A 57,671-nucleotide genomic window follows, 5' to 3' on the forward strand; every position below is an offset into this window, starting at 1 on the left:
GTTATATTTTCACCATCCACGGAATGCGATACATTCCCTGTATTTACAGATACATCTACTATACTCTTTAAATTAGGTATAGTTATAGTCTTACTCTTACTCTGATTCATGTCCTCAGTAAAATTTATGGTCATGGTTTTAGTTACGGGATCAGCATAGCATTGATTAATCGAAAGTCCTTGACTAATTACTATAACGCATAACATCACAACTAAAAACTTACCGAAATTAATATTTTGTAAGCGTCTTAAAAATTTATTTAACATATTCAACCTACCTTGTTTCATAAAAATACCCCCTTTTCCTTCCATTTATCCTGTTTATTAAATCATCATCTATTCCTTTTCTATTTAGTGGATGAATAGTCTTTACTTTATTCAATACATCTTCATCCATGATGTGTGTGTAAATTTGTGTAGAGCTTAAAGATGAATGTCCCAAAAGTTTTTGAATTTCTACAATATCAGCACCACTACTTTTTAATAATGTTGCAAAAGTATGGCGGAGCTTATGGGGACTTAATCCCTTTTTATAAATACCGATTCTTTTTGTTATATTTATAAATAACATATATATACCTTTTTCTGTAAAAGGAGTTCCATATTTATTAAGAAATATTACATCTGTATTTACCTTAGGGACTCTACCTTTTTTAGGTAAATCTTTATTATCACCACTATATATATAAGCTTTTAATGCTTCTAATGCACTATCTGTTAAAACAACTTGTCTCTCTTTTCTTCCCTTGCCATACAACTTAACTATTCCATTTTTGATATTTATTTGGTTCAGCTCTAGATTACATATTTCTGAAAGTCTTGCTCCGGTGCTAAGAAAAACTTGAAATATGGCATAATCTCTTGTTGCATATGTGCTAAAAAATTTAATTCCATATAAGAATTTTTCACATTCTTCCAAGGTCAAGTATATGGGAAGCTTTTTCTCCTCTTTCTGATTTCTAATATTTATCATAGGGCTAAATTTAATATCATAATACTCCTTTGATGATACCAAGTAATTAAAAAACATCCTTAAAGTACTTATTTTTCTATTAATTGTTTTTTCAATATTTCCTGTTCTAACTAAAGTATATATATATTCTTTTATAACACTCTCGTCTTGTGACACATCTTTAATATTTTTGCTTTTATGATTATTTTGTAAAAACTCAAAAAATCTTTCGATTTCTCTTTTATAAGAAGAAATTGTTCCTTTCGTAAGTTTCTTCTCTAAAGATATATGGTACATATAACTTTCTAAGCATTTTTCAGAATTATATTTTATATTATTACAATTAGCCAACGAAATCTCATTATCTGTAAATATCAATGTTAATCAAACCTCTCATTATCACTATACACTTTGAATTTTATAGTTATGTTCTTGTTAAAATTTATAATCATAGGCTGGATTTCAACGGAGCCTTTAATCCATACATGGGGATTTGTTTTTTGTATTGGTTTATCCCCTGATATTTTGTATTGTCCTTCTTCAATATCGAATACAATCAGCTGAAGTGGTCCTGCTAAATAACTTTCCGTCTTAGGGTTTAATCCTGAATCCAAGTTGAATTTATCCATAAGCATATGACAAATTAATTCTTCGCATAGATTTCTATCAATTATTGATACATGATCTATTCTAAATTCATCGTCCATACTAAGTTCAATTGCATCATCACAAATGATTGTGATCTGTTTTTCAATATCCATATTTAACTTTACTATTCTAAATGTTTCTATTCCTATTGCTAAGAACCCAAAAACTAGGATAAACCCTATTAGTAGCTTTAATCCTGCCTTCACTTTAGTAGCCCCTTCCATAGTATCCAGTGTTTATTCCGCTTTTTTTTAAGGTTATAGGAAAGGAAATTTCTTTATCAAACACTGTAACTCTAAATATTTTTGAAACTTCTAAATCTAAAGGTGATCCTAATTTATCTGTATATTCTCCAAACCTTGGATTAATCTTATCTACTTTAATGTCTGAAGTATCGAAGGTTATATATCCCATATATTTGCTGTATGTACTGTATGTAAATCTCCCTTCTTCCTCTGCTTTGTTTACTATTTTGTAGACAGCTATATTCATCATTGTGTACTGAAGTATAATGACAATAAGTATGCCTAGAAAGGCTATTTTAACAAAATATCCTACTATATCGAACAACATCTCATATACCCTTGTCATAGTATTTAAAAATGCTACAACCCATTTTAGTTTGTAGCACCTTTATCCACCTCCTCGTATTTAATTTTTAAAGTATTTATGTGAATAACCATAGTTCCTAATGGGTTTAGCTGAAAACTCCTTATCTCCAGTAAAAGGAATCTTTATCACTATCCTAGGGGTTATAATTATCTCAAATTTATCACGCTTCTGTACTGGAATATTGAGTCCTGGAACGAACTTAATATTTTTAATCTTGTCATGTAAATCATATATAGTCATTAGTTCATTTATTTTCTGGTCAGCTGTCATAACTACAGATCCATATTTATCATATATGGGCATAAACCCTGCATTTTTTTGAGCATATTTTATCATTACTTCTTCAACTTTTTTTATAGTTGTGTACTGATTCCAAAGGGAAGGTACATTTATTGCAATGGAAAACAGGGTTACTGTGATCACCATATTTATTAGAAATTTAGGAATCCTATTCATAATATGTAAGGGCTAGTTTCCTAGCCCTTTTTATCCTCCTTTAAATTTTAATTTGCTACATTCCCATTTGACTTAAAACATTGTTTATAATTCGATCAAAAACTTCTGGGTTTTTCTTCATAAAGTACAATCCCGCTGATACTAAAACCCCTGCTGCAACTGCCAATGATATAGCTTTTTTCATTTTCATTCCTCCTCGTTTAATTTTTATGAAGCTTTCTTATTTCATTATGTATCTAATCCCTGAGGCTATATACATGGCCATTGGTACAATAATAAGTACTCCTATGGCATGTAGTAACACCTCATTTATGCTGTCTAGTATGGGAGGTCTTTTATCAAGCTCCCTTTCAATTATGTAGTTTGCTTTGTCTTCAAATTTGTTTTCAACAAAGTAAAGGTTCATATCTGCTTCCTCTTTACTTCCCTTAATGGAGTTTATCATTACCGTGGTGAATTCCCCAACTTCCTTTATATTTACTCTATTAGAAAATCTTTGTAGAGCCTTTACCTCATCGTACATTCTTATGTCTGCTTCCAAGACCGTAAGATCATACCTAAGACCATCCTTTGCTGTTTTTAAATAATCCTTCACAATCATTGAAAAGGACTTCGTAGCCGGTGAATATCGGTATGTCCTTATAAACCGTGGCATTTCTAAGAGTATTTTTTCATCCTTTTTATCAATTTTTTTACTCAACTCTTGTTTAGGAGTAAATACTAGCATAAATGCTATTAAAAAAGTTATTACTTCAAATACATATTCAATTGTTTTTATATTTGTTATACCCCCAATAGTCTTTGAGAAAATCACTCCTCCCACAAGAGCTAATAGAGGGTAAACCACGGTTTTAATAATATATCTTTCATAGGTAGCATTACTTCCTACCCTTTCAAGCTTTTGCTCTATATCCTTTTTCTTATCCTTATTTATGATAAAGTAATTAGCTATAGAGTTTTTTAAGATAAATTCTCCCTTTTCTAGTAATTTTTCAGTGATGTCTTTTTCCTTTTTACCTAGTTTTTTTATCCCTATAATATTTTGCATTGATTTTTGAGATGGCAACAATCTAAAAACCTTGTATAAATTTCTTAGAAAGCCATAAATAAATACTCCTAAAAGGATATTTATACATATAAAAAAAAGCAACTTCCTATCCCTCCCCTATAGCTCCAGTTTAACTTCTTTGTTATACCTCCTAAATAGAAACGACGCTACTATATACACTATAATGATTAGGAAAAGGAGTACCTTCCCAATTATATTATTTACCAGTATATTGTAATAGTCATCCGAAACCACCTGTAAAAACTTAATAGCAAGGGGTAGTATACATAGCATCATTAAAAATTGGATGTTATATTTTTCTACTTTCCTATTGAATTTTTCATTCCTAGACAAATAGGCTTGGTAATCTACTGGAACACTTTTCATGGTATATTTTAGGCCATTTTCGCCCTTTTCAGCTTGAATGGCAAGCTGAATATACTCATAAAAAAAATAGTTATTAATAGAATTTGCTAGTCTTATAGCAGCTTCATCAAAACTATCTTCTCCAAAATATTTTATTTCATCTACAAATAGCTTAAACTGTCCATATAGTGTCTTTGGAATAGTTGGAACAACTTCATCAACGGCTGTAACAAAGGAATTGCTATTCATGTATATTGATGTAATATTTCCCATGACCATTAGCAGATCCTTATTCATCAGTTTTTTCTTTTTCTCAATAACATAGGTTAAATATATATATGGTAATGATGTACCAACGGTGGCCAATATAAAGGCTGCTCCTATATTATTAAGCCTTATTCCTATGGTATATCCCAACATTACACACCCAATGGTAGATATGGAGTAAATTAGATAGCCCCAGGAATGATTTCTATTCATCACTATATCATTAATGCTTTCCTTTATTCTTTGATCAAGGGATTTTTTTGCCCCTGTTATAAGGTTGATCCTTGCCTTTCTTTTGTTTTGATTTTCAACCTGGAATATTCTCTCCTCCAGGCTTTTTTCAATTCTATTAATATCTTTAATAGAATTGACTACCCCTTTAAGTGTTTTAGCTGAACTTTTCAGGTACTTGTTATAGTCAAGAAAGAGAGTATATAGGAATAGGTATATTGCAGCTGCTAGTAAAACAGCAAGAGCTACATATATCATTTATCAGCCCCCCTATTTTCTTTATCCTGATTGTCCTTTAAACTCTTATATTTTTTATAAAGATCATCTATTACCCTTTTAGGCAATCCATTTTCTTTAAGCTCCCTTAGCAACTGATCACTATAAAATCTTCTGACTTTATGGCTGCCTATGGTAGTTATTTTTGTGATATTATCGCCAATAATGCGATCATAAACGTCTTCCTCTAAATTGTCCTTTACTTCAAACTCATATAAAACATTTATATCAAATTCTCCAGTGTTTCTGTCATAACCTACAATTTCTCCTACATCTGCTACTCTTCTTTTACCGTCTGCATATATCTTCATGCGAACAAGAAGTGGAAAAGCCTTTCTAATGTATTCAAGGATAAGATCATCGGATAAATCTGAACCACTCTCCTTGTACATTCCTAAAAGTCTTAGTGAAAATGTCTCAAGATCCTTAGCATGTATTGTTATAACCATTTGATGTCCCGTTATACTCATATTTATTACAGCTACTATCTCTCCCCCCTTACTTTCCTGAAGAACCAGTGTCTGCGGTGTAAATGTGAGGGAAGCATTAAATAACTTTTGAAAATCCATTCCATTACTCTGATCAATTTCCCACATTAAAACACTGTTTACTGCTTTACCTGTTACTTGATCGATTTCTCTTAAGTCCATTTCATCGATTTCCGCTATGGATAGGGTTCTTCTATTTTTATCTATTTGTGTAGTAAATGCCCTCATGGTTCCTGTCTTTCCACTATTGGTTCCACCATAAAAAGCCATAGAAACTCCACCCCTAAGTCCTGCCAAGATTAGATCATATCCATAATCTGTTATAGAACCGAATCCAATTAAGTCATTCCTTGTAAATGGATCATCGTCTTGTTTCCTAATAACCATATGGGTAACGGGGACCCCCGATGGATTATCGGATCGTCTTGCAACATTACTAGTCATGATTGATACCCTAATACTATTTCCTATACGAAGCCTTACAAAGGGACAATCTTTTTTGGGCATGTTAGAATTAGTATTCCTACACATTCTCTGGGCTATTGCGAAGCACTGCTCCGGGCTTTCAAAACTGTATTTTGTTCTATATTCCTGTCCTTTGATTATTATTCTAATGTCATTCCAATCGTCCACTCTAATTTCTTCTATTTTTTGATCTTCTAACCTATCGTAATCGAAGATAAGGTCTGTTAGAATCCCATAATCTAGAATTTCTTTATTAAGTATTTTTATAGTTTCTTCTCGGCTTTTCCCCTTTATTGCTACAGCATTATTAAGGCAGTAGCCTTTAATTTCTTTCTTTATGGCTTCCCTTGCTGCCCTATCGGAATCAATATTTAAAAACTTCTCAGCATGATTATTCCTAAGATGTTCCTGTAGCTTACTTCTAATCCCTTCCAAGCTATTTGATGATATCTTTCCATCACCTTCAGTGACAGCTGCTTTATATATTAGTCCCTCGATATCAGGTATATGATCATCTAAATATCCTGTATTTTCTTTTTTTTCATTTTTTATGTATTCGTTTGCTAATTTATTTATTACCTGGGAGACTTCTGGTGGAAGATCCTTTTCTAAAACATCTCTAACATCCTTAAGTAATTTTTTATCCGGCACTTAGCTCGTCCCCCTTCTCTACATCTCCTATCTTCTCTTTATGCTTTTTTTTAGAAAACAAATTAAACGATAATCCCTTTGAATTTTTACTAATTTCCTTACTCTCCTTTTCTGTGTTTGGGTTTGAAATTTCTTCATATAAGCTCTTTAGTGTTTTTACAAATCTTTTCTCATTCTTGGTTACTGGAATTATATCGGCAAGGAGCTCACCTTCATTGTTGGCTTTTATGATTCTCTTAAGATATGGTATTGTATATACCCTATCTAATCTAAGTATCTTCATTTCCCTTTTAAGTTCTACCACCAGTTTGTCTGAAAGCAAGTCCTGGTGTTTGTTTATTATTGTAATTACATTACTAAAGGTCTTCATATTTGTGTTTTTTATAAAGTCTTCGTAGAGCTTGAGCTTATGCCACGAAACTATATCCTCATCTAGTATTTGTATTATCTGATCAGGATGTATATTTAGGGATGCTATAAACCCATTATCGACGTAGCACATTCCTGAATCTATAAATACTTTATCAAACTTCTTTCTAGCTACCTTTATGATCCTTTGAATTTGATCAGAACTAAATTTATATAACGAATGTAGCTCATCGTGTTGCCTTAAGGATAATGTAAACAAACCATCATGATGCTTGGACTGCATGAAGTTTTTGATTATTTCTTCTTCATCATAGCTTTCCATTGCTGTTTTAAGGCTTTTATCTGTATTATCATTATTTATAAAATTTAAATATGGACTTGATCCACATTGCCTATTAAGCTCTATTACAGCTGTTAGGTATCCTTCTTTAGCAAATATATATCCTAAATTGTTAGCTATAGTGGTAGTCCCAATCCTTCCCCTAGGAGAAGTTATTAGAGTCACTTTGTTAAATATCTTTTTTTTCATAACGATCCCACCTTAATTAACCTTAAATCCTGTACTTTCTTGCTTATTGACTTCTTTATTAGACTTTAGTATCTCTTTATCTTCCTGCTGATCCTTAGCTACTTCCTTTTTCATCTCCGAGTCTTTAGTTTCCTTTTCGGTAGTATTTGTTATCCCCGTCTGCCCATTTGTCTCTCCATCCTCAGATTGCATAGCAAGTGGTAGTGGCACTAGATGTATATCACCTGAATATTCTCCTTCAAGAAGTCTTTTTTCTTGATCTGGCTTTGCATCAAATACTACCGTTGCAGGTTTTACCTGGTTAGATCCTGAGGCTAGACCGTTTTCCGGTTGGGCTTCGGTTTTGATAAAGTTACCATAAGAATTTTCTATCGCCAGTATCTTAACCCTACTGAGCTCCTTATACTGTATAATCTCCATTTCATTGTTTGAATCCTTTTTTCTAATGATATTTATTTTTACATAATCTCCATCCCCTGGAATCCCTCCCACGCACTTGTTAAGGTCTGTCGTAACTGCAAGGGCTCCATATTTAATTTTTTCATTGACCTTTGTGGCAGGCTTTATGGAGCTAATATCATCTTTATATAAATATCTTCCCTGGAAAATTTCCATTAGGGCATATTTACCAATTAATTCATCCTTGCTTTTAACTATATCCTTATCTAATTTGAATTCACCAATTTCTTTATTAACAATGTCCGATTCCTTTATCTGCTGTCCTATTCCAATATTATTTCTGAGAACTGGTATTTTAACTATTTTCCTTGTTTTAGCAGATCCAATGTAAATATATGATGCGGCTGCTACTGCAATAATTAGAAACATTATTGAAATTAGTATATTTTTAAAACTGCCTTTTAACTTCAAAGCCATGACCCCTTTCTTAATTTACCTAAAAAACCGCTTACCATTCCTTCTTTATACCTTTGTATCCCTAAACAGGTATTTATAATATTATCTATAGCATTATCGAAATCCTCATCCTTCCCATATATACACTCTCTATTTGCTTTATGGGCTGTAGCTGCAGCATTATAGGGAACCATAAATTGATCCTTTATTTTAAATTTCTTTTCTAAGCCTTCGCTATCCTCAAAATATCTACGTATACCTTCATCCTTCAGTCCTTTAATTTTTCTATGCATATTAGTGACAATGGTCCAATCATCAAAATCTACATCATGCTTCAATCTAAATAAACATGGTATACTATTCAGATGCTCAATATTTTGAGTTGTCACTAGGATTTTTTCAAGATTATCGATATCCATTATTACCTTCATAAGATCGTAGGGTAGGTTCTTACCTACATCTATCACTACTACATCTCCGAGGCTTTTAAATTTTTTAATTATATATGCTAGAGTATCGGGCTCTATCATAATCTTATTTTCTATGTAGCTCTCCTTTATTGCCTTAGCTTCAAAGGTATTTAATTTTAAACTTCTTAAGATGGGCTCTGTAAGTATTTCGCTGGACATCTTATTAATCTCATTTTTGTCTTTAATAGGTACTTCTATATGCCCCGTAAAGACAAGTAGGTTTTTTTCCCTATGTGCCGCTAGATCTTCAATTGTTTTGTCAGTAAATTCAAAATTACATTCACTACTTAAATACTCCTCTGTTTTTTTGAAGAGCAGCCTATATTTAAAGAAATTCTCACATCTTTCTCCACTAGGTATTTTAAAATTATATAGCTGTCCATATTTCTCAAAATCAAGATCCATGAGTATGACTTTCTTTCCCTTATCGCCAAGGGATTTTGCTATATTAGAAGCTAATTCTGTTTTACCTGTACTCATTGGGCTAAATAGAGCTATGGTCTTTTTATAGTCCTTCGGATGCCTATATATGATTTTTTCTTTTTTTATAACAGCATGCTTTGTGGTCTCTACACTTCTCACAACTTCTTTAAGCTGGGTATTTGAATCTACTTTTTGATTTTTGATAAGATCAGTTATTGTATAGTTTTTTCCTCTCTTTCTCTTTACAACTTTCTTTTCATTGTTTGGTTCTCTTGGTTTCTTTTCAGCATTTTTATCCTTTTTCTTTTTTACTTTTTCTAATCCTTCATCATCTTCATCTATTTCCTCTAAAAATATATACTTTTCAAGTTCTTCTAACTCCTCAATAAACTCTACTCCATCCTCTTGAAGTTTTCCGTATATGAGTTTGTTTATTCTTGCTGTATCTAGGGCTAATATTCTGATTTCCCTTGGAATCCTTTTAGTTACATACATTAGACTTTCATGGGATGGGATATCTGTAGAAAGAACTATTATATCTAAGTTATTGTTATCTTCCCTACTAATTACCTCAAGCATCTGCTTTGTATCTGCAACTTCTCCATTTATGGTGACACCTTCAATTTTACTAAGTATATCTGTTAAACTTTTTCTAAGGTTTTCGTCACATACTGCCAGGAGGATTGTTGCTTGTTTTATTTCTATTTCATCAACTTTTGCTTTATTTTTCTTAATTATTTTCATCATGTACACCCCTCCCTTCATCAGATGCTTTATTCATCTAATTTCTTCTCTTTCCCCTTTAGAATCTCTTGATCTTGAATAATTTTTTTAGTTGGCTCAATCACGGTTCTATCTGAATATTTTAGTAAGCTAAGCCATCCTCCTCCAGAAAGAAGAAGCCCTCCTATTACGGCAAAACCTATTACTTTCAACTCTCCCTTACCAAATCCGCCGTTTCCGAGGGCCAGTTTAATGGCTTTGTGTGCTGCATAACTAATGGTCCCTACAAGTATTAAAAGCCCTAGGATAGCTATTACAGTAGATCCTATTGCTATAAACCCGCTAAGTGCTTCCCAATTAATATTATCTCCTGGATTTAAGTACTCTCCCATTTCAATTACTCCATATATTCTAGTAGCTCTTCGCCTTTACTTAGAATCTCGCCCTTTCCCTCTTCTTCAGTAAACATTCCAGCAACTGCTATATAATATTCTTTGAACTGCTCTTTAGTCATAGTTTTAGAATTTTCAACTACAATTTCTAATGTTTGTTCTAATAATGTCATTTATATCTCCTCCATTTTCAATATTTGCTGTAAAATCTTATTTCTAATCATTATCCTTAGTTTCACCAGCTCCTGTTGTAGTTTTTACTCCAGGATCTACAATATTATTGTCAACAAATTTAAGTATAGAGAATATTCCTCCACCTGTAATTAGCAGAGCTATAATGAGGGCAGTACCAAATCTTTTGATTTCTTCCTTCCCAAATTTTCCCTTTCCTAATGCAAGCATCAGTGCTTTCCATGCTGCGGCTCCAATAACAATAATTATTACAACGACACCAATTAGCGTAATTATTATAGCTATGAATCCCATTGGTCCACCTAGTATTTGAAATACTAAATCCCAATCTACTTTGTAGTGTTTTTCAAGCTGTTCAATTGGTCCTGCAAAGGCCATAGCTGAAAAGAAAATAGTTAATATAAATGTCATTAAAAATATACTAACTATTTTATTTAATCCTTTTCCATTCACTTTTATCATCCTTTCTAGTTTTTGATTTCATCTATATTTATATGGTTTACAAGGCTTAAAAGCATGTATACGGCAATCAAGCCTAATATGACTATCAATTTTTTCTCCTCCTTTATTGTAAGTTCCTTCAACATTTCATATTTCTTTATAAACAGTTATGACCATAATACTCTTACCAACACATTGTATATTAATAAACTTATCTTCATTAGTTACAATAACATATCTTAGCTTTCAAGATACATCATGGACTCCTTTTAGACAGCTTTACCTAAACTTCACCAAGGGTCTTTTCAAAAGTCTTAGGTCAAAATTTTATATACCTTTCCGCATCGATTACTATATAGAATTTACCCCTCCCGGAAACTTGAGCTCTCATCAACTTATCCACTACGCCAACTAAAACATCTGAAATAATTTCTATCCTCATTTCACCTCTCCTAACAACGACTTTCATCTATGCTATACTTATCCGCAAAACTTCACCTCTAAGAGAACGAGGACTGAAGAATCTACTTCAATCCAAAGGCAAATATAACTCACATTCCCTATACAATCTATACTCCTCTGTATTCTATGTCTTATGATGCTTAATTTTTAGCCATTAGAAAATAGTGTTGAAATTACCATGCTTTACAAGTTTGTTACGTGTAATTTTTAGATATTTTCACTGTTTTACCTAAATTATTCTCAAATTTTCTACATGAGCTTCACTAATGGAATTAAACAAAATAACCTTAAAATAATTCTTAGGATTCTTTATCTTAGTAGTGTTTTTAGTAGATTTGAATTTTCTCAAAGCAAAATCTATAGTGTTTAATGTTAGTTTCTTAAGTTCATTTCTGATTTCGTGTTTGGATACTATTGTCTTATTGATTTTTTCACCATTGCTAAAATACAGCTCATGGATAGCTTGTATTACAAATATTTTTTCATCATTATTAAATAATCCTAATTCAGCTTTCTCAAATATATCATTTAGCTCTTCTACTTCCTCCTGTGTTAATCCTTTAGCCTGTCCTTCCTTTGATTGACTGACTGATGATTTTAAAGAACTGTTGATTTTAAAAAGACTGTTAATTTTACTGTCCTGGTTTTCCGTATTCGGATTTTGCGTATGCGGGATTTGCGTATGCGTAAAATAAGGACACGGTCTATCTGAATCCTTATTTCCCGTATCCTTAAAATAGGGATTCGGTGTATCTACCGTTTCCTTGTTTTGAGGACTCGTCTTTTCTTCGGTGACTTCAACAGGCTTTTCGACTAATATATAGATATTTTGGTTGAACTTGCCCTGTGTATTTTTTTGCTCTGTTTTTATATATCCATATTTTTTAAGTAAATCGAAATGTTTATAATACCTATCCTTACTAATCTTAAGATCAGAAATAATTTTTTTTACACTTGGAAAAGCTGTAGTACCAGCTCCAGCATAGCTGCAAAAATATGAATATATAGCCTTGGCTTCAATGGTCAGTCTGGTATCCTGCATAGCGATTTTAGGAATGATCCCAAACCCCTTTGCCTTTACTCCTTCTATCTTTAAAACATTCTCAACATTTCCATATGACAAATTAACACCCCCTTTTTTCCATATTCTTAAAAAAGGTATTACCTTTTTTACAGCGATTTATAAGGTAATACCTTTCACAATAAATTTCATAGTTGAAATATTAAAAAGTCTTGATTTTCTGGGTAATACCTTTTCCTGAGATTCTATCTAAGGCAACCTATGAATGCATCCTAAAAGGTATTACCTTTTTTAAAACTATTATTTATAATTTGATTGCGTATATTACACCTTATGAGTTCAAGCATATTTTCTATCATCATCCATAATCAACTCATTTTTAGCCATCTTAAACCAGTCATAAAAGCTCTCCTTATATTTTCATACACTTTCATTTACTCCCTGAGGTATATTATAATAATCCAAAACTAGATTTTTTGCAGTATGGTATATTGGCTATTAGTATAACGATCAGCTATACACTAATTACAATGTTATTATTTTTTAGTATTATCCCAATAGAGTTGACTCATTATAGCTATAGTATCTGCCATGAAAGCCGAAGTTCTTAATACCTTATTTCATTCTCTACAATAGGCATACTCTCCGACTCTATATATTCTTTCTCTCATATTTCCCCTCAATTTCTTAACTAAATTATCTAGTCTTTCAATCTCAAATAAACAATTTTCTAAAGTTTCTCTTAAATTATCTAGACTTTCTTCTACTTCCTTAATGTCGTAAACCTCAACAGCTTTAACAGTCTTTTTGCTTAAACATCTTTTATGATAAAAGCAATGTCTTAATCTTTCCAAATCCATTCGCCACATATAAAACACTTTTCTATACTAGTAATTTTCACCTCCTGTGGCACCAACACTAAGGTCAACACTATTAAATCCTATTCTATGATTCCATACAAGGTTTCGGATCATCTTCATACTCTCCAAGATGGCATAATCGATTGAGCCAGAAGTTGTCACACTTATTATGAAAAGTTCTTATTAATATATCTTTTATATCATAATTTTTCATATAAAAATCTCTCACAAAAGCTTATTTTAACAACTACTATTTAACTTCTCATCTCTCTTTTTAATCCATTCAAAAATTTCTTTCATTTCTTCTTCTAAACTTCTACCATTGCATTCTGCCCATTCTATATAATTAGAATAATGACTATTTAATTCATTTTGTGAATCTTCCAAATCAATTTTTAAATCTTCAATTTCTTCTTTGGTAAACTCTTTTGGTTCTTCTTTTGAATATTGAAGTTCTTCTTTAAAGACTTGTATATCTTCGTATATTCCTATAGCATCTTCTAAAAAGTCATATTGAAGAAGATATATCAAGAAAGTTTTGTTATACATCCACGAAAACCCACATCTTTCAAACCAATTTTCAGCATACATTCTTTCATCAGAGCCATTCGAATATGTACCAGAAATAAGGTCACCTATAAAACTTTCAAGCAAATACTCCACCGTAATATTACAAGCACCAGCTTTTTTAAATATTCTTTTCACATCAGCATCAGAAAGATTCAAATTGAACTGTCTCGGTTTAATCGTTTCTATTTCCTTTTTTTGTGTTTCTCCATCAAAACAACATCTCATTTCAATACCCTCCTATGGTCGTTACCATCTTGGTTTCTTCGGATATTTTTTGCAGTATTCATAGCCTACCTCCTCACAGAATCAAAAGTACGCTTTATCATTTCAAGATCAATAGCATTTTTAACATCACTTATATTCATAGCTGAAACTGCGCTATTTTCTGTATCAAACCTATGAATATCTTCTATATCAACTATATCTTGAGTAGCCTTTTCTATCTTCACATTAACCTCACTACTAAGAGCATCGCTTGATTTTCTTTTTTTCATTAAATTATCAATCGCGAACTTAAGCTTAAGCGCCTCAGTGATAGCACCATTTATACTACTAAAACTATTTAACCATCTGTAAAACTCTTGGCTTTCATTGCCCTTAATAACTGGAAGCTTATAGCTTGTACTGCTTCCTGGCCCTAGTATTTTTCTTTGATCTTTCTTTTTCATACTTATCTCACCACTTGAATGTCATCATCTATTTCAAATACTTCCTTTTCCGATTCTCCTTCTAATATCTCGTTGATTTTTCCTTCTAGATAGTATCCCCTAGCATCTTCATATAATGGGTCTAAGGACAGCATAGTCGGCACCCCAGATATAAAGTTCTTTAGTTTATCACCAATCAATTCAACTGTTCCACCTGATACAAATAAAGCTCCAGCTTCACCTGTATCTATCCCCCTTTTCTCAATCTCGTCATAGAACTTTGTTTTAAGGAGGGCTGCTAGATTATTAAATGGTCTTTTCTTTATCTCCTCCAAATTTACAATATTTCCTTTATATCTCACCTTACTGAATTTTCTTATCAGATAATCTACCTTTAGTTTTGTTGTATCGTAGCCATAGTCTTTATATAATACTGCTCTTATTTCATTCAATGCTTTGTTTGATCCAACATTTATGCCAAAGAATCCTATGTCATCAAACTCCATATTAGGCTTCATTATAGCTATATCAGTAGTAGATGAACCTATATTCATACCTATGATCATGTAACCTTTGTCTAATATATCCTTTGCTCTATCGTCCCTTGTCAAATCATCCTTATATGCCATAGAAATCAAAGAAGCTGTACCTTCGGGCTTGTAATACATCTTGGGTACAACTACTTCTATCTCTGCATCATTAAAATTGTCATGCTTAAACACCACCCTATAGGGTACATTCATCATATCCTTGAAGCTTTCCAAAATCTCTGGACTCTCAAAATACTCCTCTGTAGGAGAACCTGTCCCAAGTCTAAATAACACCTTCTTGCTTGCGTTGTTAGGATCATATTGTGAAAAAGCTAAGTTTGTAACCATCTTTATAATTTCATCATAGGAGCTTTCAGCCTCTGAAAACTTAGGAACCCCACTTGCTGACCATCTAAGATCTCCTCGATTATGCATATATGCCATATACCCCACGAAATACCTTCCTAGATACTCTTTATTCCTATACACCTCAACATCTAAAAGGTTATTTAAAGGCCCTTCTTCCTTGTTAAGTGTCCTCCTGTCATATCCTCCACATATAGCATTCATGTTTATTAACTTCTTATCCCTCAGGTATAATTTATTGTTAAGTCTACCTGGATCCCATCCTGCCAGTACTAAATCTTTCATTTATATCTCTCCTTAATTTTAAATATCAACCCTTAAAACATAGATAATTGCTCTGCAAACTCGCTAATGCGGTTTCTTATGAGTGCCTTTTTTTCTACCTTTCCTTTCTTAGTAACTATTGGTACTGTAGATTTTTTCCCTACATACTCCGTTGCTGCAAACAAACCAAACTCCCTAAAGAAATTTCTAACCTCTTGTGCTGTACTTTCCCTTAATGCTCTTACATTAAAATTCATAATATTATACTTAACACCATACAGGGTCAAGATAACCTTGCAGCATGCTCGATCATGATCAGAAACATTTTCTACTTCACACTGTGAATACACAGCTTTATCTACTAGCTCTATATTTAAAGCATAAAATAATCCCTCCAAAGTCTTTCTCTCATCAGACTCTAAGTAATAAGTATACCCACCATAGCTACCCCTTTTACCTATAAGAAACAATCTATCATTTATTTTTATATATGTACTTCCCCCACTTCTCCTATCACTATAAAAATTAAACCCCTGCTCCAGCTTCCTCCTATACCCACAATTATCACTAAGATCACTATCACTATTTACACAAAACCCCTCATCCGAGCATTTTTTATACCTACTGCAACATGATATATACATCGTATCACCACCTTGTTCTCCCCCTAAATCTACGCACCTCTCCCGTAATCATTTGTTAAGGCTTTTTGGTCCCCACTAGTTTGATATTGATTTTTCTCTTTTGTTTTTTTACATTATCAACTGATGTATGTATCGCTTCAGCTATTTCTCTATTGGTTTTATTTTGATTTATAAGCTTATAAATCTGTATTTGCTGAGGGCTTAGTTTATTAAGCTCTTTCTCTGACACATCTATTTTTTTATACTTCTCAATCTTCTTCTTAGCATTTAAAAATATCTCATAGACACAGGACTTGCTTACATTAAAAATCTGACTAATCCTTTCGTAAGAATAATGTTGCTTAACCCTAAACTCTAATACCTCTATTTCTCGATCTGTTAATTTGCTATTCTTAATATCTTCTAAAGCAAATGAATCAAACTCATATAGAATCTTATTATCAAGCTCTTTCTCGGTATTTTTAAGGTCTCTACTAATCTCTCTAGCTATCTCTAAATCCACTACATCATATATAGTCTTGTTCTCTATACTAGACTTCTTATCTATAAATTCATTAACTCTCTTTCTACTAGCCTTACATGAACATTTGATATCCATCCAGCTTGATGTCAAAGGCTCCATGCTATGTCCCCCTTTCAACTCTCTTATATATTTATTCACCCTAGGAGCACCCAGCTCAATACCAGATACTCCTAAGGAGGATTTCTTTTTAAAACAAAGCCCTAAGATCATTGACTAAATATAACAATTAGTGCTATACTAGTAAAAAACGTAGTTCACCTGTAGAGGATGAACTTATTGCTCTAAAGAATCTGAAAGCTTTGGTCGGTGCTCAGATTCTTTTTTCATTTTTATAAGGCTTTGTACACAACTGCGAATATCTATAAGATCCTTTCTTTTGTCATTTTTTAAGATAATATTATCTTGCCTTAATTCCTCAAGTATCTCCTTATTGCGAATTTCAATTCTGAAAGTTTCTTCAAGCTCCATTATCCTTTTCTCTAAAGGACTTAGTGCTACAGCTAGTCCCACTATTTTATTACTCAAATTCTCTATAGTTTTATATGCCCTTCTAAGCTGATTTAACTCCTTTTTAGATTTTCTAACCTCATAGGTCTTATTGGCAATAACTATGTTTAGATTACCTATCTCCTTTACTAGATCATCTATCTCTCCCTCCAACATTTCCTTATCAAGTATAAGTCTTTCAATTGTTCTTTCCATATACACCCTCCTTATAGCTTGTCCTATGGTAAAGGACTACCTCGTCCGTTATCCATTGTTTGGTCTATTTCTTTCATTTTTAAATATGTCATTCCATATCTTCCAACCAACTTTATGATGCTCTTCAAGTATCTTCTCTATTTCTTCTGGGATCTTTGGCTTTGGAGCAACCACATGAACTACAGTATTGCCAAAATAGTATGTAGAATAATAAGCCTGTTCTCTATTTACTGCTTGAGCTTTCATAGTGTCTCCCCCCTTTGTGTAATCTTATGAAATATCCTGTTTGTACTATTCATAAGTGTATAAAAATAATTAGTCAGCTCCTAAATAGTTTTACAGCTTGATTTTGAAGCTGCTTTAGTTCTTCTTTTATTTTATATAGTCTATCTTCTGAATCAGGCTTACCACTTAACTTTAGATGTTCTATTCTTAGTTTTGTTGATTTCTCTAGTAGATTATCTAGCTCTTTGCTTTTCTGAAGAAATAAATTTTTATCGTCTTCCATTTTTAACCTCCTTAATTCATAAAGATAAACTGAAATAGATTGAAACATAAAAGAATGCTAAATTCATATAGTACTTACCTCCCTTCTACACCAAGCTAATATATCTTAATTATCAGTTGGATTTCTTTCACTATCTTGCTTTTGCTTTGCTTCAGCTATTGCTCTTCTTCTTACTGCTTTAGCTAAGATAGATATAAATTCATTTCTTCGATTTTCAGTTTCTTCGTCTGGTGGAAGTACTGTTACTTCTACTAGCTGGGGTATTGGTAATCTTGCCATGATCATTCCTCCTTTCGAATTTTGTGTCGATATTTGTATGAAGGATTTTACCTCTTCCTGTAGAAATTTGTACCAAGGAGGAGGTTATTCACTATGGTTTTAATAAAATACCTGATAATATTTTGGAACAAATATGCAAAACATTAGGCGACTCATTTACTGGTTCTCAAATAACAAACTTTTTAAATCAAGCTAATATTGCCGAAATTTTACCTTCAAATCACACTAAGTGGAAAAGACTATATGCCTCTTTTAGAGAAATTCAAAGTAGTGATAATAGCTCAAATGCTGTCTTAAACTATATAAAAATCGTTTCTCATCCTGTAAACTTTCTAGACCCTACTTATGGCTCATATGATGAGTATTTAAATAATGTAAACAGTGTACTTAGTTTTTAGGTATTATGGTGAATAAAAAAGGTCAACTAATTAAAACTAATAAAGCTGAAACATTAGCCGAAGCTAGAGATAAAGCTAATGAACTAAGAAGAATTATTTATTCTAGAAACATTCATCCTGATATTATTAAATTTTGTAAACCTGAATTAGTTAACGAAAACTATTTCCACGCTGTATTTGAAGCTACAAAAAGTATTTCAGATAAAATACGGACAAAATCAGGTTTAACAGAAGATGGTAATGCATTAATAAATAAGGCTTTTAATGTAAGCAATCCAATATTGGTGATAAATACACTAAGAACATCTTCAGAAAAAAATGAACATAATGGATTTAAAAGTCTGTTACATGGCATCTTCAGTATGTTTAGAAATCCTATTGCTCATGAAGCTAAAATCAACTGGAATATCAATAAAGATGATGCTATTGACTTACTAACGACCCTATCTTTACTACATAGAAAGCTTGATAATGCCGTTAATATAAAAGATTTTCGCTAATACTATTTTTCTCTTTCTACTATTACATTAAAAGAGTCTCTCATATCGTTAAGACATACTAATAGCCCATTTTTATTATTTTTTATCTATACTTGATTTGCTTGTGATAACAGAATGTTCATATTTTCTCTTTCAAGTAATTCCATTACCCCTCTGGCACATTTTAAGGTCTCTATTATTTCATGTCTTGTATATTCATTCTTGCTTGACTTAGATTTAATGTAGTTCAATTTTCTCCTCTCCTTTCGATTTTCTATAGACTCATATGATTTTTATAAGTTTGGGGAAAATAGGATTAGGCTAAAGTTTTATGCTGAAATCTAACTATGCAGTCCTAGTATCTTTTGTTAACCTATTGGTTAATTTACTTTCAAAAAAAATTTCATTAACCGATTGTAAAGACATTTCAAGAATTTCTGCAATCTTTGATATTTCATTACAATTGAACTCTACAAACCCTAATTCTTTTCTATTATACGTTTTAGTAGTAATACCAATTTTTTTAGAGATTTTTTCTTGAGTATATCCTCTACCTACTCTTAAACCTTTCAGTTTATTACTATTCATTCCACCCCTCCTTTATTAACCAATTGGTTAATAATATATTAATATACCAATTGGTTAATGTCAAGCGCAGAATTATAATTTCGGTTACTTTTTTTATCTTTTTTTACATAAGCATTATAATAATGGTTAATAGGAGGTTTTAATCATGGAAAAATTTGTTAAAAGACTTCAGATATTACTAGAAGAAAAAAATATTAATCAAAAAGAACTTGCAAATTATGTAGATGTAACAGAAGTGACTATATCTAGATATATGAATGGTGAAAGAAAACCCAGAATTGAAATTATAAATAAAATTGCAGAAGTTTTAGATACTACTACTGACTACCTCCTCGGCAGATCTGATATAAAAAACTCTGAAGAAAATAAAGTAATCACTAGAGCTTTTCACAGTCTTGATATCGACGGACTTCCTGATGAAGCTATTAAGGAAGTAGAAAAATATGTTGAGTTAATTAAGTTGAAGTATAAGCAACAAGATAAAAGATAAAAAATAAAAAGTAGTACTATAACTCAAATTCAATTTTGAATTTGGGTGTTTTTTGGAGTTTTTGTTGTTAATATTTTCTTTATTTGGTTTCTAACATCATTTTTACTCATTTATGTATATTTTTTAGATCTCTCAGCAACTGTACTAACTACAAAAATGATTAGTTATTTAAGGGGGGATTTTTATGGATATTAAAGTCTTGTTAAACGATCATCTTAAACATTTTAAAGCAGCACCATTCCTATTTATTGGTTCTGGATTTTCAAGAAGATATCTTGGACTAGAAGACTGGAAAGGTTTATTACAACGTTTTTGTAAAGATAATATTAGTTCTTTCGATTATTATTATTCAAAAGCAAACTCAAATTTAGCAATGACTGCTTCTTTGATGAGTAAAGACTTTTCCGAGACTTGGTGGAAGTCAGACAAGTTCAAATCTAGTAGAGAATCGTATAGTGAATACGGCAAGATGACTAGAGAATCTTCTCCACTGAAATATGAAATAAGCAAATATTTATCTGATATCAATGTATTAGAAAATAAAGAATTGCAACAAGAATTAATAGATTTTAAAAATGTAGTTGTCGATGGAATAATAACAACTAACTGGGATAATTTATTAGAAATTCTGTTTCCTGATTATGATGTCTATGTTGGTCAAAGTGACTTAATTAATTCCAATGTACAAGAGATAGGCGAAATATATAAAATTCACGGTTCTGTAAATGATTTCAATTCATTGGTATTAACAGATGAAGATTATCATGATTTCAATAGTAAAAATCCTTATTTAGCGGCAAAACTTTTATCGATTTTTATGGAGCATCCAATAATATTTATTGGATATTCTATAAGCGATAGTAATATTAGAGAAATCCTTAAATCAATTTCACAATGTATTTCAGAATCGGGTCTAAAAAGAATGGAAAATAGTATTTTCTTAGTTGAACCACTATTTAATGTAGAAGAAGATACATTAGAAAAATCTTATATAAACATAGATAATCATAATCTACCAATAACACATATAAAAGCAAAGAATTACTCAGATATATATATACCATTACAATCTTACAAGCGAAAACTAAGTGTTAAACAGCTTAAACAAATAAAATCTCAATTATATGAGATCGTTAAGACTAATGATCCTAATGAAAGAATTGCGCTAATTGATATAGATCAAGATACTAATTTTGCAGATGTGGATTTCGTGCTTGGCGTAGGCATTAAATCTTTTCATGAAAAAGGGCTAATTGGAATTGATAGAGAAGATATTATTGAAGATATTGTTTTAAACAATCGTGACTTTGATCCAATTGATATGGTCAATATATCCTTACCTATAATTCTAAAATATCAATACAGAACTCCATTTTTTAAATATTTAAGAGAAGGCAATTATTTCAATGATAATGATTCTATTATAGAAAACACACCGGCGAAGTTAAAAGATAATCTAGAAAGAGTATCTAGTGAACTTAATAATTATGGTACTCGTAAATTACTTGAAAGAAATCCAGATTTAGAATATGAATATAATTTGAGAAACCCAAACTCTCTTAGAGCCAAAATATCAAGAGATGGAAAAGATTCAATTGATCTGAATAGATTAAAAGACCTATTGGTTGAAAATTATGAAGACTACTGTAGTAATTGCTTAGAAAACGGAAATGCAAGTAACTATAGAACTATAGTAAGAATCTATGATTGGCTAAAGTATACACAAAACTAAATCTAGATATTGAACTTGAAAGTTAAATTATAAGACTGATGGAGCAGCTAAAAAAGTAATTATTTACTCAAATCCAGTTTTGGATTTGGGTATTTTTTAGGCTACTTGTTATTAAAATTTTCTTCATTTAGATAATCAATGTATATTTCCCAAAGTAGACAAAGGAGTACAATTTCGTTAATTCCTAAGTTATCTTAAATTGTTTTTAAAAGGGGGGACATAAAATATGTTAGAAATCATTAAGAATTTTTTTATGATAGATGCTAATAGCTTAGATATTAAAAAATTTATAATTGTACAGGGAATAGTATTTTTAAGTGCTATTTTTTCAGTAATTACTTCTATAAGGAGTGATCATAGAGCTAAAAAAAATACATTTATAAATACTGTAACTAGTAATAGAATTAAATGGATGCAAGAATTAAAATGCTTTATTAATGATTATATTACAATGACTCAACTTAGTGAAAATGCTACTATATATTATGATTTGCAAAAAAGACTTGAATATTTTGAAAAATTGACTATTGTACGTAACAAAATAGTATTGCACTTAAATTGTGAAGGCTATATTGATGAAAAGATTATTCAGAGTATCAGTAAAATTTATACATATATGGAAGTGTTATATGAGATGGATAAATTACTGCAAGAAGATGATAACCACAAAAAGGTAGAGTATATTGTTAAACATTACCATAGCGAAATATTTAGCGAGTTATCTAATGCTATTGAATTAAATAGTTACGACAACATACAAGAAGCTATCGAGCAAGGAGATATATCAGAAATAGTATCAAATATAATAAGTGATGAAATTGGAGAGTTTAATAAGTATTTTAAGAAACTACCAAGAAAAATTACTAATAAAATGGAAAACGAGCATAATGCATTAATAAAAATTACTAAAGTATATTTAAAACTAGAATGGAATAGAGTTAAAAAAGAATCTAAAGGGAACACGAAGTCTGGAATTAAGTTTATATACAAAAAAAAGGTAGATAAAATGCTAAAAAAAGAGTATATTCCTACCATAGACTACAATCATAATAAACTACCAGTTTTTGAGAGTGGAAATTAAAATAAAATCATATAACACAGCAGTTCCTAACAAAAACTTCTGACACCGATTTTGTCAATTAAGGGATAGCCCTTAGTGAACAGAATCGACTCCAAACCGGAGGATGTTTACATCGGGAACTGTGAGAACACTATAAGACATCAGCACAAATGCAATAGATAAATGTTAGAATGGAGGTATTATGAAATACAGTAAAAATACATTAATCACTGCCGTTAGCATTGGACTGGCGGTCCTAAGTATTACTTTTTCAGTATTTGATCATTTTGACTCAATGAAACAAAGAGAACCAGTACTTTTCATTGATGAGCGAGTAACAGAGATCTTTAGTAAAACAACAAATGAAGAATTGCCAATCATCATAACAACTAATGATGGTAAAGAATTAGACGTGCCAATTTATATGACAACAACTGGATTCGGTAATTTTGGGAAAGAATCGATTAAGAGGAGTAATATACTACGAGATATTATAATAACGATTAACAAGCCCAAAGATCAAATTATTGATTTCTCCATAAGATCACAAACAAGAGAAATTGTTGGAGCTGAAATTGAAATATTTGACGAATCAGCAAAGTCAACATCATATAAACTGAATTTTGATATCTTAGAAGAAAAAGATGGAATTGAACTTAAACTATTATTTCTTGGGGATGAAAACATTGAGTTCTCTGTTGAAGGTGTAATAGAAGGCACAAGAAATATTGAGATAATGAAATCTGGTTATTATGTCACAACAGCAGGTCCAAAATATCATTCGGATGTAAAAAATATTTTTCTATTTGAAAAACAATGAATCAAACTTTGATAATAAGTATCTTGAGTTTTTCATAGAGCATTATATTTATGATGACGTCTTATAACAAAACATTAGCAGCCATCCCTTCACCGGTGTAAGCAACACCAAGGAGAAAGGCTTTGAGGGTCCCGTTCAGAGACGTCGCAGACACGAAACATTATAAACCACGCAATAAAAGATGACTCGAATAGTATTGAAAGGATGATTATTATAGAAACTAAACTTCAGTGTTTTGTTTGCAAGCAAACTATTCTAACAGATAGTAAAAAGCAAAATGAAATGGATCCATGTGCAGTGACTGTATTTACAAATGCTGATAAAGATATTAAAGAACAAAAATCTCAAACTTTCTTTTGTCACTATGAATGCTTTAGAAAAATAAATAATGATGATAGCGTGTTATACCTTAATTCTCTTTCAACTCAGAGAGAACTGAAAGAAGAAAACCAAACAATTCATAACTCTATTGAAGAATTTACACAGTTATTATATGAAAAAGCAGATGAGTATGGCATATGGTTAAAATTAATGAAAAATAATGCTGGAGAATGGATTAAATTAAAAGATATAGTGAACCAAGATTCTGAACTAGCAAAAGACCTTGATAAAATAGAAAATTTAATATGCGAACCATTATTAATAAGTTGGCTAGATGATTATTCATCAAAAGATCGTAGTCAACACTATTTGTGGAAGGTAGTAATAATAGCTACAGAATCACACTATGAATTTCCAGTAACACTACTCATTAAGTTAGATAAAGATGATGTTAGATAATTACGACATATAACAATAAAGTTGCTCAAAGATGCTAGAGCTTAAAAGTCTTTAGAAAACAACCTAGATTAGGGTTGAATTTTAATCACTGTTCCCCTACCCTATTCTTGAATTAATTTTGGGGGTTTAGTGTGTTTGATGATAGATTTTTCTTTATTTGGATAATGAATATATTTTATATTTTACAGTATGGTCTTTACAACATTATAATGTCTTTAATAACTAAGTTATCTAAGGAGACTAATATAAATATGGAATTTAAATTAAGATATAAGAGAGAACTAATTGCTTCTTTAATAGGGATAATTATAGCTTTCTATTTATTAGATTTTTATGGAGTTAAGAATCCTGTTGTAGTCAAATGTATTAGTGCCATAGCAGTTTTACTTTTTTTAATTGGTAGATATTTTTATTATGGAGATGAAGGATATATAATAGAAAACGATAAAATCATTATCAAAAATTCAAAGAATAGGTCTATAAGAATAAGTAAAATTAAGTGTATTAATCAAGAATGGATTAGTTCAAGATTCTCAAATTCGAAAGGATCTAGCGCTAAATATTATATTATTTTAAAAAATTCTAGAAATAAATTGGCAATAGATTTGACTTTCCGTAATAATAAAGGACAAACTCTTTTAACAGTACTAGAAAGTAAATTTGATATAAAAGTAAATAGGGTCGTTTAGAACATATTGGACTTGAGCTTTTTTCAGGCTATTTATTATTAGATTTTTCTTTGTATGGTTAATGGATTAATTTTTTTGAAGTAGACAAAGGTGCTGAATGTTGTCAATGTCTAAGTTAGGCAAAATTTTAAAAAAGGAGGATATTATGCCCTTTAATTATTATGAAAAAGAATTTCAAGAAAAATGGGATTGCTTTTGGGAAAATATCATGTTTGTTGAACAGCCCATTAATGATGAAAGAATTGAAATATATATAAAACTTTTAAAACACAATTTTGTAAATGGTGAAGTGCTAATAAAGAAAATATCATATGAGAAAAATTTATTTCTTGATAGGTTTATCAATGAAAGAGCAAAATCAATACATGAAACGACTTTTTTTATCAGATTTTTTGAAAATGAAAACATAAGAAGAATTTTTTCTGACCTGCATATCCCTAAGAGATTGACATATATACCTGATTTAAAGATTATGGATGGAATTACATCGAAATATTCTTTTTTAAAAGATCAGCTATTCATGCCTTTGCTTTGTAATGGTGGAGCCTATTACTCATTTGAAGGACCAAAAGAAGTTGCTGATAAGGTATGCAGACAAATATATGAATCTATCTTTGAAAATAGGTTAAATGATTTCGTTGTATTTTCTTTTTTGGGTTACTGGAACGAATGGTTTTTTGATGTAGCATGGGATTATACATATGTGATTTTTGATAAGAAAGAGAACTTAATTTGGGTACTTGCTATTACTGATACGGATTAAACTTCGCCTAACAAAATATTAGCAGCCATCTCTTCACTGGGTGCACGCACTTTCAAGAAGTATTACTTGTGATCCAATTCATAAACGTCGAGAATACGAGACGATAAAAAACATCTATTAATATCTATAATAGATTAATTAAAGCTATAATGAATAGTTAGGAGGAAATTAGATGAATTATCTTGTTGGACATGGTAAAAGTAAGATTAAAAAAATTGGAGAAGTATATGTAAATCAAATGATCGATGAAGGTAGTAATAAATGGCTATTACCCAGAATCCCTCCAAAATGCGAGATGTGTAATTCAAATGAAATATATAATATTATACGTATTTCTAAGCCCTTTATATTTGTTATTCCAATATATGATAATATTTATAAAATTGTTTGTCCAGAATGTGGTGAAGCAATAGAATTGGAGTTAGAAGAGTATATTCCATTAAAAAAACTAATGAAAGAAAATAAAAACGAGTTAACTAAACAAGGTTGAAATAAATATAATTTATAATTAGTGATGAAAAATAATATAGAAAATCGCCCAGATTAGGATTATATCTTAATCACTGTCTCCACTCCCCTATTCTTGTATTTAATTTAATGAGGTTGAGGGATTTGATGATAGATTTTTTAAGATTTAAATATTATGTCTATATTTTTTAAAAATAGCATTTAGATTAGAGCTATGTCAATATATAAGTCAACTAATATTGTACTTATTTAATTAGAAAGGAGAATCTGATGAATATATGGGATGAACTTAGCTCACTTGGTAGAATTCCAAGTATTGCTAAAATCGGAGGATTTAGGCCAACTGAGAATATGAGGAGTTGGTTTGGAGGAAATTTTTTAACTGCATCGGGTAAAGATTGGCCTAAAGATGATGACGGTTACATGCTTCCGATTATTCAGATTTATGTACCTGATGTTCCTAATGGGGCTAATATTTTTGGCGAGACCCATCTAATTCAAGTGTTCCTTAATAATTCTTCACTGCCTACAAAATTTGAAGCTAAGAACGGAGAAGGTTGGCTCATAAAAGAATATAACAGTATTTCAGAGTTGAAAGTTACAAAAGCCCCCGATGAAGCTAATGTTTATAAAACATTTCCAATAGCTTGGATTCAAAAAGAAAATCCAGACTTTCCATGTTGGGAAGAGTCTTGGGAATACCTTGATATGACAGAAATAAATGAGTCAGATGAGCTAACAAAGAGATTTTTTAATGACTACGGTTCAAGTGAGAAGACAAAAATAGGTGGTTATGGTGCATATATTCAGTCACCCCCCTCTAATGAATATGAGTATATTTTTCAGATCTCATCTGAAGAAAAACCTAAATTTATGGTAGCAGATAATGGGAGTTTCTATATTCTAAAATCTAAGAAAACAAAAGATTGGCATCTTCATTGGGACTGTTTTTAAAGGGCCTGTGAAACATCAGTTAACAATATATTACCCTTTTCTACACAGTATTTTAACTTTTGTTAATCACTTAGATAAATATTAGCCCCGAGGTTTCGGCCTCGGGGTTTTGGTATTTAATACTTAGTTTAAAAAATCAAATTATTTTTTACCAAAGCAATTACTACATCCATTTGAGAATTATGAGACTTATATTCTCCAGCCATTACAAATTGCCAAAGTTTATTACGATCTTCAACTAGCGAAGGATTTTCTTTAAGTATTTCTAGGGCTTTAACTGCGTAAGTCTTATTCTTTATAGAAGTTGTATATCTACCAGATGCAACTCCTTTTACTAACCCTTCTTCACAAAGTCCTAAAAATGCACTTCTTGGGCATCCTTTTTGGGACCCCCAAGAATTCAACACAAAAATTTCAGTAGCAGCAATATCCCAAGCTTCTCTAGGCCTATACTCATCATTCGAAATAAGTAGTTCGACAGCTTTTACAGCAATTTCACTATATTTACTCATAATCTTTACCCTCCTTTATAAATATACCTCCTAATTAGTTATTCTATAAAAATTATATCAATAAATTTTGTTTTATAATCAAATTCGACAATTTTTGGTACATAAATTAGAAATTTATGCTATAATATAGAACATAAGTTCGCTTTGCGAAGGGGGGAATTATATGATTGGAACTGAACAACTAGAATCTATAGTAAATAAAGCAAACATTATAAAAGAATTTGCTCCTCTACCCTACTCTGCTTTGGGATATTTCTATTCTGATGGGGATTTTCACTTAATACTAATTAATAAGGAGATTAGAAAGGATGAAAGACTATATCGAACTATTCTTGCTGAAGAAATTGGGCATTATATGACTACTGTTGGAGATTATACTCCAAGAAGAGAAATGACATATTCAGAAAAAATTGATATCGATAAAAAGGAGCTGCTTGCTCTTAGATGGACGACTGATTTTCTGATTCCGACTGAGCTACTCTTGAAGGCCATTAAAGATAGGTTGGTTGGTAATTTTGAGGAAATGCTTGATTATTTTTATGTTACTGAGGAATTTTTGTTACATAAGCTAAGATTTATGGCCAAGGAGAAAATGAAGTGGGAGATTGATGATAGGAGATATTTGGTTTTGAGTGGTTTGCCTAGTTTGTATGTGTTTGAGGATATATGAAAACCCAGGAAGCCGTTAGTGGTTTCCTAGGTTTGCGTTAAACTTTGTTTAGGAAAAATATCGTGGTATAATATTTCACTTTATGATATGAATTGTTTCAAAATAATATGTTTTGAGTTTTATTGATCAAAATAATTACTCCATTTTATACAAGTATCCATCTGATTTAATCATTACTGCTAAATTCGGTTAATTTTATATCTAAACGTTCATAAACTAAATCTAGCAATTCAGATTTTTCCCCCTCATCAGTCATTTCATTACAGTAACTTACCAAAATTTCTTTAAATTCATGACTAGTAAACATTTCTTTATTGATAATTCTAGAAGAACATTAATTAATATTGCATTTAACTTAATTTGACAATCAGACTTATAAGCTATACCCGATTTGCTGTACACATAGAAAAGTATGTATAATATAAACAAGAAAGGAAGTGTTTAGCAATGGGGAAAAGCAAAGGATATAGTCCTGAATATAAAAAAGAAATAATAAGATTAGTTACAGAACAAGGTAAAAAGGTAAAGGATGTAGCATTAGATATAGGGGTTACTGAAACATCTGTTAGAAGATGGATAAAAGAATATGGTGATCACGGTAAAGATGCATTTCCAGGTAAAGGACGCTTAAGACTAGAAGATGAAGAAATCCGTAGGTTTAAAAAAGAATTAGCCGATGTTAAGGAGGAAAATGCAATACTAAAAAAGGCTATGTGCATCTTCACAAGACCCGAGAAATAAAGTATAGATTTATCAAAAAACATAGTTCCAAATTTCGCGTGGAGAAGATGTGCAAAGTGTTTAATATTTCAAGGAGCGCATATTACAGATAGTTTAAGAATCCTATTACTCAAAAGAAACAAGAAGATGATCAGCTTCTTAGGGAAATAAAACGTGTATATAAGGAATCACGTGAAACTCTTTCTGGTTACTTTATTAGGAGTAATAATTAACACTCTACCTTTACATAATCCAAAAGGTGCTATGGATATTAATCCACTTTTCCCAGTACCTGTAGGTAATACTACTAAAGCTTCCTCATGAGGATTTTCTTGAAAATGTGATTGGATCTTTAAATATGCTTCAATTTGCGGTCTTCTCAGTTTTTTATTTCCTTCAATATAGCATGGTGTATTTAAGAAATACATATAATCCCCCCTCTTATATTATATATGTAAGTTTATTTAACTATTTTTATAAAAATATCTTATCAAAATCAATACAATTTATGATACTATATTAATTATGCAAAATTTGTAAAAATCCTTTGACTAATATTGTCGATATTACACTGGTTTTATCCTTTTTGCTGACCTTATTTTAATAATTAACCACCCTTTCATACTACCTCATTGAAAAGCTATGATAAGGTTGTTTTGAATGACATACATTACATAATGCTTTTAAATTTTTTGTATTACAATTAAATTTATTACCGTCAATATGGTGAACATGTAGACTAGACTTTAAATGACTGCAATCCTTACCACATTCTTCACATTTCCAATTAACACTTTCTCTATATTTATTTGATATATTCCCCCAATTATCTGGATAAACATTAACTGGAGACGTAGTATCGCTATATGTTGGATTTTTATGTACATTACTATCAAACGTACTAAAAAACTCATCAATAGAAAATTTCGTAAAAATATCATTTCTATTCTGGTAATTAACAAATTTATAAGATTTATAATTGAGCGTTCTTAGACAATTCTTGCAGACTTTTAATTCTATTTCTTCCTCTTCCATTATCACATCATTAGTAGCCCTATCAATATAATTAACAATAAATACTCCATCTCTCCTACTACTAACTACATAACGATCATACCTGCCACTATCATTCATTTCTTGAAGTGTCGAACACCATGAGATGTGAAACTTATTTGGATTCTGAATATTATATTGATCTCGAATATAAACTATTACTTTATGTCCCTTATATTCCAATGTATTATCATCACAAATATCAACTTGACTTAAAGGTATTTCAATTCCTTTGCCTTTTTCCAACACTTCTCTTATTTGGATTTCTTTCCAGTCACTAGATACGGTAAATTTGGCAAAATAATCTTTTGGTATACCCATTTTACTTCTAACTCTCTTAAATACATCATTTTTCTTAAAATCAGGTAACTTCATTCTAATCACCATTTTTCTCTTTATATTGTTCTATTATTTCAGATATAATTTTATCAGCATTTGTTCTGATTTTAAATTCAACACGCCTAGATTTTTCCATGTCCTCTTCCCCGTTTTCATTAAAATATCTATGACTATATGACATTCCATTAGCTGTCAAATGTTCAATTAGCCAATCTTGACAATAATTCGTTTTTTCTAAATTCATTACATATTGTAGTACATTTCTTGTTCTTTCCTGAGATAGCTTCATATTATTAAAATAAGAATCCAATTCATTATTGCTACCAGTCCACTCACTTGATGTATATCCTTCTATTCTTATTTCTTCAATATTTAACTTATATTTACTATGGATAACATTTATATATCTTGGAAAAAAATTTTCAAGTATATTTCTAAATTCTTTATTTAAACTCGCTTTTCCCTTTTGAAAAAACACCTCTGGTTCTTGAAATCTTACCGACAAATCTTTTGGGTCTATAACTACATTCCAATTTTTTAGATCATCTTTAAATTCATCATATAAATCTTCATATATTTGAACTCTTATAGTGCTATATGTATTAAGAATCTGTTTTATAGCTTCTTGTTCATTTTCAATTGTTTCTTTTTCATAAAAAATTAAATCTTTTTCCTCATTTATTTTTATCATAAAGGAAATGGCTATAAATAAAAATATTATCATTAATCCTGACATTAAATCAGATATTGAAGCCCAAAGACTTTCATCCAAGTTATCATGAGATCTATTTTTTAAGAGCTTCATTTTACATAACTCCTTCTGATATTCTAACTATTTCTCTTAATTTTTCCGCTAATGGTGTATAGTCCTCTGCAAATTTATTAGAAATAGTAGCTAATTGTTCTCCAAGAGTTCTTAACGATTTACTTAACTCGTCTTTAAGTGTTTCATCTAATTGCTCTACTTTATTCTTAAATATCTCCTCCATTTGTTCAACAATAGTTGTTAATTGTACAGAAATATTTTTTGTAACGTCTGTTACTCCTTGATTCATTTCATTTACGGTCTTAACGACACTATTATTTATCTTGTTAGAAGTATCTTTCATTAAATTGCATTGTGATTTGAATACTTCTTGATTTAATTCAAGTGTTGTAGCCACTTCATTTGAAAACTGTGTTAAAGTTGTATTAAATCTATTAGTGGTATCTTGGATACATTTATTTATTTCTGGAACTGTTATTTTTAATTCATTAGTGATATTAGCTAGAGTAGACGTGCATTCTTTAATATCAGACTGATTACTTTTTACTGCTTCAAGAACAGGTATTAATTCCTGAGATAAACTTATCATTACATTAGCTCTTTCTGCTATACAGCTCATTGAGCTTTCAACATTTTTTATTCCATCTATTGTTATTTTTAGTTGATCAGTAGTTTGCTCTATATGTATTTTATAGTTCTCTTGCCATTCCAATAATTTCCCAACAGCTCTATTTAGTTCTTTAAAATTTTCTCCAAACTGTTCATTGATCTTGGTATTAAAATCTCTTATTACTTCTTTTAATGCTTCAATCAATGACTTGGAGTTTTGTTCAGCCATCGTTTCTGCAAATGCTTTAAATTGACTAATAAGTTCATCCTGTTTTCTGTTTAAATCTGTATTTAGTAATTTTATCTCTCTTGTTGTTTCTTCTTGTTTAGCTAAGTTTCTTTTTTCTTTTTCATCCATTCTTCTAAACATTTCTTCATGGCTTTCAATGATTGACGAGCTTATTATCTTAAGCTCTTTTAAAATTAATGGACCTATATCGTCTTCATCATTTTCAACATCTAAGTTTGAAGGCTTTATTATTTTCATACCAATTGATGAAAACATACCTATTACCGATGTAAAGAATGCTGTTTTCATACCCGTTAATAGATCAACCACACTAGTATCCATATCATTAGCATTAAACTTAAAAAGTGCATAAGTTATTCCTCCAAATGTTCCAAGAACACCAAGCGAAGCAACGATATTAGGAAGCGCTTTTCTTCCACCATAGTTTTCTTTTTTGTAATAAACGAATACAGGAACCGCCATAGCAACAATAGTTAATCCAATAATTATTATATTACTTAACGTCATACTCTCCATCCTCCCAATTTAATACTTACTTACTTATAATAGCAATTATTTCCCTGTATTTGAAGTGTTTCGACATATTTTCCCATGCATTTTTATATATTTTTATACTTTTGCTTACATATTTTATATTTTTATGCTACAATAGTATCGAACACACGTTCCGTTTAAAAGGAGGTCTATTATATGCCAACAGCAGCAATATACGCAAGAAAATCAAAAGCCACTGATAAAGGTGAATCCATAGAAAATCAAATAAAACGCGGACAAGCTCTCTGTGAGCTTCGTGGATGGGACCATGTAGTATATGAGGATTATGACTTCTCAGGTAAGACCTTAGAACGCCCTTCATTTGAACAAATGATGAAGGATGCTAGAGATGGAAAGTTTAAATACATAGTATGTTATAAACTTGATCGTATCTCTAGATCAGTTAATGACTTCTCTTCCCTCATTTATGATTTAAATAGCATAGGAATAGGCTTTATTTGTATTAAAGATAACTTTGATACTTCTACCCCTATGGGTCGAGCAATGATGTATATAACCAGTGTATTCGCTCAATTAGAAAGAGAAACTATTGCCGAGCGTGTTAGGGATAATATGATTGACAGAGCTAAGATGGGAAAATGGAACGGTGGTCCTATACCCTATGGATTCGATATACATAAATACACTATCGAAAATAATGGTAGAAATAAAAAGGTTTCAAGATTAATTATTAATAATGATGAAGCTTCTAAGATCAAGGAGTTTTATAAGTGGTACTCTGAATCAGATGGTTCTATTAGAAATAATGTATTTAAAGTAAATTCACCTGAGTATAATTATAAAACTAAAAATGGTGCTCAGTGGAGCCACAACCAAATGTCCAGGTTGCTTCAAAATCCTCTCTATTGTATAGCTGATGAAGCAGCATATGAGTACTTTAAAAATCATACTAAGGTTCAAATAGTAAATACTAAAGAAGATTTTAACGGTTCTCATGGCCTTATGTTCTATAACCGAAGAAAACCTCATAAGAAAACATCAAGACAAAGACAAGAAGAATACTGGATATTAGTAATCGGTGAACATGAGGGAATAATTCCAGGAGAAATGTACAGAGATGTACAAAACAAGCTAAATATTAACAAAAGTAGAGCTCCAAGGTTAGGACAAAGTTCGAAATCTGTCTTAGTAGGTTTAGTTAGGTGTGGTAGATGCGGATCTGCTATGTCTGTTTTCGGAAATACAAAATCATCTGGAAAAAGATATAAATACTTCAGATGTATTACCAGAGAACAGAAATCCAAATTATTATGCTCTAATATAAACGTTAGAGTCGATTTATTGGAGGATTTGGTTATTAAGCATATAAATGGTCTATGCGAAAACAAAAAGTTCGTACAGGAGTTTTTAAAGCGTTCTAATGATGAAATAGATAATAAAAAAGTATCTCTAGTAACCAAGAGAAATAAACTTTATAAAGAAATGGATGTCTTAGATAAAGAAATAGATAATCTTGTATCTGCGCTTGGCAAAGGTACCCTTCCAGAGCTGATTATTAAAAGGAAGTACAAAGAATTAGAAGAAAAGCAAAAAGGACTTAAGACTAGTCTCAATAAAATTGAATATGAACTTAATAGTAATTATGAATATAGTTATGATCTGGAAAGCATTATGAAATATATAAAGGATTTTAAAAATTCTTATGGGTATTTAGATTTTGATGAGAGAAGAAAGTTACTGAAGAGTATCGTTAAAGAAATTATTGTAGATGGAGATAAAGTTAAGATGGAACTCTATTTTGTTCCCAATGAAAAGTATGATAATTTGTCATTTTGCCTACACACGGACATGGGTTCATACTAGCAACCATGATAAATTTCGATGGATAAGTCACAGTTGCATTTACCCTTGAGATAGTCACTTCTTCATCTTCCATAGGCTGCCTTAGGACTTCTAATACACTTTTCTGAAATTCCGTAAGTTCATCTAAGAAAAGCACTCCTAAATGTGCTAGGGAAACGTCGCCGGGTTTAGGGATTTTGCCGCCTCCTATTAAAGAAACCCTTGAGGCAGTGTGATGTGGAGCTATAAAGGGTCTACTCTTTATTAATGAAGCATTACTTGGCAAAAGACCTGAAATGCTATATATTTTGGTTACTTCTATGGACTCTTCTATATCCATATCGGGAAGTATAGTAGGGAATCTCCTTGCCAACATTGTCTTACCAGACCCCGGTGGCCCAATTAGTATAATATTATGTCCACCGGCGGCTGCTATTTCAAAGGCTCTAATAACACTTTGCTGACCCGAAACTTCATTAAAGTCCATATCATAAGTTTTTTCACTTTTATCTCTGTCATAGGTATTAGCATATATTTTTGAATTTGTTTCTCCATTAAAATACTTTATTATCCCTGACAAATCATCAAAGGGATAGATTTCCATGTCTTCAATTATATTTGCTTCATAATAATTTTCCCTAGGTAAAACCACCTTTTTATATCCCTTTTCTCTCAGTGAAATAACTATGGGAAGCACTCCTATAACTCTATTGAGCCTGCCATTTAATGATAATTCACCTATAAAAGCAAATTCCGACAGCTCTTTATTCATAATTTGCTGTGAAGCAGTTAATAGTCCTATTGCAATAGGCAAGTCTAAGTGGGTTCCCTCTTTCTTAGTATTGGCCGGTGCTAAATTTATAGTTATTCTTTTTATAGGAAAACTAAAGCCCGAGTTCTTTATGGCTGCTCTTATTCTTTCCTTGGATTCCCTTACTGCAATATCGGGAAGTCCAACAATAGAAAATGATGGTAACCCATTAGATATATCCGTTTCTACATTTACTATCTCCCCATCCAGCCCCTTGAGAACACAGCTAATTATATTTGATAACACCCAAAAACCTCCTTTTACCAAGAATATTCTAAGGCCATGAATTATATTGGTATAATGCTTTATCTCTCATATAATTCAATATCAATATATAAATTCCTTCATTTTTTTACATTTTTTTCTTTCATTTACATATAGAACATTTTTTATTTAAAATTTATTAGTATCATGATATTTTTTAAGTTTTTATTTTACAAATTTCCTTAACAAATTAACTTACCTTAGAATATTATACTAATGAGCAAAAGAAAATTTTTCAAAATAATATGGAGGTGAATTAATGGCTGGTAATTTATTTGATGGTTTACTGGGTGGCATTGGTGAAGATAATAGTTTATTGTTTTTGATACTGCTGTTCTTCCTATTTAGTGGCAGTGGTAGTAATATTTTGGGAGATTTCTTAGGTGGCGTTGGTGGTGGTCCACGTCAATCTGGCCATCGTTGAGGATAGTTTTAATGAAAAGTATATTTCTCAATATATTTTCAAGAGCTGAGGGGTCCTCAGCTTTTTTTAATAGGGTTTTATTGATTAAAGAAATGTCATATTTAATATAGTTTGAAATCACCCAAGCTATATCATATTTGTTATATAAGCCTTGGTCACTTTACCATATCATATTAAATATAATATATTACCACTTTCCCTACATCTATAATTTTTAACATTCTAATAGGTATATGCATATTATAGTATAAAAACCATTTAAAATGGAGTGGTGAATATGTATCGTAGATCTATGAAGCCCCATAGACCCCCTAGGTCTAATGAACCTCGCAAGCCGCAAAACTGCTTTAAGCATTGTGCTTTTACGTATACTGTTAAGCTAGGAGATACACTCTATAAGATTTTATCGGATTTCAATGTAAATATTCATGAATTAAAAAGATATAACCTTCATATACGTAACCTAAATCATATTATTCCTGGTGATGTGCTATGTATTCCGAAACCAAGACCATACTGTTCCTTCTTAACCCCTACAGATAGTGCGCCTTTAGATTCCTACGTTGTTATTGCAGAATCAAATGGAATTTATCTCTTAGCAAATTTACCATCTATCACAGAATTAAAGGGGGATTTTGATGAATATTATGCTTATGCTGTTAATCCCTTTGGTAAAAATTTTGCTAAACTTTCATGTATCTCAAATAACCCGACCATTTGGTCAGGTCAGATTAATATGATAGAATTAAATCCATTTACAAGAATCTATGTAAGTGCAACAAATGGCAAAAAAAAATCCGATCAAGCTAATGAGCTTATACTGTTTGAAAGCACTTAAGCACTTTAAAAAATTATCATTTTTCATCTTTTTTAAGCCCTAAACCCAGATTGTTTTCGGCTTAAGACACATTCAAAAAATAAACCAGTCATCTTACTCATACTTTTCATTTTTTTCCCCAATACTCAATCATTTGCATACAGTGGGTATCGGTGTGATTGAGTGCTTAGAAAATAATAAAACTTACTTCGTAATATGACTAGTTTATTTTTCATATGTCCTAATATCTCTGTTAGAACCAGTCTTTTATGCATTAATCCTAACAAACAATATTTTCTATATGATTAATTTTTGCTTTATTAAAATCATTTAAAAATACTTCAATGGCATCAACCCTAATATCTGAATCATGAATTCTATTTTGACTCAAATAGAAATTGATGGTCTTTAATATCCTATTTATTTTAACCCCATTTATTGCTTCAATAGGTCTACCATAGCTTGAAGCATGTCTAGTTTTAACTTCTATAAATATATAATAACTCTTAAGCTTAGCAATAATATCAATTTCTCCAAACCTACACCGATAATTGCGATCCAATATCCTATAACCCTTCTGTCTGAGAAACTGAACAGCTAAATCTTCCCCCATGTCCCCTATTTTTTTTGTGTTCAAAAACAATTTCCCCCTATTCTTTATCCAATCTAGCTATAAATGTTAAAACCTCCGCAACTACATTATAAAGCTCTGGTGGTATTTCGTCCCCAATTGATAAATTATATAATTGCTTAGAAAGTTTTTCGTCTTTATATATGGGAATATCATTTTCTTTAGCAATTTCATTTATTTTCTCAGCGGTAAGTCCTTTTCCCTGGGCAATAACCTTAGGTGCTGTATCCTTTTCAGAATTATATCTTAAGGCGTTGGCTATTTTTTTCTTTTTCATATGATTACACCCTTATATCCAATGTATTTAATCTACTTTTATTATCCATATCTATGTTTGTTAGGTTAATACTTTCCTCTGAAACTTTATATTTAAATAGAATACTATTAAAATCATATTTATTAAGACTATCGTACAAAATTTTCTCTTTGAATTTAATAATATTTTTGACCTTTTCATTATGTACTCTAAAATTTAAGCTTAAATCCTTTTTATTTAATTCAATTAATACCTGCACCAAATCCAAGTTATTTGTATTTAAGGATATAAATATATTAGTGCCATTTTCACTCTTTTTTTTGTTGCGTTTAGCGTCCTTATTGATATATATATCAAGATTTTTAAGGGAATTGTTTACATGTAATGGTACCTGAATAAAATTAATGTTATCATTTAATTTATTGACAAAATCTAATGAAGTTTTTAATTCTTCAATATGCTTGTTTACAATGGATTTTGCTTCTATACCCAAGGAACTATCCTTTATAGTTTCCAACCGCTCAAATAACTCTTTCATAATCGAATTAAATTTATCCTTTTCCTTTAAATTAGATATATCAAATTTTCGTAATAAGTCTATAAGTTGATTCTTAGTATTTATTTCTTTATTATTTATTTCTTTATTATTTATTTCTTTATTATTTTTTTCTGTCCTATCAATTTCTTTTGTTCCATCATTTTTTTCTAATTCTTTAAGAAGCCCTTGAATTTGATTGGTAATGGTTTTTTCTCCCAATATGATATTGTTCAATAAAGCAAAATTTTTAGTGCTAAAATTCATATTATTTTTAAGCATAAATACTAATTTTTCTAAGGAAATATTACTATTATTATCAAATAGATCCTTAATAAATATTGTGTCAGTATTGGCCTTGTTAACTTCCGAATTAGTTTTATTGACCTCTATAGGGGCACTTTTATCAACATTTTCTTTTGCAATTACTCTTTCCCCATCATGCTGAATATCATCCTGTACATTGATTTTCCCTGCGGTAATTTCAATTTCCCTTTGTATAAGATTTTTTAGTACTTCTTTAATATCATCATTTATGATTTGAGAACTAATGGGTATATCATTATTTTTTACAAATTCAGCAAGTTTACCATAATAATTTTTTGTAGACAATAATTTATCAACATTATCCTTAGTTATTGGTATTTGATTTTTATATAAAAGCTCAATTAAATCTTTATTGTTATCGTCTACCTTAATACCTATTTGAGACAGCTTGTCTTCTAAGGAATGGGATGAAGGTATATTGCTTTTTATAAATAACTTATCATCAATCTTATCACTAACAATAAACTCAACGGTATCCCCAACATTATAGCCAATTGCTGAAGCATCCTTTGCTTCCAATGTGAGGTTATTATGCATCTCTAGGGTTATTAGATCCCCTAACATTGCCGTAACCTTTGCCTTAAATATATCTCCCACATTTAGTCTAGATAATACATCGTTGTTCATTGAACTATTTTTATTATAGACTAGATTAATTAAATTTTGTATTTCCATAATTATCACCCTATATATAATTTAAGAAAATCTTAACCCGTATATTCAAGGACACAAGAGAGTTTTGAATCTTCTATGAATAGTCTGGACTCAATACTACTTTAATATGTTCTTAAGAAAGCTTTTCCTATGCAGAGGAGTTATGCCGTATTTTTCTATAGCTTCATAATGTTCCTTTGTACCATACCCCTTATGCTTTGAAAAATTATATCCTGGATATTCCTTTTCATAATCTTTAACCAAACTATCTCTAGTCACCTTTGCTATAATTGATGCGGCTGCAATTGATATGCTTTTACTATCTCCCTTAATTATACTTTTCTGCTTAATATGTATATCGGCTATTTCTAATGCATCAATTAACAAAAAATCCGGTTTCACCTTTAATGAGTTAATGGCTTGTTTCATTGCAAGCTTTGTAGCATTAAATATGTTTATTTTATCAATGGTTTCATTGTCCACAATCCCGACTCCAATTGCTAATGCTTTTTCTTGAATCTTAATAAATAATTGCTCCCTTTTTTTCTCAGATATCTTCTTAGAATCATTAACTCCAACAATCATTTCACCCTTAGGTAAAATCACGGCAGCAGCAACCACTGGTCCAGCTAAGGGACCTCTACCTGCTTCATCTAAACCAGCAATCAAGTTGTAGCCCAGATTAAAGGTATTTGTTTCTATTGACCACATTTTCTTCAATCTTTCTAATTCCTTTTTGATACCTTCCTGCTCCTTTTTAAGCTTTAAAGCTAATTTATTAACAGTTTTCCTTGTATCTTGATTCAAAATATCTATGTAAGAGTATTTTTCCTCTTGCTCTAACCCACTTATATATTTCTCAATTTCTTTAAATGACATTTTTGAAATATCCATAGCTCAAACCCTTTCTAAATTTAATTATTTTAATAAGAAAATTATAACATAATATAAAAAATAGAAAGCACAATTTTTATGCTTCCTATTTTAATGTATTATTATTTTTTCCCCATTAGGAATCCCCTAATACTTGGAACTCTAAATATCCTCAGGACTTTCCAGGGTTATTTTCCCAAGGGTTCCTTTTCTAAATTCATCTAATATTATCTTAGAAACCTTAGTGTAATCTATTACTCCACCGGAGCGTATACAGCCCCTCTTTTTACCTATATTCTCCATATTTATTACAGGATTTTCGTCCAGCTCCTCAAGCTTATACCTATCCTTTAAGCTATTAGGATAATTAACCGATAGTTTTTCTAGGAACTTAACGCATAACTCATCAATATCCAATATCTCATCCTTTATAGCCCCTGTGAAAGCCAGATTTAAACCTACTTCTTGATCTTCAATCTTAGGCCAAAGTATCCCAGGAGTATCAAAAAGCTCTAAATCTTTTCTTAATCTAATCCACTGTTTTCCCCTAGTCACCCCTGGCTTATTACCAGTCTTTGCTGTTTTTTTACCAGCCAATTTGTTTATTAATGAGGATTTACCTACATTGGGTATACCTACAATCATGACTCTAATAGCCCTTACCTTACGTCCTTTGTTCTTCATAGCATCTATTTTATCTTTTACAGAATTTTTAACGGCATCAATTAGATTGTTCATACCTTCACCTGTAATAGAATTAACGGGGATAGCTTTAATCCCCTTGTTCCCATAAAATGAAATCCAATTGTTTAGTTTCTTTGAATCTGACAAATCAGACTTATTCAAAATAATAACCTTTGGCTTATTCCCAATTAGATTATCAATATCGGGATTTTTACTACTTATAGGTATTCTAGCATCTAAAAGCTCTATAACAACATCTACAAGCTTCAGATTACTTTTAATAAGCTCCTTGGTCTTCTTCATATGCCCAGGATACCAATTTATAATCATATACATCACCACTCAAGAATTATTTTTCCAATTATATGCTGCTGATTCACAAAACCCACTTCTTTATATCTACTATCTATACTGACCTTCCTATTATCCCCAAGTACAAATAAATAATTATTAGGAATATATCTTTTAGAAAAATTATCACCAATAGAAGCAGATATATAGGTTTCCTCCAAAACATCGTTATCTATGTAAATAGCTTCACCTTTAATTTCAATACTTTCTTCCCCTAAACCTATAATGCGTTTAACAAAATATTCCTTATCTCTATCATCATTTACAAAAACTATAATATCTCCCCTATAAGGATCAGAAAACACATATGCTAACCTATTTACTAAAACCCAATCTCCATCCTTTAAACTGGGATACATAGAGTTCCCTTTGATTTTTATGGGTCTTAAGCTAAAACATCCAATTATCAAACAAAATATCAATATTATGATTATGTTTTTTAGATTTTTCTTTATCATATTTTACACCCTATTATAAATATACATGTATATGAGTCAATCTTTAGGAAGGAAAGTAGTCTTTGAACTCTCCTTTATAATATTATTACTTCCTAAAAGTCAGAAAAATATGTAGGATATAAATAAAAGGGACTGATAACAGTCCCTCCTCTTAGTAGCGTTTTTTCTCTTTAACCTTAGCAGCTTTTCCAACTCTTTCTCTAAGGTAATTTAATTTAGCTCTTCTAACTTTTCCTCTTCTTGTCACTTCGATTTTTTCAATCTTTGGTGAATGAATTGGTAAAGTCTTTTCAACACCTACACCATAAGAAATTTTTCTTACTGTAACTGTTTCTCTAGCGCCACCTTGTTGTCTTTTAAGAACAATACCTTCAAAAATCTGAATTCTTTCTCTTTTACCCTCTTTAACCTTTAAGTGAACTTTTACAGTATCACCTATTCCAAATTCAGGTATTTCAGCTTTAAGCTGTTCTTTTTCTAATTCTTTGATTATTTCCATATTCATAGTTACTACCTCCTTCCATCATAGACGTTCATTCTACAGCCTTGTAAAAGAGGACCGTCCGTATTGCCACATGTTATTATATCACAGCATTACCTGCTAGACAACCACAATTTAAAATTTTTATTCTTTTTCATTTATAATTTCTTCAATATATTTTTTTAGCTTTGCTTTTTCCTTAATACTAATATCATCCCGCTGAAATAACTTGTCTATTAAATCCGGTCTTCTTTCAATAGTTATTTTTATCGATTCCTTTGTTCTCCATTCATCAATTAATTTATGATTTCCAGATAAAAGTATTTGGGGAACAAGGTGACCTTCATAAATGGCGGGCCTTGTATAATGGGGGTATTCTAAAAGACCACTATAAAAGCTTTCTTCTATATAGGAATCATTTTTATTTAAGACCCCTGGAACTAACCTAGCTATAGAATCTATAAGTACCATTGCCGGTAATTCTCCACCAGTAAGAACATAATCACCAATAGAGATTTCATCGGTGACCCAATTATCAATAAATCTTTGATCAATTCCTTCATAATGCCCACAAACAAAGATTAGATTTTCTTCCCTAGACAATGTTTTTGCCATTTCCTGATTAAATCTTTTTCCCTTAGGAGTCAAATAAATAACTCTTCTGCTATTGTTGTCCTCAGTTAATGACTCCATAGCGTCAAATAGGGGTTGGTTCATTAAGACCATTCCCGATCCTCCCCCATAGGTATAATCATCTACTCTTTTATGTTTATCCTTTGAAAAATCTCTAATATTAATAGGATTAATCTTCACTATACCTTTTTCTTGTGCCCTTCCAAGTATGCTTTCATTCATAATAGAAGTAAACATTTCCGGGAAAAGTGTAAGAATATCAATAATCATTCTACCATACCTTCTATAAGCCTAACCTTTATTATATTTTCTTCTATATTTATTTCTTTTATGAATTCTTTAACCGCAGGCACAAGGATTTTTTTACTGCTTTCATCATGTTCTATAACATATATATCCTGTGCTGCATTTTGTATAACATCCATAAGCTTACCTATGTAGTTACCATCTTCATCAATAACTCTTGACCCCACTAAATCAAATATATAATATGTATCATCGGGTAAAACTCTCATGTCTTCTTTATCAATAACAATATACTTTTCCCTTAGCTTTTCAACATCATTTACACTATTTAAACCCTTAAACTTCACAATGGCAAGCTGTCCTTTATATCTTACCCTTTCAATCTCAAGCTTAGTACCTATTTCATCTTCTAAAAATAGATATTCCAGCTCTTCAAATCTTTCCTTATGGTCAGTTAATGGGTATATTCTAACTTCTCCATTCAAGCCTTGAGTATTAACAATCTGTCCTATCCTTACTTTTTCACTCACCCAATCACCCTCTCATATGGTTAAGTTTTTAAATGGGAGATTACACACGGATTCAATCATCATTTACATTATTAATATTGGCAAAGAATATAATAATTATAATAATTTAAAAATTGCTAGGGAAAATATATGTGTATTCTCCATAGCCAAATTGAAGCTTAAATTGATACCCATATATAAACAAAAAGGATTAGGGCTACCTAATCCTTTTTGTTTTATTGAATAATCTCAACTACAACTCGTTTATTTTCTCTAGTAGCAGCTGCTTTTACAACTGTTCTAATTGCTTTCGCAATCCTACCCTGTTTCCCAATTACTTTACCCATATCTTCAGAAGCAACTTTTAATTCAATAATTACTGATTGAGTACCTTCAATCTCATTAACCTGTACTTCTTCGGGATGGTCAACTAAAGCCTTAGCAATAATCTTAACTAATTCACCCATAAATTCACCCCCTAGAAGCCAAACTAGGCTTTCTTAGCTTCTTCAAACTTTTCAGTAACACCGTGCTTTTTAAATAGATCTTTCACAGTATCAGTTGGTTGCGCACCACTCTTAAGCCACTTAACAGCTTTTTCATCATTTATCTTAATTTCAACTGGCTCAGAAACAGGATTATAGTATCCAATTTCCTCGATACATCTACCATCTCTTGGTGAACGTGAGTCTGCAACTACTATTCTATAAAATGGTTTCTTTTTAGCTCCCATTCTTCTTAATCTTATTTTTACTGCCATTATATTCACCTCCTTCAAATTCTATTGAATATTTATTCTTAAAAGAACGGCAATTTAAATTTACCGCCTTTTTTTAGCCCTTTTTCCATGCCAGACAGTTGCTTCATCATTTTTTTGGTTTGTTCAAATTGTTTAAGCAACTTATTTACTGCCTGAACACTGGTTCCACTACCCTTAGCAATCCTCTTCCTTCTACTTCCTTTAATAATAGAAGGGTTTTTTCTTTCCTCAGCAGTCATTGACTGTATAATAGCCTCTATATGAACTAATTCCTTTTCATCAACATTTAGGTTTTTAAGACTCTTATTACTTACACCAGGCATCATCTCTAAAATCTGATTTAATGGCCCCATATTCTTCATTTGCTCAAGTTGATCTAAAAAGTCTTCTAAATTGAATTCTTGAGTTTTTATTTTCTTTTCCAGTTTCTTAAGCTTATCTTCATCAAAGTTTGCTTGTGCTTTTTCTATCAGACTTAAAACATCACCCATTCCCAATATTCTTGAAGCTAATCTATCGGGATAAAATGGTTCAAGATCAGTGAGTTTTTCTCCTACACCAATATATTTTATCGGTTTTCCAGTTACTGCCCTAACTGATAAAGCAGCCCCACCTCTAGTATCACCATCTAGCTTAGTTAATATGATCCCATCTATACCTAACTCTGTATTAAAGGTCTCTGCAACATTTACTGCATCTTGACCAGTCATTGAGTCAACTACCAACATAATCTCATGTGGTTTAACCTCTGATTTTATATCCTTTAATTCATCCATGAGTTTTTCATCAATATGAAGTCTTCCGGCGGTATCTATGATAACAACATCGTTACCATATTTTTTAGCATGTTCAATACCGGCTTTCGCTATATTGACTGGACTTACTTTGTCTCCCATGGAGAAAACAGATATTTCTAACTTTTCTCCAACTACGTGAAGCTGTTTAATAGCTGCTGGCCTATAAACGTCACAGGCAACTAATAAAGGTCTTTTTCCAAGCTTTTTAAGTTGTCCACCAAGTTTACCGCCAGTAGTAGTTTTACCGGCACCCTGTAAACCAGTTAACATAATAACTGTAGGAGGTTTAGAAGAAAACGTAATCTTACTTTGAGTATTACCCATTAGCTCTGTTAATTCTTCATTAACAATTTTTATTACCTGCTGCCCTGGTGTCAAGCTTTCCAGAACCCCATGGCCAACTGCTCTTTCGGTAACCTTTTTAATAAAATCCTTTACAACTTTATAGTTTACGTCGGCTTCAAGTAACGCAAGCTTTACTTCACGCATTGCAGCTTTTACATCTTTTTCACCCAGCTTACCTTTACCCTTTAATTTCTTAAAGGTGTCTTGAAGCTTTTCGGAAAGACCTTCAAAAATCATTTTAAAACCTCCTTAAGTCTCTACCTACAAGTTCAATAGCATTACATGCTTTCATCAAGAATTTGAATAATGGATTCTTTTATTTTATCTATCTCATTTGAAATATGCTTTTTATCATTATCTATGATAGTACTAAATCTATCCATGGATTTAAGTAGCTGATTTACTTTATTTCTAGTATTAGAGAATTTATTTAGTAAACCAAGCTTCTCTTCATAATCTTCCAATATTTTTTTTGAGCGCTTTAATGTATCATAAACTGCTTGTCTGCTTATACCAAGGTTTTCTGATATCTCTCCTAGGGAAAGATCTTCTATACAATACAAACTTAAAATTTGCTGTTGTTTTTCTGTAAGCAGATTACCATAAAACGCATATAGATTACCAAGTTTGATTTTTTTTTCAAACATTATTAACACTTCCTAAAAATATGCCTGTAAAGGTTTTGTGCTTTACAGATGTATTTTATACTACTATTATTTCATTGTCAATAGGAAATATAATAAATTTTAATTATCACTTAATAAAGCCTTTACAAAATCCTTTGGATTAAATGGCTGTAAATCCCTTACACCCTCGCCTACTCCGATAAACTTTACTGGTATATCAAGCTCCGATGTTATTCCCAAAACAACTCCACCCTTTGCGGTTCCATCTAATTTAGTTAATGTAATTCCAGTAATATCAGCCACTTCCTTAAAGGTCTTAGCTTGTTGTATTGCATTTTGTCCCGTAGTAGCATCTAATACTAAAAGCACTTCTTTTCTAGCTTCGGGATACTCTCTATCAATTATTTTGAAAACTTTACCTAGCTCATTCATCAAATTCTTTTTATTATGTAATCTTCCAGCAGTATCACAAATCAATACATCTATCTTTCTTGCCTTTGCCGCTTGTATGGCATCATATATTATAGCAGCTGGATCTGAACCTTCCTGTTGATGAATTACGTTCACCCCTACTCGGTCACCCCAAATCTTTAGTTGGTCTATAGCTGCTGCTCTAAAGGTATCTCCCGCCGCCATAAGTACTTTTTTGCCACTTGCCTTAATATTATAAGCTATTTTCCCAATAGATGTAGTCTTACCTACTCCATTTACGCCTATAACAATAACTATAGCGGGTGAAGGAGATATATCTAAAGCATTATCCTTTGTAGTTGTCAATAAATCCTCTAAAATGTCCTTTAAAACAGTTTTTACTTCTTCAGTATCAGATATTTTTTTTATTTTGATTTCATCCCTTAGTTTTTCTATGATTTTCATAGTGGTAGTAATCCCTACATCCGAAACAATAAGGATTTCTTCTAATTCCTCAAGAAATTCTTCATCAACCTTAGTATAGGATTTCATTAATGAGTCTATTTTTTCAGTAATACCTTTTCTAGTTTTTGTTAGTCCCGATTTTAATTTTGAAAAGAAACTACCTGATTCTTGTTCTGGTTCTAGATCAGCATTTTCATCTTCCACTGATACCTCAGCTGTAATTTCTCCATTAGTCTCATCTTCTTTTATATCATTTATTTCGTCAAGAATAGTTTCTTCTTGAATTACTTTTTCTTTAATAACTTCTTCTTGAGTAGGTTCCCCTTCATCAATACTTTGTTGGAATTCCTCTCCTTGCTTCACTTCATCCTTAGGGGTTTCTTCCTTCAATTCATCTTCAATGATATCTTCTTTAACTTCCTCATCCTTTATAACGTCCTCTTTAACTATATCTTCTGGGTTATTTTTTTTAAACTTTCCAAAGATTTTCTTTAACATTTTTCTTCCCTCCAGTATGTCATCCTACTTTTAAAACTTTGTATCCCAAATATCTGGGCAGCCATATTAATCATCTTTAGACCATAAATAATGACCCCAACCTTAGAACTTCCAAAGTAAAAAGAGTACTTTTTCTAACTTGCCACTTCACTTAGCTTTACTGACACAACCTTTGAAACTCCATATTCTTGCATTGTTATACCGTATAAATAATCAATGATTTCCATTGTACCTTTCCTGTGGGTAATAACAATGAATTGGGAATTTTTTGAAAACTCCTTCAAGAATTCAGCAAATCTAAATATATTTACATCGTCTAAGGCTGCCTCAATTTCATCTAATATACAGAAAGGCGTTGGTTTAGTCCTAAGTATGGAAAATAGCAAGGCTATGGCAGTTAAGGCCTTTTCACCTCCAGAAAGCAAACTTAGATTCTGAAGTTTCTTTCCTGGGGGTTGAGCTATAATATCTATATTACTTTCTAATAAATTTTCCTTTTCTTCTAATATTAGCTTTGCCTTTCCACCATTAAAAAGCTGATTAAATATTGTACTAAAATTTTCATTTATTTCTTCAAAACTTTTCTTGAATTGCTTATTCATTGTATTTTCTAATTCTTTAATCACTTTATTTAGTGATTCCTTTGCCTTTGTAAGGTCTTCTTTTTGAGAGTTTAAAAATGAATATCTTTCATTTACTTCCTCGTATTCTTTGATAGCACTTATGTTTACTTCTCCTAATTTCTTAATTTCCTTATCCAAAAAATTTATTCTCTTAGATGCTTTATTAAAATCCTCTATCTCACTTTTATGATTTAATGCATCTATATAGCTTAGCTCATGTTTTTCCCATATCTTTTTAATTAGGTTATCGTTTTGAAGCTCCAATCTGGCCTTTCTAACCTCAATCTTATGCAAACTATCTCTTAAATCATCTAAGGCATTATCAATTATCTGTATTCTTTCAACTAATTCTTTATTCTTATTACTCCAATTACCTTTTTCTTCTGTAAATTTGTTAATATTATATTCAATTTGCTTACTAAGCACATCATTATCACCCATAGACATTAGTATATTCTCAAGCTTTATTAAAAATTCTTCCTTTTCCTTTGTTAAATTTGATAGCTCATTTTCTTTGTTTATCCTATTATTTTTCCAAGCTTCAATAGTAGTCTGTATCCTAGTAATTTCACTGGTATTATTATCTTTTTTCTCTTTTAATGAGGCCAATTTTATTTTTATTGAAGTAATCTTTTCCTTTAATGCGTTTAACTGATTTTGTTTCTCAGCAATAATATTAGCCATGATTTTAATGTTGCTTTGAATATCATCGTCTTCTTTCTTGAGAGATACAATGAACTCGTCCTTGCTTAATATAGAGTCCTGCATATCCTTCAAATCACTTTCTAAATCTTCAAGCTCTTTACTTAAATTATCCATTGACATATTAAGTGATTGACCTTGGCTTTTTATATTGGATAATATATTTTCTTTCTTTAGTAACATAAGCTTGGTATCCTCAATAAATGATGCGTTTTCCTTAAGGTCGCTATTTATATCCTCTATTCTTTTCTTTAATTCTTCTAAATCCCCTTGATATTTAATAGTTAATTTACTAAGATCAGATATCTTAGTCTCAAGCTCTTTTAGTTTTCTCTTTCTTCTAAATACATTTACTGTTTTTGATTTATAGCTTCCCCCGGTCATAGTTCCTCCAGGATTTATAACATCTCCATCCTGTGTCACTATCTTATATTTTTTCACTAGCTTTGACACCTTAACAGCGGTATCTATATTATCTACTATGATAGTCTTACCTAGCAAATAATTAAAAAGACTATCATATTTATTGGAAGTTATAATTAAGTCACTGGCAATTCCAACGAATCCTCCGAATTGCTTTAACTTTGATTCTATATTCTCTCTATTTTGTCTTGAAAACACATTAGTTAGTGGAAGAAATGTTACACGCCCTAGGTTATTTTGCTTTAAGTACTTTATTATTCTTTTTGCTACATCTTCATCATTGCATACAATATACTGCATAGAGTAGCCTAATGCCACTTCCATAGCTATCTCATATTCCTTTGGTATGCTCATAAGCTCCGCAACGACTCCATGTACTCCATTTCCCAGGTTTCTATCATCTTTACATACCTTCAAGGTTTTTCTTACCCCCATGCTAAATCCTTCATAGGACTTGTCCATGGCGTCAAGAACCTTTCTTTCAGACTGCATATCCCTTAAATTATTTTTTTCCTTTTCAAAGGTTTCCAGTGTGTTTTGATAAATACCCCTATACTGATTATTTTCCTTTATTAATTCTTCTTTTCGAAAGGTCTTTTGTTTTAAGGTATCTCTTATTTCTTCAATTTCCTTTGTTATTATTCTTAAGCCTTCAAGATTTTCCTTTTCATCATTACTCAATTTTTCTTTCTCATCCTGAATTTTATTTATTCTATTTACAATATTATCCTTCAAGGTGTTTATACTGTTTATTTCACTTTTAGTAGAAGAAATGGTATTAAGTAATTCAATAACCTTACTTTTTAATTCTTCTAATTCATTTTGATTTGTAATAATAAAATTATTATTATCTTCAAATTTTATATTTTCACTAATCAACAATTCATTGTTTTCTGATATGAGTGAATCTAGTTCGTCTTTTTCACACAATAGACGTGATAATTGTATATTAACATCCTTATCTTGATCAGAAATACCTTGTATTTCGTTTTCTATCCTAGATACATTATTATCTATATTTTGGATTTTTTCTTGAAAAAGTATTTTTTCCCCTTCTAATTTTTTTATCAAATTAGTTATTTCAAAATAATTTTCCTTCATGCTCTGAATATCATTATGTAGGCCTTCAATTTTTTCCTGACACTTCTGTTGTTCTTCAGACACATGTTCTTTTTTATTTAAATAGTCTTCGTATTGCTTCTTAACAATATAAAATTGTTCCTCTTCAGCTTTAAGCTTTAGCTTTACATCCTCTATTTCTTTTATAAATATACTGAGTTCTAGTTCCTTAAGCTCCTTTGACAAGGTAAGAAAGGTTTTGGCTTTTTCACTTTGACTTTTTAGGGGCTCAATCCTTGCTTCAAGCTCTCCTAAAATATCATCTATTCTTATAAGATTTTGCTTTGTATTATCAAGCTTCTTTTCAGCCTCTAATTTCCTAGACTTGAATTTGACAATTCCCGCGGCTTCTTCAAATATTTGCCTTCTTTCATCGGGTTTATTACTTAATATACCATCAATTTGACCTTGTCCAATAAGTGAATATCCATCTATACCGATTCCAGTATCCATTAACAATTCACGGATATCCTTTAGCCTACAGGTGGTTTTATTTATAAGATACTCGCTTTCTCCTGAGCGGTATAATCTCCGAGTTATAGTAACTTCACTATAATCTATAGGTAAAAATTTTTCACTATTATTAAAAGTTAGTGATACCTCAGCTAAACCTAGGGGTTTTCTATGGGAAGTTCCATTAAAAATAATGTCTTCCATTCTACTCCCCCTCAAGGTCTTTGGACTTTGTTCACCCAGAACCCATCTTACAGAATCTATAACATTACTTTTACCACTGCCATTTGGTCCAACAATACCAGTGATTCCATCCCTAAAATCTATTGATATCTTATCCGCAAAGGATTTAAATCCATGAACTTCGAGTTTTTTAAGGTACAAAGCACACACCTCTTCTTTCTATTATGGAATCCCTATATTTAAGGGTGTACTTAAACATTTTATCATAACTTTTTGAAAAAGAAAATAACACCTTTATCTTAGGTGTTATCAGATTGTAGACAAAATCTACAAGATGACCGGCTGCCTAAAAATCTGAAGTTCGAGGCGTGCTGAAAGGGAGAGGCCGCAGCGTATATAAACATACGCAAGGGTTCTTGACCTAGACAACAACGAAGAAATTCGGGTTTTTAGGTAGCCTAATAACACCTTTATCTTGGGTGTTATATCATTATTTCATTTATTACCTTTTCATCATTTATTGTAATTCTCACTTCTTTTTTTCCCATGCTTATATCTTTGATTATTTTAATATTATCAATGCTATATTTGTTCTTTAAATATATTATATTACTTTTATTTATCCCAACTAAATTAGATATGGATTTGGGGTTTAATGTAAACTCAACTTTTTCCATTTTTTTCTGATAATATGACATGGCGGTATCAATTGTTTCCTTAAAAATCTCGGCTTCTACTAGCTGTCTAAAGGCTGGATGAAACGGCCCCGCTACGACGTCCTTGCCCTCCATGATATTGTCAGTTGGCTGTAGACCTATACGAATGATAGGTATATCATTGCCATAAAAAAGCTTATATAATTCTTTGCAAATTGATACTGCCTTATCCACACTCAAGGGCTCATACTTGCCCTGTAAAAACAACTTTTGAAGCATTGTTCCCCGTATAACAAGGGTAGGATATATCCTAACAAAATTTGGTTCGTATGAAATGATTTTTTTAGCAGTATCTATATCCCTATGGTAATCATCTCCAGGTAATCCTATCATCATCTGTAATCCTAATTTGAATCCCATTTCCTTAATGAGCCTTGAAGCCCTCACTACATCATGGGCAAGATGACCTCTATTGCTGTTTCTAAGCACGTCATCATCTAATGATTGAACACCCAGCTCTATAATTGTAACATTATTCTGTTTCAAATTTTGTAATATGGATTTATTTATATAATCTGGTCTAGTGGAAAGCCTTATATCGTCAACATATCCACTTTCAAACCATTTACTTGCTATTCTTAAAAATTCCCTTTGTTTTTCAATATCTATCCCAGTAAAACTACCTCCAAAAAAGGCTATCTCAATATGCTTATCTTTCTTTTCCCCAATAGACTGAGAATATTCTATGATTTGTTTTTCAATCTGATCTCCAGTCAAAACTGTATCAATTCCTGTTATTTTCTTTTGATTACAGAACACACAATCAAAGGGACAACCATGATGGGGTACAAAAATAGGGATAATATAATTCTTTTTACCCATTATCAATATCCTCTAGGGCCATTTTTGCGGCATTTTGTTCAGATTCCTTTTTACTCTTCCCTTTACCATGTCCAAGAATAATATTGTTCTTTTTAACTTGAGTATAGAATGTCTTATTATGATCTGGTCCCTTCTCAGATACTATTTCATAGGTTATCTTAACATTTGAATCGTTTTGAATTAATTCCTGTAGCCTTGTTTTATAATCAATAAATATTTTCCCACATAAAGCATCATCTATAACCTTTTTCATTGAGCTAAGTATAAACTTTCTTGCACTTTTTATACCACCATCTAAATATATTGATCCAATAACGGACTCAAAGGCATCGGCTAAAAGAGACTGTCTTTCCCTTCCTCCCGTTGCATCTTCACCTTTACCTAATAGAAGATAGTATCCTAAATTAATGGATTTAGCACAATAGGATAAAGTGGTCTCACAAACAATTTTTGCTCTAGTCTTTGTGAGTTCACCCTCGGGTAAATCTGGATAATTAATAAATAGATAATCACTTATAATAACTCCAAGCACAGAATCTCCAAGAAATTCTAATCTTTCATTATACTTGCATTTTTTATACTTTTTTTCATTGGCATATGAGCTATGGGTTAATGCCTCGTTCATTAAAGCCTTGTTACTAAATTCATAGTTAATTAATTTTTCAAAGGTAACAGTTTCCATAAAAATCCTCCTAAAATATAGAAGAAAATTCGAATGCATTTTATGATTGAGGAAATTGCATAACTCTTACTTGGCTAAACCTAATATGGGAATATCATGTTTAATTTAATTATTTAAGATATAAGCATATTTGATTGTATAGCTTTTAGGATTCTTAAACTATATATAGTAGACAATTTTTGTAGTAAGGTAATTATGCAATTTGCTCAATTAATAAAGCTTAAATAAAAAGCATTCGAAAAACCTTCCTGAATTCCATATAATTATTTTATACTTTTTTAATATAAAATAAAAGTATTATTTAGGGCACACTCAAAAATAAACTAGTTATTCTACTGGTACCTTTAGTTCTTTTTTCTATACTCAATCACTTCTGGTGGAGAGTTTAAAAATGCGAGCCAATCGGCCCGCATTTAATTTTATTCAGTATATTTTTTTAGTACTATTGCCACGTTATGCCCTCCAAAACCCAAGGAATTGGATAATGCATAGTTTACAACTTTATTTTTCCCTACATTAGGCACATAATCTAAATCTAATTCTGGATCAGGATTTATCATGTTAATAGTAGGATGTATAAAATCTTCCTTTAGTGTCAATAAACATGCAATTGCTTCTACGGAACTAGCTGCACCAAGCAAATGACCTGTCATTGATTTAGTAGAATTGACGGATAGCTTATGTGCATGTTCACCAAATACTGTTTTAATGGCCATAGTTTCAAACTTATCATTATATGGAGTTGATGTTCCATGGGCATTGATATAATCTATATCTTCTGGCTTTATACCCGCATCATTTATAGCATTTCTCATGGCTCTTGCAGCACCTTCACCTTCAGGTGCCGGTGCAGTTATATGATATGCATCACATGACATCCCATAGCCTACTATTTCACCATATATTTTAGCTCCACGTTTTTTAGCATGTTCTAATTCCTCTAATACAATTATTCCTGAACCTTCACCCATTACAAATCCATCTCTATCCTTATCAAAGGGACGGCTAGCGGTCTTAGGATCATCATTTCTAGTTGACATAGCCTTCATGGTACAAAAACCAGCCATTGACATAGGAGTTATTGATGCCTCAGCACCACCCGTAAACATTATGTCAGCGTCGCCTCTTTCAATAATTTTAAAAGCATCCCCCATTGCATTATTTGATGAAGCACAGGCCGATACAGTCGTAATACTAGGACCTTTTGCCCCAAGTGCCATGGAAATATGTCCTGCTCCTATATTGGAGATCATCATTGGTATAAAAAACGGGCTAACTCTTCTAGGACCTTTTTCAGTTAACTTGGTATGTTCCCTTTCTAGGGTTTCAATGCCACCTACTCCGGAACCTAATGATACTCCTAATCTTTCTCTATCTATCTCATCCAAATTGATTTGTGAATCTTCTAGAGCCATTTTAGAAGCAGCTACTCCAAATTGAGTAAATCTATCCATTCTTTTCGCTTCTTTTTTTTCTATATAGTTAATTGCATCAAAGTCCTTAACTTCACCTGCAATTTGAGTAGTATACTTTGATACATCAAATTTTGTTATCTTATCTACTCCATTAGCACCATTTTTTAAGGCATTCCAATAATTTTCTTTTCCAATGCCAATTGGAGAAATTACACCAATCCCTGTTACGACTACCCTTCTCTTACTCAAATCAATTCCTCCTATACTTGTATAGAATCTTATTTCTTCTATTTTGTTTTCTCTTCAATGTATTTTGCAATATCCCCTATATTTTTAAAGTTTTCAGCATCTTCATCGGGAATTTCAATATCAAATTCATCCTCAAGAGCCATTATTACTTCAACAGCATCTAAAGAATCAGCTTCTAAATCACCCATTAAAGAAGTCTCTGGAGTTATTTTTATATCCCCCTCTACGTCCAATTGCTCCACTACAATCTTAACAACCTTATCAAATACCATATTTAACACCTAACCTTTCACATTTTTTTATTTTTGTATAACACCTATTACATTACCATGCCACCATCGACATTTATAACTTGGCCAGTAACATAGGCTGCCTGTTCAGAACATAAAAATGCCACAACATTTGCCACGTCTTCTGGTTTACCAAGTTTTCCTAATGGTATATTTTTTTCGTAATTTTCTACTACTTCCTCTGTTAGCTTTTCAGTCATTTCTGTTTGAATAAACCCTGGTGCAACTGCATTTACATTTATTCCTCTAACTGCTAATTCTTTGGCGGTAGATTTAGTAAATCCTATGACTCCAGCCTTTGAAGCTGAATAGTTAGCTTGACCTGCATTTCCAATAATACCAACAACCGATGTTATATTTACTATACTTCCACTTCTCTGCTTCATCATTTTTTTACCAACTAGTTTTGTACATAGGAATGTTCCCTTTAGATTTACATTCATTACTTTATCCCAGTCTTCATCCTTCATTCTTATGAGTAAAGAATCTTTAGTAATTCCTGCATTATTTACTAGTATATCTATACTCTCAAAGCTTTTTCCTACCTCTTTGACTAAATTTTTAACATCATCTGCATTAGAGACATCAGCCTTAATCGCTAGGGCCTTTCTACCCAAATCCCTAATTTCATTTACTGTTTCTTCAGCCATATTAGAATTACTAGTGTAATTAACTACTATATTGGCACCGTATTTAGCGAGCTTTAAAGCTATAGCTTTTCCAATGCCCCTTGATCCACCAGTAACTATTGCCGTTTTACCTGATAAATTCATAGCATTACCTCCATTGTATGTAGCTCATCACCTTAACCTAAAGCTTTCAAAGTTTTCTCAAGGGACTTCATATCTTCAACATTTAGTATTTCTACATCTCGAGAAATTCTTTTTATAAAGCCAGATAGAGCTTTCCCTGGCCCAACCTCAACAAAAGTATTTATTCCATCTGCTATCATTCTTCTTACTGAATCTTCCCAAAGCACTGCATTGCTTACCTGCTTAACCAATAGCTGCTTAACTGTTGAAGAAGCCTCATAATACTGGGAAGTCACATTAGCAACCACTGGATAATCAAAGTCACCTAATTTTATGCTATCCAATTCATTTGCTAGTTTTTCCCCCGCACCGGATAGCATTCTAGAATGGAATGGGGCAGAAACATTTAGTACCATAGCTTTTTTTGCTCCCAATTCCTTTCCAATCTCCACTGCCTTCTCCACAGCCTTTACTTCACCTGAGATAACTATCTGAATAGGGGAATTAAAATTAGCAGGCTCTACTATTCCATACTCAGATGCTCTTTCACATGCCTCTATAACCTTGGTTCTTTCAAGTCCAATAAAAGCAGCCATAGTTCCTACCCCAAAGGGAACCTCCTCTTGCATATACTTACCCCTTGCCTTTACAACCCTAACTGCATCTTCAAAGGACATTACATTTGCTGCTACAAGGGAAGAAAACTCGCCCAAGCTTAAACCTGCTACTATCTCTGGCTTATGTCCATGTTCTTTTAAAACCTCGTAGATCGCTACGCTAGCCGTTAAAATGGCAGGTTGAGTGTTCTCTGTTTTTTTAAGTTCTTCTTCTGGTCCTTCAAAGCAAAGCTTTTTCATGTCATAACCAAGTGAATCAGAGGCTTTCTCAAAAACATCATTTGCTATTTTAAAATTTTCCACAAATTCTTTACCCATTCCAACATATTGCGCTCCTTGTCCTGGAAAAACAAAGGCTATTTTTCTCATTATTCATCCTCCTATAACCATATCACATTTAAACTTATTAATCTTTAAAGTAGCATTACTTTGTCTTACCATTTTATTACACATGAGCCCCAAGTAAGACCTGCTCCGAATCCAACTAGAACAACATTATCACCTTTTTTAATTTTACCATTTCTCACCGCTTCATCTAATGCTACTGGGATAGAAGCCGCTGACATATTTCCATATTTGTCTAGATTGACATATACTTTATCCATTGGCAGCTTTAAACGTTTCGCTGACGCAGAAATAATTCTAGTATTAGCTTGATGGGGCACTAAATAATCTATGTCATCAATATTCAAATCACATAACTCAAGGGCTTTTTTTGCCGCATCTCCCATAGCCCTAACTGCAAACTTAAACACTTCGCTTCCATCCATCTTTATATAGTGTAGATTATCCTCAACTGTCGCTACAGATGCGGGCATCCTCGACCCACCTGCAGGCTTTGTTAAGAATTTCCCACCTTCTCCCTTTGCTCCTAAATGGGTAGAAAGAATGCCGCTATCTTCTTTAATAGAACCTAGAATCGCAGCCCCTGCTCCATCACCAAATAGAACACAAGTATTTCTGTCACTCCAATCGGTGATTTTTGATAGAGTGTCTGCTCCAATAACAAGAATTTTATCATATACTCCTGTAGAAATAAATTGTCTAGCAACAGCTAAACCAT

Annotated in this window: 72 protein-coding genes (1 of these 72 running past the window's edge); 15 read left to right on the top strand and 57 right to left on the bottom strand. The window is 31.4% G+C overall.

Going from position 1 to position 57,671, the window contains the following annotated elements; genetic code table 11:
- The 27 genes from N4A68_11750 to N4A68_11880 form a co-directional block, all read right to left on the bottom strand.
- The coding region (locus tag N4A68_11750) for a hypothetical protein (protein ID MCT4564968.1) at window positions 1-287 on the bottom strand (287 nt) is incomplete at its 3' end.
- Window positions 274-1,329: a tyrosine-type recombinase/integrase gene (locus tag N4A68_11755; GenBank protein MCT4564969.1), complete on the bottom strand. Its 1,056-nt coding sequence runs from the start codon at window positions 1,327-1,329 to the stop codon at window positions 274-276. The genes N4A68_11755 and N4A68_11750, both read right to left, overlap by 14 nt.
- 2 nt (window positions 1,330-1,331) lie before the next feature.
- Window positions 1,332-1,805 carry a hypothetical protein gene (locus N4A68_11760; protein ID MCT4564970.1) on the bottom strand — a complete coding sequence of 158 codons (474 nt, stop codon included), beginning with the start codon at window positions 1,803-1,805 and terminating at the stop codon, window positions 1,332-1,334.
- Window position 1,806: 1 nt separating this feature from the next.
- Complete coding sequence (locus N4A68_11765; protein ID MCT4564971.1) at window positions 1,807-2,172, bottom strand: hypothetical protein; 366 nt, start codon at window positions 2,170-2,172, stop codon at window positions 1,807-1,809.
- A gap of 78 nt (window positions 2,173-2,250) precedes the next feature.
- Window positions 2,251-2,667, bottom strand: coding sequence for a hypothetical protein (locus tag N4A68_11770; GenBank protein ID MCT4564972.1), 417 nt, complete (start codon window positions 2,665-2,667; stop codon window positions 2,251-2,253).
- A gap of 55 nt (window positions 2,668-2,722) precedes the next feature.
- Entirely contained in the window at window positions 2,723-2,851 is a 129-nt protein-coding gene (locus N4A68_11775; GenBank protein MCT4564973.1) for a hypothetical protein, read from the bottom strand.
- Window positions 2,852-2,887: 36 nt separating this feature from the next.
- Window positions 2,888-3,817: a hypothetical protein gene (locus tag N4A68_11780; protein ID MCT4564974.1), complete on the bottom strand. Its 930-nt coding sequence runs from the start codon at window positions 3,815-3,817 to the stop codon at window positions 2,888-2,890.
- 15 nt (window positions 3,818-3,832) lie between these two features.
- On the bottom strand, window positions 3,833-4,837 hold the full coding sequence (locus N4A68_11785) for a hypothetical protein (protein MCT4564975.1): 1,005 nt from the start codon (window positions 4,835-4,837) through the stop codon (window positions 3,833-3,835).
- On the bottom strand, window positions 4,834-6,459 hold the full coding sequence (locus tag N4A68_11790; GenBank protein ID MCT4564976.1) for an ATPase, T2SS/T4P/T4SS family: 1,626 nt from the start codon (window positions 6,457-6,459) through the stop codon (window positions 4,834-4,836). The genes N4A68_11785 and N4A68_11790 overlap by 4 nt, the downstream gene beginning before the upstream one ends.
- A complete protein-coding gene (locus tag N4A68_11795; GenBank protein MCT4564977.1) occupies window positions 6,449-7,357 on the bottom strand; it encodes a hypothetical protein in 909 nt (302 codons plus the stop codon). Before N4A68_11795 ends, N4A68_11790 begins: the two co-directional genes overlap by 11 nt.
- A gap of 12 nt (window positions 7,358-7,369) precedes the next feature.
- Window positions 7,370-8,227 carry an RcpC/CpaB family pilus assembly protein gene (locus N4A68_11800; GenBank protein MCT4564978.1) on the bottom strand — a complete coding sequence of 286 codons (858 nt, stop codon included), beginning with the start codon at window positions 8,225-8,227 and terminating at the stop codon, window positions 7,370-7,372.
- Window positions 8,224-9,852: a hypothetical protein gene (locus N4A68_11805; protein ID MCT4564979.1), complete on the bottom strand. Its 1,629-nt coding sequence runs from the start codon at window positions 9,850-9,852 to the stop codon at window positions 8,224-8,226. Before N4A68_11805 ends, N4A68_11800 begins: the two co-directional genes overlap by 4 nt.
- Window positions 9,853-9,878: 26 nt before the next feature.
- Complete coding sequence (locus N4A68_11810) at window positions 9,879-10,220, bottom strand: hypothetical protein (protein MCT4564980.1); 342 nt, start codon at window positions 10,218-10,220, stop codon at window positions 9,879-9,881.
- Window positions 10,221-10,225: 5 nt separating this feature from the next.
- On the bottom strand, window positions 10,226-10,393 hold the full coding sequence (locus N4A68_11815; protein ID MCT4564981.1) for a hypothetical protein: 168 nt from the start codon (window positions 10,391-10,393) through the stop codon (window positions 10,226-10,228).
- A gap of 43 nt (window positions 10,394-10,436) precedes the next feature.
- Window positions 10,437-10,865, bottom strand: coding sequence for a hypothetical protein (locus N4A68_11820; protein MCT4564982.1), 429 nt, complete (start codon window positions 10,863-10,865; stop codon window positions 10,437-10,439).
- 307 nt (window positions 10,866-11,172) lie between these two features.
- Entirely contained in the window at window positions 11,173-11,295 is a 123-nt protein-coding gene (locus tag N4A68_11825; protein ID MCT4564983.1) for a hypothetical protein, read from the bottom strand.
- Window positions 11,296-11,544: 249 nt separating this feature from the next.
- Window positions 11,545-12,438 carry a helix-turn-helix domain-containing protein gene (locus N4A68_11830; protein ID MCT4564984.1) on the bottom strand — a complete coding sequence of 298 codons (894 nt, stop codon included), beginning with the start codon at window positions 12,436-12,438 and terminating at the stop codon, window positions 11,545-11,547.
- Between the two features lie 518 nt (window positions 12,439-12,956).
- The gene (locus tag N4A68_11835) at window positions 12,957-13,190 is read right to left on the bottom strand and encodes a hypothetical protein (GenBank protein ID MCT4564985.1); all 234 of its coding nucleotides are present in this window, start codon (window positions 13,188-13,190) and stop codon (window positions 12,957-12,959) included.
- A gap of 246 nt (window positions 13,191-13,436) precedes the next feature.
- On the bottom strand, window positions 13,437-13,991 hold the full coding sequence (locus N4A68_11840) for a molecular chaperone GrpE (GenBank protein MCT4564986.1): 555 nt from the start codon (window positions 13,989-13,991) through the stop codon (window positions 13,437-13,439).
- A gap of 65 nt (window positions 13,992-14,056) precedes the next feature.
- Entirely contained in the window at window positions 14,057-14,434 is a 378-nt protein-coding gene (locus N4A68_11845) for a hypothetical protein (GenBank protein ID MCT4564987.1), read from the bottom strand.
- A gap of 2 nt (window positions 14,435-14,436) precedes the next feature.
- A complete protein-coding gene (locus N4A68_11850) occupies window positions 14,437-15,594 on the bottom strand; it encodes a hypothetical protein (GenBank protein ID MCT4564988.1) in 1,158 nt (385 codons plus the stop codon).
- Window positions 15,595-15,626: 32 nt separating this feature from the next.
- Window positions 15,627-16,217, bottom strand: coding sequence for a hypothetical protein (locus tag N4A68_11855; GenBank protein MCT4564989.1), 591 nt, complete (start codon window positions 16,215-16,217; stop codon window positions 15,627-15,629).
- A gap of 55 nt (window positions 16,218-16,272) precedes the next feature.
- Window positions 16,273-16,839: a hypothetical protein gene (locus N4A68_11860; GenBank protein ID MCT4564990.1), complete on the bottom strand. Its 567-nt coding sequence runs from the start codon at window positions 16,837-16,839 to the stop codon at window positions 16,273-16,275.
- A gap of 174 nt (window positions 16,840-17,013) precedes the next feature.
- Window positions 17,014-17,442 (bottom strand): hypothetical protein, encoded by a 429-nt coding sequence (locus N4A68_11865; protein MCT4564991.1) that lies wholly within the window; start codon window positions 17,440-17,442, stop codon window positions 17,014-17,016.
- Between the two features lie 48 nt (window positions 17,443-17,490).
- On the bottom strand, window positions 17,491-17,688 hold the full coding sequence (locus N4A68_11870) for a hypothetical protein (GenBank protein MCT4564992.1): 198 nt from the start codon (window positions 17,686-17,688) through the stop codon (window positions 17,491-17,493).
- A 73-nt stretch (window positions 17,689-17,761) separates the two neighbouring features.
- A complete protein-coding gene (locus tag N4A68_11875; protein ID MCT4564993.1) occupies window positions 17,762-17,950 on the bottom strand; it encodes a hypothetical protein in 189 nt (62 codons plus the stop codon).
- Window positions 17,951-18,055: 105 nt separating this feature from the next.
- Window positions 18,056-18,229 (bottom strand): hypothetical protein, encoded by a 174-nt coding sequence (locus N4A68_11880; protein MCT4564994.1) that lies wholly within the window; start codon window positions 18,227-18,229, stop codon window positions 18,056-18,058.
- Between the two features lie 406 nt (window positions 18,230-18,635).
- Between N4A68_11880 and N4A68_11885 the strand changes: the two genes are divergently transcribed.
- Window positions 18,636-19,127 (top strand): TIGR02391 family protein, encoded by a 492-nt coding sequence (locus tag N4A68_11885; GenBank protein ID MCT4564995.1) that lies wholly within the window; start codon window positions 18,636-18,638, stop codon window positions 19,125-19,127.
- An 86-nt stretch (window positions 19,128-19,213) separates the two neighbouring features.
- On the opposite strand, the gene N4A68_11890 is transcribed toward N4A68_11885, so the two are convergent.
- On the bottom strand, window positions 19,214-19,357 hold the full coding sequence (locus tag N4A68_11890; protein ID MCT4564996.1) for a hypothetical protein: 144 nt from the start codon (window positions 19,355-19,357) through the stop codon (window positions 19,214-19,216).
- A 94-nt stretch (window positions 19,358-19,451) separates the two neighbouring features.
- Window positions 19,452-19,694: a helix-turn-helix domain-containing protein gene (locus N4A68_11895; GenBank protein ID MCT4564997.1), complete on the bottom strand. Its 243-nt coding sequence runs from the start codon at window positions 19,692-19,694 to the stop codon at window positions 19,452-19,454.
- Window positions 19,695-19,839: 145 nt separating this feature from the next.
- On the opposite strand from N4A68_11895, the gene N4A68_11900 reads away from it, so the two are divergent.
- The 9 genes from N4A68_11900 to N4A68_11940 all read left to right on the top strand — a co-directional run bounded on the left by N4A68_11900 (window position 19,840) and on the right by N4A68_11940 (window position 27,450).
- Window positions 19,840-20,184 (top strand): helix-turn-helix domain-containing protein, encoded by a 345-nt coding sequence (locus N4A68_11900; GenBank protein ID MCT4564998.1) that lies wholly within the window; start codon window positions 19,840-19,842, stop codon window positions 20,182-20,184.
- 199 nt (window positions 20,185-20,383) lie between these two features.
- Window positions 20,384-21,916, top strand: coding sequence for an SIR2 family protein (locus N4A68_11905; protein MCT4564999.1), 1,533 nt, complete (start codon window positions 20,384-20,386; stop codon window positions 21,914-21,916).
- Between the two features lie 226 nt (window positions 21,917-22,142).
- Window positions 22,143-22,997: a hypothetical protein gene (locus N4A68_11910; protein ID MCT4565000.1), complete on the top strand. Its 855-nt coding sequence runs from the start codon at window positions 22,143-22,145 to the stop codon at window positions 22,995-22,997.
- Between the two features lie 181 nt (window positions 22,998-23,178).
- The gene (locus tag N4A68_11915; protein MCT4565001.1) at window positions 23,179-23,796 is read left to right on the top strand and encodes a hypothetical protein; all 618 of its coding nucleotides are present in this window, start codon (window positions 23,179-23,181) and stop codon (window positions 23,794-23,796) included.
- A 204-nt stretch (window positions 23,797-24,000) separates the two neighbouring features.
- Complete coding sequence (locus N4A68_11920; GenBank protein MCT4565002.1) at window positions 24,001-24,576, top strand: hypothetical protein; 576 nt, start codon at window positions 24,001-24,003, stop codon at window positions 24,574-24,576.
- A 251-nt stretch (window positions 24,577-24,827) separates the two neighbouring features.
- Entirely contained in the window at window positions 24,828-25,265 is a 438-nt protein-coding gene (locus tag N4A68_11925; GenBank protein MCT4565003.1) for a hypothetical protein, read from the top strand.
- A gap of 145 nt (window positions 25,266-25,410) precedes the next feature.
- Window positions 25,411-26,028 (top strand): hypothetical protein, encoded by a 618-nt coding sequence (locus N4A68_11930; GenBank protein MCT4565004.1) that lies wholly within the window; start codon window positions 25,411-25,413, stop codon window positions 26,026-26,028.
- 172 nt (window positions 26,029-26,200) lie between these two features.
- Complete coding sequence (locus N4A68_11935; GenBank protein MCT4565005.1) at window positions 26,201-26,518, top strand: hypothetical protein; 318 nt, start codon at window positions 26,201-26,203, stop codon at window positions 26,516-26,518.
- Between the two features lie 248 nt (window positions 26,519-26,766).
- Window positions 26,767-27,450, top strand: coding sequence for a DUF1963 domain-containing protein (locus N4A68_11940; protein MCT4565006.1), 684 nt, complete (start codon window positions 26,767-26,769; stop codon window positions 27,448-27,450).
- Between the two features lie 128 nt (window positions 27,451-27,578).
- Here the strand turns inward: N4A68_11940 and N4A68_11945 are convergent, their stop codons facing one another.
- Window positions 27,579-27,962 carry a hypothetical protein gene (locus N4A68_11945; protein ID MCT4565007.1) on the bottom strand — a complete coding sequence of 128 codons (384 nt, stop codon included), beginning with the start codon at window positions 27,960-27,962 and terminating at the stop codon, window positions 27,579-27,581.
- A 163-nt stretch (window positions 27,963-28,125) separates the two neighbouring features.
- On the opposite strand from N4A68_11945, the gene N4A68_11950 reads away from it, so the two are divergent.
- Entirely contained in the window at window positions 28,126-28,632 is a 507-nt protein-coding gene (locus N4A68_11950) for an ImmA/IrrE family metallo-endopeptidase (protein MCT4565008.1), read from the top strand.
- 447 nt (window positions 28,633-29,079) lie between these two features.
- Complete coding sequence (locus tag N4A68_11955; protein MCT4565009.1) at window positions 29,080-29,373, top strand: transposase; 294 nt, start codon at window positions 29,080-29,082, stop codon at window positions 29,371-29,373.
- Window positions 29,374-29,540: 167 nt separating this feature from the next.
- Here the strand turns inward: N4A68_11955 and N4A68_11960 are convergent, their stop codons facing one another.
- The 4 genes from N4A68_11960 to N4A68_11975 all read right to left on the bottom strand — a co-directional run bounded on the left by N4A68_11960 (window position 29,541) and on the right by N4A68_11975 (window position 32,876).
- On the bottom strand, window positions 29,541-29,780 hold the full coding sequence (locus tag N4A68_11960; GenBank protein MCT4565010.1) for a DEAD/DEAH box helicase family protein: 240 nt from the start codon (window positions 29,778-29,780) through the stop codon (window positions 29,541-29,543).
- Between the two features lie 196 nt (window positions 29,781-29,976).
- Window positions 29,977-30,780 (bottom strand): HNH endonuclease, encoded by an 804-nt coding sequence (locus N4A68_11965; protein ID MCT4565011.1) that lies wholly within the window; start codon window positions 30,778-30,780, stop codon window positions 29,977-29,979.
- 1 nt (window position 30,781) lies between these two features.
- Window positions 30,782-31,549, bottom strand: a complete 768-nt coding sequence (locus tag N4A68_11970) for an OmpA family protein (protein MCT4565012.1) — start codon at window positions 31,547-31,549, stop codon at window positions 30,782-30,784.
- Window position 31,550: 1 nt separating this feature from the next.
- Window positions 31,551-32,876, bottom strand: coding sequence for a hypothetical protein (locus tag N4A68_11975; GenBank protein ID MCT4565013.1), 1,326 nt, complete (start codon window positions 32,874-32,876; stop codon window positions 31,551-31,553).
- A gap of 183 nt (window positions 32,877-33,059) precedes the next feature.
- Here N4A68_11975 and N4A68_11980 point away from each other — a divergent pair, with 183 nt between their 5' ends.
- A complete protein-coding gene (locus N4A68_11980) occupies window positions 33,060-34,727 on the top strand; it encodes a recombinase family protein (protein ID MCT4565014.1) in 1,668 nt (555 codons plus the stop codon).
- Here N4A68_11980 and N4A68_11985 read toward each other — a convergent pair.
- Entirely contained in the window at window positions 34,645-35,763 is a 1,119-nt protein-coding gene (locus N4A68_11985) for a YifB family Mg chelatase-like AAA ATPase (protein ID MCT4565015.1), read from the bottom strand. The genes N4A68_11980 and N4A68_11985 overlap by 83 nt on opposite strands.
- A gap of 277 nt (window positions 35,764-36,040) precedes the next feature.
- On the opposite strand from N4A68_11985, the gene N4A68_11990 reads away from it, so the two are divergent.
- Both N4A68_11990 and N4A68_11995 read left to right on the top strand, forming a co-directional pair.
- Window positions 36,041-36,205 carry a hypothetical protein gene (locus tag N4A68_11990; protein ID MCT4565016.1) on the top strand — a complete coding sequence of 55 codons (165 nt, stop codon included), beginning with the start codon at window positions 36,041-36,043 and terminating at the stop codon, window positions 36,203-36,205.
- Between the two features lie 277 nt (window positions 36,206-36,482).
- On the top strand, window positions 36,483-37,043 hold the full coding sequence (locus N4A68_11995; protein ID MCT4565017.1) for a LysM peptidoglycan-binding domain-containing protein: 561 nt from the start codon (window positions 36,483-36,485) through the stop codon (window positions 37,041-37,043).
- 259 nt (window positions 37,044-37,302) lie between these two features.
- Here N4A68_11995 and N4A68_12000 read toward each other — a convergent pair whose 3' ends face one another.
- The 22 genes from N4A68_12000 to N4A68_12105 all read right to left on the bottom strand — a co-directional run.
- On the bottom strand, window positions 37,303-37,659 hold the full coding sequence (locus tag N4A68_12000) for a YraN family protein (GenBank protein MCT4565018.1): 357 nt from the start codon (window positions 37,657-37,659) through the stop codon (window positions 37,303-37,305).
- 13 nt (window positions 37,660-37,672) lie between these two features.
- Window positions 37,673-37,930, bottom strand: coding sequence for an EscU/YscU/HrcU family type III secretion system export apparatus switch protein (locus tag N4A68_12005; GenBank protein ID MCT4565019.1), 258 nt, complete (start codon window positions 37,928-37,930; stop codon window positions 37,673-37,675).
- A 4-nt stretch (window positions 37,931-37,934) separates the two neighbouring features.
- The gene (locus N4A68_12010) at window positions 37,935-39,446 is read right to left on the bottom strand and encodes a hypothetical protein (protein ID MCT4565020.1); all 1,512 of its coding nucleotides are present in this window, start codon (window positions 39,444-39,446) and stop codon (window positions 37,935-37,937) included.
- A 96-nt stretch (window positions 39,447-39,542) separates the two neighbouring features.
- Entirely contained in the window at window positions 39,543-40,313 is a 771-nt protein-coding gene (locus N4A68_12015; GenBank protein MCT4565021.1) for a ribonuclease HII, read from the bottom strand.
- A 147-nt stretch (window positions 40,314-40,460) separates the two neighbouring features.
- Window positions 40,461-41,312 carry a ribosome biogenesis GTPase YlqF gene (gene ylqF, locus N4A68_12020; GenBank protein ID MCT4565022.1) on the bottom strand — a complete coding sequence of 284 codons (852 nt, stop codon included), beginning with the start codon at window positions 41,310-41,312 and terminating at the stop codon, window positions 40,461-40,463.
- A 5-nt stretch (window positions 41,313-41,317) separates the two neighbouring features.
- Window positions 41,318-41,791: a signal peptidase I gene (lepB, locus tag N4A68_12025; GenBank protein ID MCT4565023.1), complete on the bottom strand. Its 474-nt coding sequence runs from the start codon at window positions 41,789-41,791 to the stop codon at window positions 41,318-41,320.
- Window positions 41,792-41,942: 151 nt separating this feature from the next.
- Window positions 41,943-42,296: a 50S ribosomal protein L19 gene (rplS, locus tag N4A68_12030; protein MCT4565024.1), complete on the bottom strand. Its 354-nt coding sequence runs from the start codon at window positions 42,294-42,296 to the stop codon at window positions 41,943-41,945.
- Window positions 42,297-42,416: 120 nt separating this feature from the next.
- Window positions 42,417-43,175 (bottom strand): tRNA (guanosine(37)-N1)-methyltransferase TrmD, encoded by a 759-nt coding sequence (gene trmD, locus N4A68_12035; GenBank protein MCT4565025.1) that lies wholly within the window; start codon window positions 43,173-43,175, stop codon window positions 42,417-42,419.
- Window positions 43,172-43,681 (bottom strand): ribosome maturation factor RimM, encoded by a 510-nt coding sequence (gene rimM, locus N4A68_12040; GenBank protein MCT4565026.1) that lies wholly within the window; start codon window positions 43,679-43,681, stop codon window positions 43,172-43,174. Before rimM ends, trmD begins: the two co-directional genes overlap by 4 nt.
- 215 nt (window positions 43,682-43,896) lie before the next feature.
- Entirely contained in the window at window positions 43,897-44,127 is a 231-nt protein-coding gene (locus N4A68_12045) for a KH domain-containing protein (protein ID MCT4565027.1), read from the bottom strand.
- 23 nt (window positions 44,128-44,150) lie between these two features.
- The gene (gene rpsP, locus N4A68_12050) at window positions 44,151-44,420 is read right to left on the bottom strand and encodes a 30S ribosomal protein S16 (GenBank protein ID MCT4565028.1); all 270 of its coding nucleotides are present in this window, start codon (window positions 44,418-44,420) and stop codon (window positions 44,151-44,153) included.
- Window positions 44,421-44,458: 38 nt separating this feature from the next.
- Window positions 44,459-45,799: a signal recognition particle protein gene (ffh, locus tag N4A68_12055; GenBank protein ID MCT4565029.1), complete on the bottom strand. Its 1,341-nt coding sequence runs from the start codon at window positions 45,797-45,799 to the stop codon at window positions 44,459-44,461.
- A 41-nt stretch (window positions 45,800-45,840) separates the two neighbouring features.
- Complete coding sequence (locus N4A68_12060; protein ID MCT4565030.1) at window positions 45,841-46,209, bottom strand: putative DNA-binding protein; 369 nt, start codon at window positions 46,207-46,209, stop codon at window positions 45,841-45,843.
- Window positions 46,210-46,308: 99 nt separating this feature from the next.
- Window positions 46,309-47,562, bottom strand: a complete 1,254-nt coding sequence (ftsY, locus tag N4A68_12065) for a signal recognition particle-docking protein FtsY (protein MCT4565031.1) — start codon at window positions 47,560-47,562, stop codon at window positions 46,309-46,311.
- Between the two features lie 134 nt (window positions 47,563-47,696).
- Window positions 47,697-51,266, bottom strand: a complete 3,570-nt coding sequence (gene smc / locus N4A68_12070; protein ID MCT4565032.1) for a chromosome segregation protein SMC — start codon at window positions 51,264-51,266, stop codon at window positions 47,697-47,699.
- A 281-nt stretch (window positions 51,267-51,547) separates the two neighbouring features.
- Complete coding sequence (locus tag N4A68_12075; GenBank protein MCT4565033.1) at window positions 51,548-52,603, bottom strand: radical SAM protein; 1,056 nt, start codon at window positions 52,601-52,603, stop codon at window positions 51,548-51,550.
- Window positions 52,596-53,285, bottom strand: coding sequence for a ribonuclease III (rnc, locus tag N4A68_12080; GenBank protein ID MCT4565034.1), 690 nt, complete (start codon window positions 53,283-53,285; stop codon window positions 52,596-52,598). Before rnc ends, N4A68_12075 begins: the two co-directional genes overlap by 8 nt.
- Window positions 53,286-53,704: 419 nt before the next feature.
- On the bottom strand, window positions 53,705-54,949 hold the full coding sequence (gene fabF, locus N4A68_12085; GenBank protein MCT4565035.1) for a beta-ketoacyl-ACP synthase II: 1,245 nt from the start codon (window positions 54,947-54,949) through the stop codon (window positions 53,705-53,707).
- 38 nt (window positions 54,950-54,987) lie between these two features.
- Window positions 54,988-55,221, bottom strand: coding sequence for an acyl carrier protein (gene acpP, locus N4A68_12090; GenBank protein ID MCT4565036.1), 234 nt, complete (start codon window positions 55,219-55,221; stop codon window positions 54,988-54,990).
- Window positions 55,222-55,268: 47 nt separating this feature from the next.
- A complete protein-coding gene (gene fabG, locus N4A68_12095) occupies window positions 55,269-56,012 on the bottom strand; it encodes a 3-oxoacyl-[acyl-carrier-protein] reductase (GenBank protein MCT4565037.1) in 744 nt (247 codons plus the stop codon).
- Between the two features lie 32 nt (window positions 56,013-56,044).
- Entirely contained in the window at window positions 56,045-56,977 is a 933-nt protein-coding gene (gene fabD, locus N4A68_12100; GenBank protein ID MCT4565038.1) for an ACP S-malonyltransferase, read from the bottom strand.
- A gap of 65 nt (window positions 56,978-57,042) precedes the next feature.
- Window positions 57,043-57,671, bottom strand: the 3' portion of a protein-coding gene (locus N4A68_12105) for a ketoacyl-ACP synthase III (protein MCT4565039.1). The gene runs 364 nt beyond the window's last position; only the last 629 of its 993 coding nucleotides appear in the window; its start codon lies off the right edge, out of view; the stop codon is at window positions 57,043-57,045.

Origin of the sequence: Maledivibacter sp. (assembly GCA_025210375.1) — a bacterium.
Taxonomy (GTDB): domain Bacteria; phylum Bacillota; class Clostridia; order Peptostreptococcales; family Caminicellaceae; genus JAOASB01.

Coding starts and splice junctions, on each gene's coding strand:
- N4A68_11765 (MCT4564971.1), bottom strand. CDS start 2,172: ATGTTGTTCGATATAGTAGGATATTTTGTTAAAATAGCCTTTCTAGGC.
- N4A68_11770 (MCT4564972.1), bottom strand. CDS start 2,667: ATGAATAGGATTCCTAAATTTCTAATAAATATGGTGATCACAGTAACC.
- N4A68_11775 (MCT4564973.1), bottom strand. CDS start 2,851: ATGAAAAAAGCTATATCATTGGCAGTTGCAGCAGGGGTTTTAGTATCA.
- N4A68_11785 (MCT4564975.1), bottom strand. CDS start 4,837: ATGATATATGTAGCTCTTGCTGTTTTACTAGCAGCTGCAATATACCTA.
- N4A68_11795 (MCT4564977.1), bottom strand. CDS start 7,357: ATGAAAAAAAAGATATTTAACAAAGTGACTCTAATAACTTCTCCTAGG.
- N4A68_11805 (MCT4564979.1), bottom strand. CDS start 9,852: ATGATGAAAATAATTAAGAAAAATAAAGCAAAAGTTGATGAAATAGAA.
- N4A68_11810 (MCT4564980.1), bottom strand. CDS start 10,220: ATGGGAGAGTACTTAAATCCAGGAGATAATATTAATTGGGAAGCACTT.
- N4A68_11815 (MCT4564981.1), bottom strand. CDS start 10,393: ATGACATTATTAGAACAAACATTAGAAATTGTAGTTGAAAATTCTAAA.
- N4A68_11825 (MCT4564983.1), bottom strand. CDS start 11,295: ATGAGGATAGAAATTATTTCAGATGTTTTAGTTGGCGTAGTGGATAAG.
- N4A68_11840 (MCT4564986.1), bottom strand. CDS start 13,991: ATGAGATGTTGTTTTGATGGAGAAACACAAAAAAAGGAAATAGAAACG.
- N4A68_11845 (MCT4564987.1), bottom strand. CDS start 14,434: ATGAAAAAGAAAGATCAAAGAAAAATACTAGGGCCAGGAAGCAGTACA.
- N4A68_11850 (MCT4564988.1), bottom strand. CDS start 15,594: ATGAAAGATTTAGTACTGGCAGGATGGGATCCAGGTAGACTTAACAAT.
- N4A68_11855 (MCT4564989.1), bottom strand. CDS start 16,217: ATGTATATATCATGTTGCAGTAGGTATAAAAAATGCTCGGATGAGGGG.
- N4A68_11860 (MCT4564990.1), bottom strand. CDS start 16,839: ATGGAGCCTTTGACATCAAGCTGGATGGATATCAAATGTTCATGTAAG.
- N4A68_11865 (MCT4564991.1), bottom strand. CDS start 17,442: ATGGAAAGAACAATTGAAAGACTTATACTTGATAAGGAAATGTTGGAG.
- N4A68_11870 (MCT4564992.1), bottom strand. CDS start 17,688: ATGAAAGCTCAAGCAGTAAATAGAGAACAGGCTTATTATTCTACATAC.
- N4A68_11875 (MCT4564993.1), bottom strand. CDS start 17,950: ATGGAAGACGATAAAAATTTATTTCTTCAGAAAAGCAAAGAGCTAGAT.
- N4A68_11880 (MCT4564994.1), bottom strand. CDS start 18,229: ATGGCAAGATTACCAATACCCCAGCTAGTAGAAGTAACAGTACTTCCA.
- N4A68_11895 (MCT4564997.1), bottom strand. CDS start 19,694: ATGAATAGTAATAAACTGAAAGGTTTAAGAGTAGGTAGAGGATATACT.
- N4A68_11900 (MCT4564998.1), top strand. CDS start 19,840: ATGGAAAAATTTGTTAAAAGACTTCAGATATTACTAGAAGAAAAAAAT.
- N4A68_11910 (MCT4565000.1), top strand. CDS start 22,143: ATGTTAGAAATCATTAAGAATTTTTTTATGATAGATGCTAATAGCTTA.
- N4A68_11915 (MCT4565001.1), top strand. CDS start 23,179: ATGAAATACAGTAAAAATACATTAATCACTGCCGTTAGCATTGGACTG.
- N4A68_11920 (MCT4565002.1), top strand. CDS start 24,001: ATGATTATTATAGAAACTAAACTTCAGTGTTTTGTTTGCAAGCAAACT.
- N4A68_11925 (MCT4565003.1), top strand. CDS start 24,828: ATGGAATTTAAATTAAGATATAAGAGAGAACTAATTGCTTCTTTAATA.
- N4A68_11930 (MCT4565004.1), top strand. CDS start 25,411: ATGCCCTTTAATTATTATGAAAAAGAATTTCAAGAAAAATGGGATTGC.
- N4A68_11935 (MCT4565005.1), top strand. CDS start 26,201: ATGAATTATCTTGTTGGACATGGTAAAAGTAAGATTAAAAAAATTGGA.
- N4A68_11940 (MCT4565006.1), top strand. CDS start 26,767: ATGAATATATGGGATGAACTTAGCTCACTTGGTAGAATTCCAAGTATT.
- N4A68_11945 (MCT4565007.1), bottom strand. CDS start 27,962: ATGAGTAAATATAGTGAAATTGCTGTAAAAGCTGTCGAACTACTTATT.
- N4A68_11950 (MCT4565008.1), top strand. CDS start 28,126: ATGATTGGAACTGAACAACTAGAATCTATAGTAAATAAAGCAAACATT.
- N4A68_11955 (MCT4565009.1), top strand. CDS start 29,080: ATGGGGAAAAGCAAAGGATATAGTCCTGAATATAAAAAAGAAATAATA.
- N4A68_11960 (MCT4565010.1), bottom strand. CDS start 29,780: ATGTATTTCTTAAATACACCATGCTATATTGAAGGAAATAAAAAACTG.
- N4A68_11965 (MCT4565011.1), bottom strand. CDS start 30,780: ATGAAGTTACCTGATTTTAAGAAAAATGATGTATTTAAGAGAGTTAGA.
- N4A68_11970 (MCT4565012.1), bottom strand. CDS start 31,549: ATGAAGCTCTTAAAAAATAGATCTCATGATAACTTGGATGAAAGTCTT.
- N4A68_11975 (MCT4565013.1), bottom strand. CDS start 32,876: ATGACGTTAAGTAATATAATAATTATTGGATTAACTATTGTTGCTATG.
- N4A68_11980 (MCT4565014.1), top strand. CDS start 33,060: ATGCCAACAGCAGCAATATACGCAAGAAAATCAAAAGCCACTGATAAA.
- N4A68_11990 (MCT4565016.1), top strand. CDS start 36,041: ATGGCTGGTAATTTATTTGATGGTTTACTGGGTGGCATTGGTGAAGAT.
- N4A68_11995 (MCT4565017.1), top strand. CDS start 36,483: ATGTATCGTAGATCTATGAAGCCCCATAGACCCCCTAGGTCTAATGAA.
- N4A68_12005 (MCT4565019.1), bottom strand. CDS start 37,930: ATGAAAAAGAAAAAAATAGCCAACGCCTTAAGATATAATTCTGAAAAG.
- N4A68_12010 (MCT4565020.1), bottom strand. CDS start 39,446: ATGGAAATACAAAATTTAATTAATCTAGTCTATAATAAAAATAGTTCA.
- ylqF (MCT4565022.1), bottom strand. CDS start 41,312: ATGATTATAAATTGGTATCCTGGGCATATGAAGAAGACCAAGGAGCTT.
- lepB (MCT4565023.1), bottom strand. CDS start 41,791: ATGATAAAGAAAAATCTAAAAAACATAATCATAATATTGATATTTTGT.
- rplS (MCT4565024.1), bottom strand. CDS start 42,296: ATGAATATGGAAATAATCAAAGAATTAGAAAAAGAACAGCTTAAAGCT.
- trmD (MCT4565025.1), bottom strand. CDS start 43,175: ATGATTATTGATATTCTTACACTTTTCCCGGAAATGTTTACTTCTATT.
- N4A68_12045 (MCT4565027.1), bottom strand. CDS start 44,127: ATGGGTGAATTAGTTAAGATTATTGCTAAGGCTTTAGTTGACCATCCC.
- rpsP (MCT4565028.1), bottom strand. CDS start 44,420: ATGGCAGTAAAAATAAGATTAAGAAGAATGGGAGCTAAAAAGAAACCA.
- ffh (MCT4565029.1), bottom strand. CDS start 45,799: ATGATTTTTGAAGGTCTTTCCGAAAAGCTTCAAGACACCTTTAAGAAA.
- N4A68_12060 (MCT4565030.1), bottom strand. CDS start 46,209: ATGTTTGAAAAAAAAATCAAACTTGGTAATCTATATGCGTTTTATGGT.
- ftsY (MCT4565031.1), bottom strand. CDS start 47,562: ATGTTAAAGAAAATCTTTGGAAAGTTTAAAAAAAATAACCCAGAAGAT.
- N4A68_12075 (MCT4565033.1), bottom strand. CDS start 52,603: ATGGGTAAAAAGAATTATATTATCCCTATTTTTGTACCCCATCATGGT.
- rnc (MCT4565034.1), bottom strand. CDS start 53,285: ATGGAAACTGTTACCTTTGAAAAATTAATTAACTATGAATTTAGTAAC.
- acpP (MCT4565036.1), bottom strand. CDS start 55,221: ATGGTATTTGATAAGGTTGTTAAGATTGTAGTGGAGCAATTGGACGTA.
- fabG (MCT4565037.1), bottom strand. CDS start 56,012: ATGAATTTATCAGGTAAAACGGCAATAGTTACTGGTGGATCAAGGGGC.
- fabD (MCT4565038.1), bottom strand. CDS start 56,977: ATGAGAAAAATAGCCTTTGTTTTTCCAGGACAAGGAGCGCAATATGTT.